This is a genomic window from Streptomyces sp. NPDC049954, assembly GCF_040656295.1.
Taxonomy (GTDB): domain Bacteria; phylum Actinomycetota; class Actinomycetes; order Streptomycetales; family Streptomycetaceae; genus Streptomyces.
Genome location: NZ_JBFALS010000021.1, coordinates 1 through 57671 on the forward strand (window position 1 = coordinate 1; position 57671 = coordinate 57671).

Sequence of the window (57671 nt, forward strand, 5' to 3'; positions counted from 1 at the left end):
ACCCTTTCGAGCAGTGTCACGTCTGGCTGGCCGCCGGCGTTCTCGTCGCCGCCGGGCTGGTGGATCGCGACGAGTCCGGCTTCCGCCAGGTCGGCCACGAGGATCCGGGCGACGCCCAGGGGCATCGTCAGGAGTGCGGAGACCTCCGCGACCGACTTGACCTCACGGCACAGATGGCAGATCCGCTGGTGTTCCGGGAGCAGGCCCGACATCTGCATCGGGTCCGCCGTGGTGCTGACCAACGCCTCGATGGCGAGCTGGTAACGGGGCCTGGTCCGGCCGCCCGTCATGGCGTACGGCCGCACCAGCGGCTGGTCTCCCTCGATCCCGAAACCTGCGGAGTGCGGGCTTCCGTAGGGATCGTGCGAGGCGTTGGGCGGTGTCATGAATCCTCCGGACGGGACAGCGGGTGGTCAGCGCCGTCAGGCTGTGGCCGGTGGGGGGAACTGAAACGGCCGGCGGTGGCGGTTACTGCGGGTGGTGCGCTCAGTGAAGAAGGCTGCCCTGGAGTTCCGCACGCAGGTCCGGCGTCAGCACGGCCCCCGCCCGGTCCACCAGCAGCGCCATCTCGTATCCCACCAGGCCGATGTCGCACTCGGGGTGGGCGAGCACGGCCAGGGAGGAGCCGTCGGAGACCGACATGATGAAGAGGAAGCCGCGCTCCATCTCCACGACCGTCTGGTTGACGGTGCCGCCCTCGAAGATCCGGGACGCCCCCGCGGTCAGCGAGGTCAGGCCGGAGGCCACGGCCGCGAGCTGGTCGGCGCGGTCACGCGGAAAGCCTTCGGACATCGCGAGGAGAAGTCCGTCGGCGGAGACCACCACCGTGTGCGACACCCCAGGGGTGTTGTCCACGAAGTTGGTGATCAGCCAGTTCAGGTTCTGTGCCGCCTGGCTCATGGGGGTCAACTAGCGCTCCTGCTGGTGAGAGGGGCGGGGGTGGCTGCCGGTCGACTGCCCGTCCCCCGCCTGACGCGGGGGGACACCGTTGCCGGCCTGGTAGCGGCCCTGCTGGATGCCCCTGCGGAGATTGGTCAGCCGGCCACGCACGTCGTCGGGCGCCCGGGAGACCTGGGGACCCACGTGCTGCTGGGGCTGCTGCTGGGCGGTACCGGGCACCAGGTTGGCGCGCGGCACCCTGCGCGGCAGACCGGAGGTCGTGATGCCGCCCGCCGAGGGCTGCTTCACCCGCTCCGCCTGCCGGACCAGCTCGTCATTGGGGGAGGCCCGCCACGTACCGGAACCCTCCGTGCCGTTCGCGGGCCGGCCCTCACCGGGCGCCGCCGCGGCGGGCGGCTGCGCAGGAGGCTGCTCGGCGGCCGGCCGGCTCTCCTGAGCGGGCGGCTGCTGCGTGCCGGTACCGCCGTGGAACCAGTTCGTCTCCAGCGTGTCGTACAGCGGGGTGCGGCCGTCACCGGCACCGGCCGAGGGCAGCCCGGACTCGCCGGGCGCGCCGCGCCGCGGCAGGGAGCCGGGCCGCGCGCCACCGGGGCCGGGCTGACCACCCGGCCGGCCCGTGCCGTTGAGGCCGGGGTGCGCCGACGGGTCGTACTGCGGGCTCTGCCCCGTCTCGTACGCCGCCGGGGCGGGGAACTGCCCCGTGGAATATGCCCCAGTGTCGTAGCCGCCCTGCCCGGAGCCCTGTTGCGTGTCGCGGTACTGGCCGAGATCGTGCTGCCCGGTCTCGTACCCACCGGCGGCGAACTGACCCGTGTCCTGACGACCGGCGTCGTACCCGCCCTGCTGGCCGCCGCCGTTCTGCTGCGGCGTGGGCTGCCCGCCCTGCTGCCCCGTGGCATATGCCCCTGTGTCGTACTGGCCGCTGCGGTCGGCCGGGTAGCCGTTCGCCTGCCGGCCGTCGGCGTACCCCTCGTACGGGTAGGCGGACGGGGCCTGCGCGGCGTCCTGACCGGGAGCGCGGCCCTCGAAGGCGTCCTGGCGGGGGAGGGCGCCGGTCTCCGAGGCGGAGCCGTACCCTTCCTGGCCGTGCGCCTGGCGCTCCTCGGGTCCGCCCGTCCCCGACGGGGCACCGGGAACCGGGAACTGCCCGGTGGAGGACGGGTCCTGACGGTTGTCGTACCCGCCGTACCCGGAGCCGCCGACGCCCTCGGGGGCGGGCATGTCGTCCGTGATCGCCGGGAACTGCGCCGTCGAACCGGGCCCGCGGTCGTCGCGCGCCACCGGGTAGGCCCCCGTGGCGGGACCCGACTGCGGCTCGTCGTGACCCCGCGGGGCGTCCAGCGGGGCCTGCGAGCCTGCCGGGCCCTCCTGGTCGCCCCAACGCGGTGCACCGGGCTGCGGGTTGCCGCCCGGAAGCTCGGCACGCGGTCCGCCGCGCGGCGGCAGCTGCGGACGACGGCTCTCCGCGTCGCCCTGCGGAGCGCGACGCGGCGGCGGGACGGGGGCGCCGGGCCGGCCGCCGAAGGCGTCCGGACCCTGGGCGGGCCGCAGGCCCTGGCTCTCGTCCTGCCCGTAGCGGGCCGGGACGCCGCCCTGCGGCGGGTCCTGGCGGCTGTCGCCGAACAGCCCGGGGACGCGGTTGCCGTCCTGCTGCGGGGCCTCGCCGCGGCCCGGACCGCGCTGCGGCAGTCCGGCGCCACCCACCTGCGGGAAGGGCTCGCGAGAACCCTGGCCGCCCTGGGGGCGCCGGCTCTGCGGCGGCTGTCCCTGAGGGCTCTGGTTCTGCGGCGGCCGGTTCTGCGGGGCCTGTCCCTGCGGGGACTGACCCTGAGGGGCGGGGCGTCCGCCCGGACCGGCCTGCGGGGTGTTGTCGCGGCCCGGCAGCGCGGCACGCGGACCGGCGGGCCCCACCTGGCCGCGGGCCGGAACGGCGCCGAGCTGACCGGCGGGACCGCCCTGACCGGCGCCCGGGGCGCCGCCGAGAGCGGGCGCGGGGGAGCCGCGCCGCGCCGCCGCCACACCGGCCGCGGCCTGCGCGGCGGCGGGGCCGCCGCCACCGCCCGGCTTGCCGCCGGGGGCCTTGCGGCCGCCCTGGGCGACGTCCACCGGCAGCATGACGAGCGCCGTCGTACCGCCCGAGTCGGAGGGCCGCAGCTGGATGCGGATGCCGTGGCGCTGCGAGAGGCGGCCGACCACGAACAGACCCATGCGGCGCGAGACGGAGACGTCGACGGTGGGCGGGGCGGCGAGCCGCTCGTTGATCGCGGACAGGTCCTCGGGGGACAGGCCGATACCGGTGTCGTGGATCTCGACCAGTACCCGGCCGTCCGGCAGGGCGTGGCCGGTGACCTTGACCTTCGTCTGCGGGGAGGAGAACGAGGTCGCGTTCTCCAGCAGCTCGGCGAGCAGGTGCACGAGGTCGTTGACCACGCGGCCGGCGACGTCCGTGGAGGGCACCGAGGACAGCTCGATGCGTTCGTACTGCTCCACCTCGGAGGCGGCGGCGCGCAGGACGTCGACCAGCGGCACCGGACGGGTCCACCGGCGGCCCGGCTCCTCACCCGCGAGGACCAGGAGGTTCTCACCGTTACGGCGCATACGCGTCGCGAGGTGGTCGAGCTTGAAGAGCGAGGAGAGCTGGTCGGGGTCGGCCTCGCGGGACTCCAGTTCGGAGATGAGCGAGAGCTGACGCTGAATCAGGCCCTGGCTGCGGCGCGAGAGGTTGGTGAACATCGCGTTGACGTTGCCCCGCAGCATGGCCTGGTCGGCGGCGAGCCGGACCGCCTCGCGGTGCACGTCGTCGAAGGCCGCGGCGACCTTGCCGATCTCGTCCCTGGAGTGCACACCGACCGACTCGACGGAGGTGTCCACGTCCTGCGGGTCCGACTCGGACAGCTGCTGGACCAGCTCGGGCAGACGTTCCTGGGCGACCTTGGTGGCCGTGTCCTGGAGCCGGCGCAGCGAACGGATCATGGAGCGGGAGACGACGAAGGCGCCGACCAGCGAGACACCGAGGACCAGGATGATCAGGGCACCGTTGAGGATGGCCTCGCGCTCGGCGTCCTGGCGCAGCTCACGGGCCTTCTGCTCCATCTGACCGAGCAGCGTGGTCTCGATGGTCTTCATCTGGCTGATCTCGTCGGAAGCCGCGTCGGTCCAGTCCTTGTAGGACCACTTCCCCGTCCCCTTGATGCCGTTCTCGCGGCTGAGCGCCCGGTTCGCGTAGCTGCGGGCCGACTCGATCGTGGGCTGGTTGGAGTTGATCGGCCGCAGCAGTTCCTCGGGGTTGCCGCCGTACACCGCGTAGACCTCGCGGAACTGGTCCAGCTCGCTGGTCTCGTTGCTCAGCGCGTTGAGCGCGTAGCGGCGGTCCGTCTCGGAGAGCTTGCCGTGCTCGGTCTTGTTCGGCGGCAGGGCCGCGGCGATCACGGCGCGCTGGACCGAGGCGTACTCCTTCGCGGAGGAGAACGCGGCCAGCGCGCGGGTGCGCTGGACCATCTCGGGATTGCTGGTGGCCTGCGCCATCTCCTCCGACAGGCTCAGCAACTGGTCGATCAGCTGGCTGTAGGCGTCGACGGTCTGGGTGATCGAGGCCTTGTCGGCGTAGGCGTCCCGGCGGACCGCCTTGAGCTGGGCCAGACGGGTGCTGATCGCGCCGAGATTGCTGCGGACACCGTTGAGCGAGCCGTTGCCCGATATCTCGTTGGTGTTCTCCAGGAACGACTTGACCGAGCGGTCCGTCTTCGAACGCCAGCTGGACACCGAGTAGTCGGTGGCCTTGACCCCGTGCGCGAGCGGGCCCGCCGACTGGTCGCGCTCGTCCTGGAGCGCCGCCGCCAGCTCGGTGGCCTGCTTGGTCATGTCGGTCAGCAGCTTCATGTTGTCGAGCTGCTGGATGTCGTCCAGCGAGTTGCTGATGCGCAGCCCGCCCAGCGTGGTCGCGGCGGCCACGGGAAGCACGAGCAGCGACACGAGGCGGGTGGAGATGCGCCAGTTGCGCAGCGCCATGCGCGAGCCGGGCCCGGTCGGCCCGCTCTGCTTGGGCTTCGCCTTGCCCTTGGGTTGCTCGGCGTTGTCCGGCGTGCTCGGGGCCCGGTTCTCACCGGGGTCGGCCGGGGCCTGCCCGGACTGCGGAGTGTGCTGGGCAGAGGAGCCGCGGTCGGTCCCGCCGCGCGGCTCCGGCTCCGCCGCAGCGCTGCCATCCCTCTTGAAACGTCCCTGCACTAGCGTCGCAACCTCTGGACCAGGCGCCCTCCCGCCGAAGCGGTCGGAGCGGTGTCGAGTCATGGAGATCCGAAGGACCTCCCGGTGGTCGTGAGTGACCGGCGCGTCTCCCTTTACCGCCGCCGCTCGGCGCTGTGTTGCGCCCCCAGCGCGCCGGCCGATACCCGCGGCGGTCCGGGGAATTCCAGCACAGTGCAGGATCTCCAACAAGGCCCGTCGGACCGGGTCCGCGCACTGTGACCGCTTGTGAGGGGCGTATCACGACCTGTGCAAAGTGATCTTCGGGAAAGCGGGCATAAAGGGACCGAACGTCCGCGTCCCGCAAGTGTCCCGGTCGGCATGATCGGGAGCGGAATACGGGCTTCCATGACGAATGCCTGGTTTGTTCAGGGGGTGGAGCCGGGCAGTATGACCCACTTTTCCTGTCGCATCGTGAGTAAACTCACATGGATCCGGTGTCTGGCCGCTTGAATGTGTGGGGAGTGGGGCGTCCGGGCCCCCGGTTCGGGATGCCTTCCACACCGCCTCCACCGGCCGCACACGTCGTGCGCCCCCGTGCGCCTCCCCCTCCGGGCCGCCGTCGCGGACCCCGTCGCGTACCCCGCGCGCCGCCCACCGTGGAAGCTCGCGCGGACGCCGTGGCGGCACCAGAACGGCGCGAGCCCGTCAGCGGCCCGCGCGTTAGCCTGGGACCTCAGACTCCAGCAGCGAAAACAGAGGGGCACCCGCCAGCCGTGCGCATCGCCAGATTCTCCATCGACGGCAATGTCGCCTTCGGGGCCGTCGAGGGTGAAGGCCCCGACAGCCTCGTCCTCGACATCATCAAGGGCATCCCGTTCGCGGACTTCGAGCTCTCGGGCACCAAGGTCCCCCTGGACAAGGTCCGGCTCCTGCCGCCCGTCCTGCCCAACAAGGTCGTCGGCGTGGGGCGCAACTACGCCGAGCACGCGGCCGAACTCGGCAACGAGGTGCCCGAGGTCCCGCTGACCTTCTTCAAACCCTCCACCTCGGTGGTCGGCACCGGCGACCCCGTCGCGTACCCCTCCTTCTCCCAGGACGTGCAGTACGAGGCCGAACTGGCCGTCGTCATCGGCCGCATGTGCCGCGAGGTGCCCCGGGAACGCGCCAAGGACGTCATCCTCGGCTACACCTGCGCCAACGACGTCACCGCGCGCGACGTCCAGAAGCGCGAGAAGCAGTGGGCCCGGGCCAAGGGCTTCGACAGCTCCTGCCCGCTCGGCCCCTGGATCGAGACAGACCTCGACCCGGCGGATCTCACCATCCAGTGCACCGTCAACGGCGAACAACGCCAACTCGGGCGCACCAGCGAGATGATCCGCTCCGTCGAGGACCTGATCGTCCACATCTCCGAGGCCATGACCCTGCTCCCGGGCGACGTCATCCTCACGGGCACCCCCGCGGGGGTGGGCCCGCTCAGCGTCGGCGACGAGGTCGCCGTCCACATCGAAGGCATCGGCACTCTCACCAACAAGGTGATCAAGCGTGGCTAACGGCACCGTCCGCGTACGTTTCTGTCCCTCCCCGACCGGCAACCCCCACGTCGGCCTGGTCCGCACCGCCCTGTTCAACTGGGCCTTCGCGCGCCACCACGAGGGCACCCTGGTCTTCCGCGTGGAGGACACCGACGCGGCCCGCGACTCCGAGGAGTCCTACGAGCAGCTGCTGGACTCCCTGCGCTGGCTCGGCCTCGACTGGGACGAGGGCCCCGAGACCGGCGGCCCGCACTCCCCGTACCGCCAGTCGCAGCGCATGGACGTCTACCAGGACGTCGCGCGCCGGCTCCAGGAGGCCGGCCACGCCTACCGCTGCTACTGCACCACCGAGGAGCTGGACGCCCGCCGCGAGGCCGCCCGCGCCGCCGGCCGCCCCTCCGGCTACGACGGCCACTGCCGCGACCTGAGCGCCGAGCGGATCGCGGCGTACGAGGCGGAGGGCCGCAAGCCGATCGTCCGCTTCCGGATGCCCGACGAGACGATCACCTTCACCGACCTCGTGCGCGGAGAGCTGACCTTCACCCCGGACAACGTGCCCGACTACGGCATCGTCCGGGCCAACGGCGCACCCCTCTACACGCTGGTCAACCCCGTCGACGACGCCCTCATGGAGATCACCCACGTCCTGCGCGGCGAGGACCTGCTCTCCTCCACCCCGCGGCAGATCGCGCTGTACAAGGCGCTCATCGACCTGGGCCTGGCCAAGGAGATCCCCGCTTTCGGGCACCTCCCGTACGTCATGGGGGAGGGCAACAAGAAGCTCTCCAAGCGTGACCCGCAGGCGAGCCTGAACCTCTACCGCGAGCGCGGCTTCCTGCCCGAGGGGCTGCTCAACTACCTGTCGCTGCTCGGCTGGTCCTTCTCGCCGGACGAGGACGTCTTCACCCTCGACCAGATGGTCGCGAAGTTCGAGATCGGCGACGTCAACGCGAACCCGGCCCGCTTCGACCTCAAGAAGGCCGAGTCGATCAACGGCGACCACATCCGGATGCTGCCGGTCGAGGACTTCACCGCCCGCTGCGCCCCGTGGCTCGCCGCCCCGTTCGCCCCCTGGGCCCCGGAGAACTTCGACGCGAAGGCCTTCGCCGAACTGGCCCCGCTCGCCCAGACCCGGCTGACGGTGCTGTCCGACATCACCGCCAACGTCGACTTCCTCTTCCTCGACGAGCCGGCCGTCGACGAGGCGTCCTGGAACAAGGCGATGAAGGAGGGCTCCGACGCCCTCCTGCGCACCGCCCGCGAGAAGATCGCCGCCGCCGACTGGAACGCGGAGGCGCTCAAGGAGGCCGTCCTGGCCGCCGGTACCGAGCACGGGCTCAAGCTCGGCAAGGCCCAGGCGCCCGTCCGCGTCGCCGTGACCGGCCGCACCGTGGGCCTGCCGCTGTTCGAGTCCCTGGAGGTCCTGGGGCGCGACCGGACGCTCGTCCGTATCGACGCGGCCCTGGCCAGGCTGGCCGGCTGAAGCCGGCACACGCCGTTCAGCACGTCCCCGGGGGCGGCCACCGCACACGCGGTGGCCGCCCCCGGGCCGTATCCGTACGGCCTGCTCCCGTATCCGTACGTCCTGTTCCCGACCGCCGGGATCGCGCTCGCGCGCGTACGCTCGAAGCCATGCCGATCAAAGCCGTGGTCTGGGACATCGACGACACGCTTTTCGACTACGCGACCGCCGACACCGCCGGCATGAGCGCCCACCTCGCGGCCGAAGGGCTCCTGGAGAGCCATGGAGGGCCCGAGGCGGCCCTCACTCGCTGGAAGGACCTCACACGGCGCCACTGGGCCCGCTTCGCGGCCGGTGAGGTGGACTTCCAGGATCAGCGCAGGGACCGCGTCCGCGAGTTCGTCGGCGCCCCGCTGAGCGACGTGCAGGCCGACGACTGGTTCGACCGGTACTTCGGCCACTACGCGGCGGCCTGGTCCCTCTTCCCGGACGTCCTGCCCGCCCTGGACGCCCTCGCCCCGCACTACCGGCAGGCCGTCCTGTCCAACTCCTCCGCCGTCCCCCAGAGCCACAAACTGCGCAGTCTCGGCGTCCACGACCGCTTCGAGGCGCTGCTGTGCGCCGCCGAGCTGGGCGTGTCCAAACCCGCGGCCGAGGCGTTCCTCGCCGTGGTCGAGGCGCTGGGGCTGGCCCCGGAGGAGATCGCCTACGTCGGTGACCAGCCCGAGATCGACGCCCGTGGCGCCCACGAGGCGGGGCTGCTCGGCGTGTGGCTCGACCGCTGCGACTCGGGCCTGCCCGCTCCGGAGGGTGTGCACCGCATCACGAGCCTCGGACAGCTGCCCGCACTGCTCACCGCCGATACCCGTTTTGGAGCGCCGTCGACCTTCGGGTAATGTTCTTTCTGCGCCGCCCGAGCGGGCCGGAAGGCCCGGAGGACAGCGCACAACCAATACCAACCCCTCAAGGGTTGTGTTGCGGTGGGCTATGGTGTAATTGGCAGCACGACGGTTTCTGGTTCCGTTAGTCTAGGTTCGAGTCCTGGTAGCCCAGCTGATCACTTGTGATCGCGCCCCCGTTGTGTAGCGGCCTAGCACGCTGCCCTCTCACGGCAGTAGCGCCGGTTCGAATCCGGTCGGGGGTACAGATCCTTCTCGCGGAGACATGCGGGTCGCTCCCCATGTCACTGACGCAGGATCGCTAGGGCCCCCGTTGTGTAGCGGCCTAGCACGCTGCCCTCTCACGGCAGTAGCGCCGGTTCGAATCCGGTCGGGGGTACTGAACATCCTTTGGGCTATGGTGTAATTGGCAGCACGACGGTTTCTGGTTCCGTTAGTTTAGGTTCGAGTCCTGGTAGCCCAGCTGATCACTTGTGATCGCGCCCCCGTTGTGTAGCGGCCTAGCACGCTGCCCTCTCACGGCAGTAGCGCCGGTTCGAATCCGGTCGGGGGTACCAACGAAGAGAAGGCCTTCCGCCTCGTGCGGGGGGCCTTCTTCGTGTTTCCCGGTGCTCTCGCGGTCCCGGGCTCCGGGGCGTGCGGTTCGCGGGCCGGACGGGCGGGGCGGGGCGGCGTCGTTGACGTCCCGCCGTCGCGTACGGGTGTGGGGTGCGGGTGGTGTGCCGGGCGGGGGAGGGGCGGATCAGCCGGTGCGTCGCAGCGCCTCGCTCAGCCGGCCGGCGGCGTCGATGACGGCCTGGGCGTGCATCCGGCCCGGGTGCCGGGTCAGCCGCTCGATCGGGCCGGACACCGAGACCGCCGCGACCACACGGTTGGACGGGCCACGCACCGGGGCGGACACCGAGGCGACCCCCGGCTCCCGCTCCCCGATCGACTGGGCCCAGCCGCGGCGCCGTACGCCCGAGAGCGCCGTCGCGGTGAAGCGGGCGCCCTGCAGGCCCCGGTGCAGGCGCTCCGGTTCCTCCCAGGCCATGAGGATCTGCGCGGAGGAGCCCGCCTTCATCGTGAGGGTCGAGCCCACCGGAACGGTGTCCCGCAGGCCCGAGAGCCGCTCGGCCGCCGCCACACAGATCCGCATGTCGCCCTGCCGGCGGTAGAGCTGAGCGCTCTCGCCGGTCACGTCGCGCACGTGGGTGAGTACCGGTCCGGCCGTCGCGAGCAGCCGGTCCTCGCCGGCCGCGGCGGCCAGTTCGGCCAGCCGCGGGCCGAGGATGAACCGGCCCTGCATGTCCCTCGCCACCATGCGGTGGTGTTCCAGTGCCACGGCCAGTCGGTGAGCCGTGGGCCTGGCCAGTCCGGTCGCTGCGACCAGCCCGGCGAGGGTGGCCGGACCGGACTCCAGGGCGCTCAGAACCAGAGCCGCCTTGTCGAGAACGCCGACGCCGCTAGAGTTGTCCATGCAACGATACTCGCGTCTCACTCTGTGAAACGCAAGTTCAATTTTCCCGGGAACTTGCGAGTCTGTAGACGCGGGCCCGTGGACCAACGGGCCGGTCGGCCGGCGTCCGAGGTGTGGGGAGGGACGCGGCCCTCATGTCTCTAGTTGGGCCGGCATCGCCGCCGGCCGAAGGGAAAGCGATGGGTAGGACACTCGCGGAGAAGGTCTGGGACGACCACGTCGTCCGGCACGCCGAGGGCGAGCCCGACCTCCTCTTCATCGACTTGCACCTGCTGCACGAGGTCACCAGCCCCCAGGCCTTCGACGGACTGCGGCAGAACGGCCGACAGGTGCGGCGACTCGACCTCACCATCGCCACCGAGGACCACAACACCCCGACGCTCGACATCGACAAGCCGATCGCCGACCCGGTCTCCCGCGTCCAGCTGGAGACGCTGCGCAAGAACTGCGCGGACTTCGGTGTCCGGCTGCACCCGCTCGGCGACGTCGAGCAGGGCGTCGTCCACGTGGTGGGACCCCAGCTGGGACTGACCCAGCCGGGCACCACCGTGGTGTGCGGCGACTCGCACACCTCGACCCACGGCGCCTTCGGGGCCCTCGCCTTCGGCATCGGCACCTCGCAGGTCGAGCATGTGCTCGCGACCCAGACGCTGCCCATGGCGCGCCCCATGACGATGGCCGTCACGGTCGAGGGCGAACTGCCCGAGGACGTCAGCGCCAAGGACCTGATCCTCGCCGTGATCGCCAAGATCGGCACCGGCGGCGGTCAGGGCTACATCCTGGAGTACCGCGGTCCGGCCATCGAGAAGCTCTCGATGGAGTCCCGCATGACGATCTGCAACATGTCGATCGAGGCGGGCGCCCGCGCCGGGATGATCGCCCCCGACGAGACGACCTTCGCCTACCTCAAGGACCGCGACCACGCCCCGCAGGGCGCCGACTGGGACGCGGCCGTCGCGTACTGGAAGACCCTGCGCAGTGACGAGGACGCGGTGTTCGACGCCGAGGTCGTCATCGACGCCGGGGAACTGGCCCCGTTCGTCACCTGGGGCACCAACCCCGGACAGGGCGCCCCGCTGTCCGCGAACGTGCCCGACCCCGCGACGTACGCCGACACCTCCGAGCGCCACGCCGCCGAGAAGGCGCTGGAGTACATGGGGTTGAGCGCCGGGCAGCCGCTGCGTGAGATCTCCGTGGACACCGTCTTCGTGGGCTCCTGCACCAACGGCCGGATCGAGGACCTGCGCTCGGCCGCCGCCGTCCTGGAGGGCCGCAAAGTCGCCGAGGACGTACGCATGCTGGTCGTCCCCGGCTCCGTACGCGTCGCGCTCCAGGCCGTCGAGGAGGGTCTCGACAAGGTCTTCACCGCCGCCGGCGCCGAATGGCGGCACGCGGGCTGCTCGATGTGCCTGGGCATGAACCCCGACCAGCTCGCCCCCGGTGAGCGCTCCGCCTCGACCTCCAACCGCAACTTCGAGGGCCGGCAGGGCAAGGGGGGCCGCACGCACCTCGTGTCGCCCCAGGTGGCCGCGGCCACCGCGGTGCTGGGCCGGCTCGGCTCGCCCGCCGATCTGTCCGACGCCGTCACGCCCGCGGGAGTCTGAACCATGGAAGCCTTCACCACGCACACCGGTCGCGCCGTTCCGCTGCGCCGCAGCAACGTCGACACCGACCAGATCATCCCGGCGCACTGGCTCAAGAAGGTAACCAGGGACGGGTTCGAGGACGGCCTGTTCGAGGCCTGGCGCAAGGACCCGGAGTTCGTCCTGAACAAACCGGAGTACAAAGGCGGGACGGTGCTCGTGGCCGGCCCCGACTTCGGAACCGGCTCCTCGCGCGAGCACGCCGTCTGGGCCCTGCAGAACTACGGGTTCAAGACGGTCATCTCCTCGCGCTTCGCCGACATCTTCCGGGGCAACTCCCTGAAGAACGGCCTGCTGACCGTCGTCCTCGACCAGGAGGTCGTGGAGCGTCTGCAATCCCTCGTCGAGCGGGACCCGCAGGCGAGCGTCACCGTCGACCTCCAGGACCGCCAGGTCCGGGCCGAAGGGATCACCGCCGACTTCGAACTCGACGAGAACGCCCGCTGGCGGCTGCTGAACGGCCTCGACGACATCAGCATCACGCTGCGCGAGGAGGAGTCCATCTCCGCCTACGAGGCGAAGCGCCCCTCCTTCAAGCCCCGGACTCTCGTGGTCTGATCCCGCGGCTCGCGACAGAGCCCCTCGCTCTGTCCCGACGGTGCCCCCGGCCCTCCCGGCCGGGGGCACCGTCGCGTCCCGGCCCGGGAGGCGCCGGGGTGCCGGGGATGCGGGGGGAGCTGGAGGAACGAGAAGGGTGGATACGGCATCCATTCGGTGAGCAATCGGTGGCCGCACGGCTTCTCGCCCCGTACACGGGTAGCCGGAGGAGGGCACGCGACATGGCCAAAAACCCTCGGTCGGCGCAGTGTTGTGAACCCCCTGGCCGCGAGCGTCGGCAGCCGAACGAGTGTGCTCAACTCCCTTGCCAGTAAAGGGAGAAGGTGGTTCCACATGGCTCCTGCCAGGGCGGCTGTGACCAGCCCGAACAGGCGGCCGCAGTGGGTAGTTACCCCCTGCGGAGGCGACAACTCAGGCCAGATGGCACAATCGAGGCATGGAAAGCGACGGCCAACTCCAGCTTTACGGCGCGGTCGCCGACCGGCTCAAAGAAGCACACACAAGGGTGCGCACACTGCAAGTCCCGGAGGGCGTACGGATGGCGCTGACCCGGAAGCTGCTGGTCATTACGGCCGCGGCCAAACACGATCTCGCAGGAGCGGCAACACGCCTGGACCGATTGATGAAGGACCTCGATGAGGGCCGATTCCCCGAAGACGGTTGAGTCGGTCCCGCCGGGAGAACTCCCAGGGGCCCGAGTTCGTTGCGGCACAAGGGTGATTAGCCCGTTTCGTGTTTGATTTGCGGTATATATCCGCCTAACGTGCGAAAAAGCTTGAACAGATTCGTTCTGGCAATGTCTCCGAAGGGGAAGACGTGAACAAGGCGCAGCTCGTTGAAGCGATTGCCGACAAGGTCGGCGGGCGGCAGAACGCCGCGGACGCCGTCGACGCGGTTCTGGACGCGATCGTCCGTGCCACCGTCGCGGGTGACCGTGTCTCTGTCACCGGCTTCGGCTCGTTCGAGAAGGTCGACCGTCCGGCCCGCTACGCCCGCAACCCGCAGACCGGGGAGCGCGTACGGGTCAAGAAGACCTCGGTGCCCCGCTTCCGCGCGGGCCAGGGCTTCAAGGACCTCGTGAGTGGGACCAAGAAGCTCCCGAAGAACGATGTCGCGGTGAAGAAGGCGCCCAAGGGCAGCCTCACCGGCGGTACCAAGACCACCGCCAAGGCGGCGGCGAAGAAGGCCACGGCGAAGAAGGCCACGGCCGCGAAGAAGGCGACCACCACCGCCAAGAAGGCCACCCCGGCGAAGAAGACCACGGGCGCCGCGAAGAAGACCACGACCGCCGCCGCGAAGAAGACGACGGCGACCGCCACTCCGGCGAAGAAGGCCACGACGGCCAAGAAGGCCGCCGCGAAGAACACCGCCCCGGCGAAGAAGGCCACCGCCAAGAAGGCCCCGGCCAAGAAGAGCACCGCGCGGACCACCACGGCCAAGAAGGCCACGGCCCGCAAGAAGTAACCCGCGCCCCGGACCGTACTCAGCAACGGCCGCGGCCGGACCTCCGGCACCCCGGAGGGACGCAGAACTCACGCGTCGGGCCGGGCTCCCTCGGGAGCCCGGCCCGCGGCGCGTCCGGGTGCCTGCGTACGCGAGTTCATGCGCTGCGCCCTTGCCGTCTCGGCTGTGCCCTTGTCGTCATCGGGGGGCGCGGCTGTCTCGTAACTGCGTTTGCCTGCGTTGCGAACGGCCTTGGTGTGGGGCGTCTTGGTGTGGGGCGTCTTGTGTGGGCGCCGGGGAAAGGTTTCGGCCATCGGGCGCGTGGTGGATGCTCCCGCCGGGGCCGGGACTTCGGCGGGATGGCCGCATCCGCAACGGCCACAGGCTCAGAGGGCCCGGAGCGCCGTCGATCACGAGGCCTCGGACGGCACCGAACCGTCAGAAGGTCTGGAGCGTCACCAAAGTGATGCGGCGCGAGGTGCCTTCTCCCGTCGTCTCGATCCTGACCCGCTGCCCGGGACGCAACAGCCGCAACCCGCCGGCCGTGAAGGCCGCCGCGTCGAAGGGCACCGGGGTGCCGTCGTCCAGCAGCACGCTGCCCGTGTGGTCCTGTGCGTCGTAGGTGTACGCCGTTGCCTGCATGGGGCGAGCGTAACGGGGCGGTCGGACAGCCCGGACCTCGCGCCGGGCCGGTCTCTCAGGCTCCCGCCGGGCAGCCTGCCCCGTCGCTCTTCGGCGGGCCGTCGTGCGCCGGCAGCAGCGTGGTGACGCGCTGTGTGAACTGCCCCACCCCGAGCGCCAGGGCGGAGCGCAGATCGTCCGCCGTGTCCACGTCCTGGCGCACCGAGGGGACGTCGGGAAGTCCCAGTTCCCGGGCGCCCGAGGCCCGGTGCCTGGACCGGGACCGGCCGCCGAACAACGGGCGCAATTCCGTTCCGGGGGCAGCCGCCAGGAATGTCGTCCCGATTTCTGCCGCGTCAACGAGGAAAGAGCGCGGGAAATGCCCGGCGCTCTTCAGGACCCGGGACAATTCAGTGACACGCAATGCCGGGAGATCCGCGTTCAGCGCCGCCACCGGCGCTCCCGGACGGGTGTGGCGCGCCGCGTCGGCGCCGTGCGCGAGCGCCGCGTTGAGTCCCTGGCCCGGCTGGTCCGCGACGACGCCCGCGCCCAGTGCGCGCAGCGCCCCGGCGGCCTCGACATCGTCCGTGACGACTACCACATCAAGGACTTCGGGACACGCCAGCGCGGCGGCGACGGTGTCCTGGGCGAACGCCAGCGCGAGTCGCTCGCGCAGCGGCGCCGGAACGTGCGCGGCGAGTCTCGTCTTGGCGCGGGGCAAGGGCTTCAGGGGGACGACCAGCGTCCACAGGAGGTCCGGGGCCGGTTCGGATGGAGTGCGCATCGCGGTCATTGTCGCCTGTCGCGGCTGTGCGCGGGGGCGGCGCCGGCCGCGGGCGCGGACGCCGCGCGGCCCCTGTGCCGCCGGGACCTGCGCAGAGGTCGGGCGTACGGTGTCCTCGACAGACGGGGGACCTGGGGCCACACTTGTGCGGCCTGCCAGGCGTAGTACGTAACTCCGGTCCGAACAGGTCCGAACAGGAAGGTGTCCGCGTGTCCCGCCGCAAAATCGGCTTCTGGTACCGCTTTGCGGCGGTGGTGCTGAAACCGCCGCTGCTGGTTCTCTTCCGGCGGGAATGGCGCGGAATGGAGCACATGCCGCAGGACGGCGGATTCATTACCGTCGTCAACCACAATTCCTACCTCGACCCGTTGTCGTACGCACACTTCCAGTACAACACCGGTCGGCTCCCGCGGTTTCTGGCGAAGGACGGCCTTTTCAAGAAGGGCCTCGTCGGTGCGATGATGCGCGGCACCTCCCAGATTCCCGTCTACCGCGAGACGACCAACGCGCTGGACGCCTTCCGCGGAGCCGTCGCCGCGATCGACAAGGGCGAATGCGTCGCCTTCTATCCGGAGGGCACCCTCACCCGCGACCCCGACATGTGGCCCATGACCGGGAAGACGGGCGCCGCCCGCGTCGCCCTGGAGACCAGGTGCCCGGTCATCCCCGTCGCGCAGTGGGGCGCGAACCTCGCGATGCCTCCGTACGCCAAGGAGAAGAAGTTCCGGTTCTTTCCGCGCAAGCGCCTGGAGGTGCTCGCCGGACCGCCCGTCGACCTCTCCGCGTACTACGGCAAGGAGCCGACACCCGAACTCCTCAAGGAAGTCACCGAGGTCCTGATGGGCGCGGTGACCCGCCTCCTGGAGGAACTGCGCGGCGAGAAGGCGCCCGCCGTGGTCCACGACCCGCGCCGTGTCCGCATAGAACAGCGCCGTAGAGCAGCCGAGGCCAGGAAGAAGGCCGCCGGCGGCCCGGACGGCGCGGACCGGGGCGGCAACGCCACTCGCCAGCACAGCAACAGCACGACAGGGGAGAGCACCACGTGACAGGTCAGGTGAACGGCCCCGTGAAGGCCGCCGTCTTCGGCAGCGGCTCCTGGGGCACCGCCTTCGCCATGATCCTCGCCGACGCGGGCTGCGACGTCTCCATGTGGGCCCGTCGCCCCGAGGTCGCCGAAGCGATCAACTCCACCCGCACCAACCCGGGCTACCTCCCTGGCGTCACCCTCCCCGACCGGGTCACCGCCACCTGCGACCCCGCCGAGGCCGCCGACGGTGCCGACTACGCGGTGCTCGTGGTGCCTTCGCAGACCCTGCGGGAGAACCTGGCCGCGTGGAGCCCGTCGCTGGGCCCCGACACGGTGCTCGTGTCCCTCATGAAGGGCGTCGAACTCGGCTCCGCGATGCGGATGAGTGAGGTCATCGAGGACGCCACCAAAGTCGGGCGCGAGCGCATCGCCGTCGTCACCGGACCCAACCTCGCCGGGGAGATCGCCGCCAGGCAGCCCGCCGCCGCCGTCGTCGCCTGCCAGGACGAATCCGTCGCCCGGCGTCTTCAGCGGGCCTGCCACACCCCGTACTTCCGGCCCTACACCAACACCGACGTGGTGGGCTGCGAACTCGGCGGTGCCGTCAAGAACGTCATCGGCCTCGCGGTCGGCATCGCCGACGGCATGGGGCTCGGCGACAACACCAAGGGCTCCCTGATCACCCGCGGGCTCGCCGAGACGACGCGCCTCGGCCTCGCCATGGGCGCCGACCCGATGACCTTCTCCGGTCTCGCCGGCCTCGGTGACCTCGTCGCGACCTGCTCCAGCCCGCTGTCCCGCAACCACACCTTCGGCACCAACCTCGGCCGCGGCATGACCCTCGCCGAGACCATCGCCGTCACCAACCAGACCGCGGAAGGCGTCAAGTCCTGCGAGTCCGTGCTCGACCTCGGTCGCCGGCACGGCGTCGACATGCCCATCACCGAGACCGTCGTGAGCATCGTCCACGAGGGCAAGGCGCCTCTGGTGGCGCTCGAGGAACTCATGTCGCGCAGCGCGAAGTCGGAGCGGGGCTGAGGGGGCGGGGCTGAGCGGACGGGGTCGGGCGGACGGGGTCGGGGCGGGCGTCGGGGCTCGTGAGCGCCGTTGCATATGCCACGGGGCGGGCGGGCCGCCGCCTACGTGCTCCGTCGCCTATGCCACGGGGTGGGCGAGACCGTTGCCCATGCGCCCTGTCGCATATGCCACGACGTCGGCGGGCCGCCGCCTACGCGCCCCGTCGCATATGCCACGGGTCCTTCGGGAGGGTGCGGCTGCCGCGCCCCGTCGCATATGCCCCGGCGCGGGCGGGAAGGTCGTTTCCCGCGCCCCGTCGCATATGCCACGCGGCCGGCAGGTCACCGCCTACGTGCTCCGTCGCCTATGCCACGGGGCGCGACAGGCCGATGCCAACCCCGCGTCCGACGGCCCCGCGTGGTCGGAGGGCCGGGACGGGCCGCCGTACGGGCGCACCGGGCGGATCGATCCCTCCGTACGCTGACGCGAGGCCTACCAGCAGGTACGCTCAACGCGATATGAGCAGCCAGAACCTCTCCCAGAGCCCTGTTCCCCCCGCCGGCGGAGGGGAGCCGCGCAAGCCGCTTGTGGCCGTCGTCTTCGGTGGCCGCAGCTCGGAGCACGGCGTCTCCGTCGTCACCGCCGGAGCCGTACTGAACGCCATCGACCGCGAGAAGTACGACGTGCTGCCCATCGGCATCACCACGGACGGCCGTTGGGCCCTCACCGCGGACGCCCCGGAGCGTATGGGGATCACCGACCGTTCCATGCCGAGCGTCGAGCAGCTCGCCGAGGGGGCGGAGGGCAGCGTCGTGCTTCCGCTGGACCCCGGAAGCCGTGAGGTCGTCTACAGCGAGGCCGGCTCCGTGCCCAAGGCGCTCGGCGAGGTCGACGTCGTCTTCCCCGTGCTGCACGGCCCGTACGGCGAGGACGGCACGCTCCAGGGCCTGCTCGAACTGTCCGGCACGCCCTACGTCGGTGCAGGAGTGCTCGCCTCCGCCGTCGGCCAGGACAAGGAGTACATGAAGCGCGTCTTCACCTCCTTCGGCCTGCCCGTCGGGCCGTACCTGGTGATCCGCCCGAGGGAGTGGGAGAGCGACCCGGCCGACGCGCGGCGCCGCATCGTCGACTTCGCCGCCGACCACGGCTGGCCGCTGTTCGTGAAGCCCGCCCGGGGCGGCTCGTCCATGGGCATCAGCAAGGTCGACGGCTTCGAGGACCTCGACGAGGCCATCGAGGAGGCGCGGCGTCACGACCCGAAGTTCCTGGTCGAGTCCCTCCTGAGGGGCCGCGAGATCGAGTGCGGCGTCCTGGAGTTCGAGGACGGGCCGAGGGCCAGTCTGCCCGCGGAGATCCCGCCCGTCACCGACCACGCGTACTACGACTTCGAGGCCAAGTACATCGACTCGGCCTCGGGGGTCGTGCCCGCCCCGCTGACGCCCGAGGAGACGGCCGAGGTGCAGCGGCTGGCCGTCGCCGCCTTCGAGGCGACCTCGTGCGAGGGCATCGTCCGCGCCGACTTCTTCCTCACCGACGAGGGATTCGTCATCAACGAGATCAACACGATGCCGGGGTTCACGCCCATCTCCATGTACCCGCAGATGTGGGAGAAGAGCGGCGTGAGCTACAGCGAACTGATCGACCGGCTGCTCCAGGCCGCCCTCAGCCGTTCGACCGGGCTGCGCTGACCCGTTCACGCGACCGGGACGCTTTCCTGGAGAAGTGGGGCGGCCCGGTGGGCCGCCCCACGGCGGTGTTCAGTCGGCGATGCCCTTGGGGATCGTCCTGGAGATCGGCTTCGCGAGGTCGGTGAGGGGCGCGAGGCCCTCCTTGACGCGGGACTTGGGGATGCTGACCTCGACGTAGGCGGTGCGCAGCACCGTCGTCACACGGTAGGAACCGTCGCCCTTCTCGAAGACGTTCCAGTCGACTCCGTTGACCTCCGCCCCGTCCGCGTCGGGGTCGTTCATCTCCGCAGGGCGGGGCACGCCGCAGCGAAGTATGATCGCCGGGTCGCCCCACCCCGCGGTCAGTTCGGACTGCGGCTCGGGATCGTTCCTGCTGAGCCCGTTCACCTTGTCCGGCAGCTGTTCGTCCAGCTTCCGGCACAATGCGGTCGCGGCCGTGCCCGGGGACGGAACCGCCGCCTTCTCCGTGCCGTTCGTCGAGGAACAACCGACGGCAGCGCACAAGGACACCAGTACAGCGGGACCGGTGAGACGCCGGAGCACAGAGATGTTCACGCGGCCCAGCGTAGACGGGGGTTAGAGATGGACGACGGGGCAGGTCAAAGTACGGGTGATGCCCTCCACCTGCTGGACTTTGGCGACGATCATGCGGCCCAGATCGTCCACCGTGCTCGCCTCGGCCCGCACGATCACGTCGTAGGGACCGGTGACGTCCTGGGCTTGTATGACACCGGAGAAGCCACTGATGACCTCGGCGACGGCGGACGACTTGCCGACCTCCGTCTGAATCAGAATGTACGCCTGTACCACGGAACCTCCAGGGCGGCCATGAGGATCATGGGGGGAAAGGGGACGCCACGTTATCGCGTCGTCGCTCACCACGGGGAGACCCGGGGCGCTGGTGGCGTCGGTACGGTGCCCGACGGTGCCCCGGAGGGGTACGACACGGGGAAGTTCACGTACGACTTGACGGTACCTATGGCGAAGACGGCGCGCGACCGCAAGCGCAACGGCGCAGAAGGGGCACGAGGATGAAGGGCACTGTGGGGGAACTGGGAGAGTTCGGGCTCATCCGGGAGATGACCTCGCGACTCACCACGACACCGGCCGTGCGGCTCGGCCCGGGGGACGACGCCGCCGTGGTCGCCGCCCCGGACCGCCGCGTCGTCGCGAGCACCGATGTCCTCCTGGAGGGGCGGCACTTCCGGCGCGACTGGTCCACCGCCTACGACGTGGGCCGCAAGGCCGCCGCCCAGAACCTCGCCGACATCGCCGCGATGGGCGCCGTACCCACCGCGCTCCTGCTCGGCCTCGTCGTCCCCGCCGAACTCCCCGCGACGTGGCCCACCGAACTCATGGACGGGCTGCGCGACGAGTGCCAGGTGGCCGGCGCCGCCGTCGTCGGTGGAGACCTCGTACGGGGCGACACCATCACGGTCGCCATCACCGCACTCGGCGACCTCCGCAACCACGAGCCCGTCGTCCGCTCGGGCGCCCGGCCCGGCGACGTCGTCGCCGTCACCGGGTGGCTCGGCTGGTCCGCGGCCGGCCACGCGGTCCTCTCGCGCGGGTTCCGTTCGCCGCGTGCTTTCGTCGAGGCGCACCGTCGCCCCGAGCCCCCGTACCACGCGGGGCCCGCGGCGGCCGGGCTCGGAGCCACCTCGATGACCGACGTCAGCGACGGGCTCATCGCCGACCTCGGGCACATCGCCGAGGCCAGCAACGTGCGCATCAACATCGTGTCCGGGAAGGTCGACGTCCCCTCGCAGATGAACGACATCGGCCAGGCCGTCGGCGTCGACCCCCTGCAGTGGGTGCTCACCGGGGGCGAGGACCACGCCATCGTCGCGACCTTCCCCTCCGAGGTGAAACTTCCGGCGCGGTGGAAGGTCATCGGCGAGGTGCTCAACCCCTCGGCCCGCCCCGGAGTGACGGTCGACGGCGCCCCGTGGACCCGCGCCGGCGGCTGGGACCACTTCGGCGACACCGGCGACGACGGCATCGAGACTCCGGGAGACGCGTGACCGCCTCGACGTCGCGCGGCCGCCACTCCGCCGTGTGGACCACGTCGCCCGCGGACGCTGTGGCGCGTTGACGCACGGGCGGTAGATTCGTGCGTATGCACATACCTCCGCGCGTCCTGACCGTCGCAGGCTCCGACTCCGGCGGCGGCGCCGGAATCCAGGCCGATCTGAAGACGATGCTGGCCCTGGGTGTGCACGGCATGAGCGTTCTCACCGCCGTCACCGCTCAGAACTCCCGCGGCGTGCAAGGTGCTTGGGAACTCCCCGAGGAGGCGGTGCGGACGCAGTACCGCAGCGTCGTCGACGACATCGGGGTACAGGCCGTCAAGACGGGGATGCTGTCGTCGGCGGCCCTGGTCGAGACCGTCGCCGCCCTCCTCGCCGAGACCGACGCCCCGGTCGTGGTGGACCCGGTCGGCGTCTCCAAGCACGGTGACGCCCTCCTCGCCGCCGAGGCCCTCGACTCCGTACGGACGAAACTGCTGCCCGTCGCGACCGTGGCCACCCCGAACCTCGACGAGGTCGCCCAACTGACCGGCGTCCACGTCACCCGCCCCGAGGACCTGCCCGAAGCCGCTCGGGCGATCCTGTCCCACGGCCCCCGCTGGGCTCTCATCAAGGGCGGACACCTTTCCGGGGAGGCCGTCGACCTCCTCACCGACGGCACCGAGGAACACTGGCTCAGCGCCCCGCGCCTCGACAACCGGCACACCCACGGCACCGGCTGCACCCTCGCCTCCGCGATCGCCTCCCATCTCGCGCTCGGCCGCACCGTGCCCGACGCGGTACGCGCCGCGAAGGACTACGTGACCGGCGCCATCGCCGCCGGTTTCCCGCTCGGTGCCGGCATCGGCCCCGTGGACCACGCGTGGCAGTTCCGGGAGCGGACGGGGGAGTAGGGGACGACTGGGCGGACGGAAGGCGTGCACTACGCCGTACGGGTGACGGCGGTGCGCCCCACGGGGCCACCACGTCACCCGCACGGCGTAGGCCGTAGTCACCCGCAGGGCGTAGGTCACTCGTGCGGCGTAGGTCACCCGTACGCCATGGGTTCTCGACGCGCGGTAGCCGTGCCTCCGTCTCAGCGGGTCAGGCCGGGGCACCCGGCGCTACGTCCGCCTCCGCCCCCTCGTAGTCCTTCAGCCGGAGGTTCTGTGCGGCGCGGAGGGTGAGATGCCGGAAGACCCCGGCCACCGGTCGCGAGCTCAGTAGGCGGTACATCCGGTCCCTGCTGCGGATCTTCGCCTCTGTCGGAGGAGCGAAGAACGGGCCCGCGTTGCCCGCCGTCTTCTGGCAGCCCCTCGCGAAGCGCGTCACCGCCGCCTCGTACGCCGCGAAGGCCGACGTGTGGTCGCCATCCGCCGTCGCCAGCTCACCGGCCAGCACGTAGGCGCACACCAGGGCGGTGCCCGTCCCCATGCCACCCATGGTCGCCCCGTATCCCGCGTCACCGACCAGCACCACCCGTCCTCGTGAGAGACGGTCCACGTGGCACTGGGACAGCGCGTCGAAGTAGAGGTCGTCGGCCGACTCCAGCGCTTTCAGCACCTTCGGGGTCTCCCAGCCCATACCGGCGAACCGCTCCAGGAGCACGCGCTTCTGCGCCGCCACGTCGTGACGGTCGTACGCCAACGGCTCGGAAGCGAAAACCAGAGCGGCACCGCCCCGTTCCGGATCGCCGTCGTAATTACTGAGGAGCACGGTGCGGCCCGGCTCGCTGTACATCCGCGCCGTGCGGTCCAGTCCCAGGTGATTGGGGACGCCGAACCCCGCCACGTAGTAACCGCCGAAGCGGAGGAAGCGCTCCTCGTCGCCCAGCACGAGCCCCCGGGTGTGCGAATGGAGGCCGTCCGCGCCGACGACGAGGTCGTACCGCGCGGACGGGGCGCGGTCGAAAGTGACGTCCACGCCCGCCTCGTCCTCCCGCAGCGTCGCGATGGAGTCGCCGAAGACGTAGCGCACCCGGCGGTGTGTGCGTTCGTACATGATCCGTGCGAGGTCGCCGCGGAAGATCTCGACGTCTCCGCTCATGAACGCGGCCGGCAGATCCACGAGCACCGTCCCCGAGTCGTCGACCACGCTCTGGCGGCCCATGGCGGTCTGCCGCGCGTGCACCTCCTCCCAGATCCCCATGGCGCGCAGGACCTTACGGTGCACGGACCCCCTGAAGTCCACGGCGAAGCCGCCCGTGCGCAGCTCCGGGGCCTTCTCCACCACGGTCACCTCCGCCCCGTAGCGGTCCAGCCACAAGGCTGTGGCGGGACCCGCGACGCTCGCCCCCGACACCAGGACGCGTACACCCGCCAACGGGGCGGACCGGCCTCCGCGCCCGGGGCGCGAGCGGGGCGTGCCGGCGCGACCGTGGTGGCCTGTGCCTGTGCCTGTGCCTGTGCCTGTGCCTGTGCCTGTGGCGTGTACGGGTTCGGGGTGGCTGTCGTGCGGAGGCGTGTGCGCATCAGTCATGCCAGGAGAGTGACTCCGACCTCTTACCGGCCGCCTACCGTTCGCTGACCGGTTCTGACCGCTGCGGCAATCCGGCCGCCGTCGTCCTCCTGCCTCTCTCGACAGCCTGGTCGTACGCGGCCTCGCCTAGCTGGGCGCGTATCCGGGACCGGGCGCGGACGACCAGGGGTTCGAGATCGGGTGACGCCCCACGCAGAGCCTGTGCGCTGCCCAGCAGCTCCGCGGCACGGAGCGACGCTTCGCGACTTCCGGGCCGCCCCGTGCGCACCGCCCCGTGCCCCGCTTCTTCTTCCACCGGGGCGGAAACAGCGACAGCGACGCACAGCGCGGCGAGGGCTTCGTGGACGTCGGCGAGGGCCCCGCGGTCCTTGGCGGAGACGGCGCGTTGCCGCGCCAGAGTCGTCCATGCCCGCGCCGCTCCCGCGTCGCCCTCCGCCAGCGCGGTCCGCCCCAGTCCGAGCAGGGCGCGGACGTCTTCGCCGGCGCTGTACCAGCTTCCCGAGAGGGAGGCCCTGGCGGCCTCGTAGCGCTCTTTCGCCGTCCTGGTGTCCCCTGCGAGCCGCGCGACGTCGCCGAGGCTGCGCAGAGTGGCCGCCGGCTTGTCCGGAAGCCCGGCCGACCTGTACAGCTCGCCGGCCCGGAGAAGGTCGGCCCGCGCGGCGGGCAGGTCCCCACCGTGGAGCACCACGGACGAACGCCGCATCAGCACATCGGCGATCTCCTCCTGAGACCCCAGGGCCCGCACATGGAGCAGCGCCTCGTCGAGGAGTACGAGGGCACGTGCACGGTCTCCGTCCCAGTCCGCGAAGAGGGCCAGCATGTCGAGGCAGTTGGCCACGCCCCAACGGTCCCCCGTGGCACGGAAGGACTCCAGGGACCGGGCGAACGACTCCTCCGCGGGCCCCGGCCGCCCCGCGAGCCACTCCAGGTAGCCCGAGCCGAGCAGAAGGAGAGCCGAGGCCCACGGGGCGCCGCTCAGCAACCGCACGATGCGCCGGTCCGTCCGCGGACGGGGCCCCAGGGCGAACGATTGGAGGACCGCGATGAACGGAAAACGCAAAGGTGCCTCGGCCGTCGACAGCACAGCGTCGATCCGGTCGAGGACGTCCAGCTCAGCCGCCCCGTCCAAGGGCTCGCCGAGCGTGTTGAGGAGGCACAGGACGTACTCCTCCTCCAGCCCCGTCGGCGGTTCGTCGCCGACGGCCGCGAGGAGATCCCGGGCCGTCGACGCCTGTTGCGCGTACAGCCCGCGCAACCGCCAGAACCACGACAGGGCCGCCATCATCCGCAGTGCCGCCCGGGGACGGTGCGCGACCAGATGGCCGAGGGCGGCGTCGAGGTCGGCGCGCTCGGCGGCCAGCCGGTCGAACACGTGAAGCTGGCGGGAGCCGCGCAGCAGCGGTTCGGCCTCCTCGGCCGTCCGCTGGAAATACGCGGCGTGCGCGTCGCGCAACCGCCCCGTCTCTCCTCGGTCCTCCGCACGCTCGGCGCAGAAGGCCCGCACCGTCTCCAGCATCCGGTAGCGCCCCTCGGCGACGTCCACGAAGGACTTCTCGACCAGCGAGTCCAGCACGTCGGCGCTCCCCGGCACCGCGGACACGGCTGCGACCGCCTCGGCGCGCGCCCCGTCCGCGAAGACGGACAGGGCGCGGGCCAACTCCTGTTCCCGCGCGCTCAGCAGGTCCCAGCTCCACTCGACGACCGCGCGCAGCGTGCGATGCCGCGGCGGCTTGGTCCGGTCACCGCGCGACAGCACATGGAACCGGTCCGTGAGCCGCTCCACGAGCTCCTGCGGGGCCAGCGTGCGCAGACGCGCCGCCGCGAGCTCGATGGCCAGGGGCAGACCGTCCAGGACCGAACAGATGGCAGAGGCCACGTCCTCGTCCGCCCGCCCCGTACCGGTCCCGTAGCCGGAGCTGCTCGTGTCCTCACTGTTGGCCCCGTTGGCCCCGTTGGCCCCGTTGGCCCCGTTGGCCCCGTTGGCCCCGTTGGCCCCGTTGGCCTTGTCGGCCTCGTTGGCCCAGGCGGCCGTGCTGTTACCCAGGAGGCCCGTGCCCCAGGTCCCGGGTGCGGGGCGCACGGCGGCGGCCCTTTCCCGGAAGAGCCGTACGGCGGTGGCGTGGGGCAGCGGCGGGACGGGGCGTACGACCTCACCGGTGATACCCAGTGCCTCCCTGCTCGTGGTGAGCACGCGAATCCCCGGGCACGCCGCCAGAATCCTCGCCACACAGCGCGCAGCGTCGTCCAGGACGTGCTCGCAGTTGTCCATCACGAGGAGCAGGGAACGGCCCCGCAGCGTGGACAGCAGGCGCCCGGTGACATCGCCACGGGGCGCGCGGAAACCGTCGCGGACTCCCAGCGCCGTCAATGCCGCGTACGGTACGTGCGCCCCGTCCCGCAGCGGTGCGAACTCCACCAGACAGACCGGCAGACGCTGGTGGCGCGCGGCCTCTGCCGCGAGCCGGGTCTTTCCCGTACCACCCGGCCCCGTGAGGGTGACGCGGCGCTCGTCTGCCACCAGCGCGGTCAGGGCCGCCAACTCCTCCTCTCGCCCGACGAGACGGGTCAGCTGCTCCGGCAGTCCGGTCAGCGGCAACGCTGTGGTCTCGGCAGGCGTCGCACGCAACAGCTCGGCGTGCAGCGCGACGAGTTCCGGCGCGGGATCGGCGCCGAGCCGCTCGGCCAGAAGCCGCCGCACCTCCTCGAACACCCTCAAGGCCTCAGCGGGCTGCCCCGTGTCCCGCAGGGCCCGCATCAACAACAGGTGAAGCCGCTCGTCCACGGGGTGCTTCGCGAGCAACGCCCTCAGCTCAGGGACGACCTCCGCAGCCACCCCGCACAGCAGATCGGCCTCGATGCGGGAGACGAGGGCCGTGCGACGCAGTTCCTCAAGTCGCGCGACGTGTTCGGCGACTTGAGGCAGATCCTGCAGGGCCTCTCCGCGCCACAGCGCGAGGGCGGAACGCAGCGACGCCGCGGCGGCCGCCCCGTCCCCCGCTTCGAGTTCCCGCCGTCCCCGCGCGACCAGCCGCGCGAACGCGTGCGCGTCCACCGCTCCCACGTCCTCGACGAGCAGCCGGTACCCCGAGGCGGTCCTCTCGATGCGGGCCCCGGTGGAAGCGATACGCCGACGCAGCCGAGAGACCTGCGACTGGAGCGCGTTCACAGCCCCGGCCGGCGGCTCGGCACCGTACACGCCCCGCAGGAGGCGTTCAGTCGACAGGAGTCGCCCGGCTTCCACCAGCAGGAGCGTCAGCAGGGCACGTGGGCGGGGCCCACCGGGGTCCAGCGGCGTGCCGTCCGAGGCGTACAGGCACAGCGGCCCCAGAACGCCGAACTGGACGGCGATGGACCCCACGCAGGACGGCCCGGAGGAAGTACGCACCCGCCGATTCTGGCAAAGAGCGGCCCGGGACGGTGCACAGCCGTACAGACAGCCGACGCCGGTCCGGCGCAACAGGCACACGGTCAGGATCACGGGTACTGGACGCCCAGCAGCGCAGCGACCGCAATGCGCGGACATACGTAAGAGCCGGTCCACCCGAAGGTGGACCGGCTCTTACAGCAACCAGCCAGGTGGCCGCGCCGGCATACGTCAGCGCGAGACCGGGTCGTCCCCGCCTGAGCGAGGGGACCTCGCTTAGCGCGAGACCTTGCCGGCCTTGATGCACGAGGTGCAGACGTTGAGCCGCTTCGGCGTCCGACCGACCACGGCACGCACGCGCTGGATGTTGGGATTCCAGCGACGAGGCGTACGGCGGTGCGAGTGCGAAATGTTGTTGCCGAAGCCCGGCCCCTTGCCGCAGACGTCGCAGTTGGCAGCCACGGGTCACTCCAAAGACTTCAGATGCACTTACGGTGAATCCCGGCAGGCCGGGATCAGAGACGGAAAGTGCCTGACTGGCGTTGCCGGGGGAAATGGCCCGATTCTCATCGGGCAACCGGAGCAGCATACAACGGCCACTCCCGCTCTACGAAACTACCATGACCGCCCGGGACCCCGGCCCCCGCCTTCGCGGTCCCCGCCCCCGAGCGGCGACTACGCTGCGTTCAGTCCGGCTGCTCAAGGAGGCCCCTGGTGCCCGAGGAGGAGGGGCGGGTTCTCGACGCCGCCACCGTACGTGCCTGGTGCGCGACGTCGCTCGACGCGTTGGGCCGGGCCCGCGAGGAGATCGACTCCATCAACGTCTATCCGGTCGCCGACGGTGACACCGGAACCAACCTCTACCTGACGATGGAAGCCGCCGCGCAGACCGTCGAGGCGCTGTTCCGGGCCCATGAGGGCGACTCCGTCGACCTGCCCTCCGCCGCCGTCGGCGCTCCCGCCGCCGCGCCGTCCGCCCCGTCACTCGCGGAAGTCGTGCGGGGGATGGCCCACGGTGCCCTGGTCGGGGCTCGCGGCAATTCCGGCACGATCCTCGCCCAGCTCCTGCGCGGCATGGCCCAGGTGCTCGCCGAGGAGCCCGAGCGGCTGAACGGGGCGGCTGCCGGCGCAGGGCCCGCAGACGGAGCCGCCGCCCTCAGCGCCACGCGACGTGACACATGCCACGTCGCGGATGGTGCGCGACTGAGCCTCGCGCTGCGTACCGCGGCCCGTTCGGCCTACCAGGCGGTGGCTCATCCCGTCGAGGGCACCGTACTGACCGTCGCCACAGCGGCGGCCGACGCCTGCGTCGCTACCCGTGGCGACTGCCTGACCGTGGCCCGCACGGCGTACGACGGCGCCCGGGCCGCCCTCGCCGCGACGCCCGGTCAGCTCGCCACGCTCGGCCGGGCCGGGGTCGTTGACGCGGGTGGCCGGGGACTGCTGACCGTTCTCGGCGCACTCGTGGAGGTTCTCGGCGGGGGAGCCGTGGGCGGCGGCATACCGCTGCGCCCCGCTCGCTGGCAGGAACGCGCTCCCCAGCACGCTCCCGCCCCGGAAACCGTGGCCGCGACCTGCGAGGCGGACACGCCGCACTGGGACGGGACGGGGCCGGGCTACGAGGTGATCTACCTCCTCGACGCCGAGGACGCTGCCGTGGACCGCCTCCGGCGGCGCCTCGACAACCTCGGGGACTCCCTCGTCGTCGTCGGCGGTGACGGCCTCTGGAACGTCCACGTGCACGTCGACGACGCGGGAGCGGCCATCGAGGCGGGCATCGAGGCCGGTCGGCCGCACCGCATCCGCATCACCCACTTCGCCGCCGAGGCGCACGTCGCCGGACTCCCCACCGCCCCCAGGGGCGAGAGGGCGCCGCGCGGCATCGTCGCCGTGGTCCCCGGCGTCGGCCTCGCGGAGCTGTACGCCGAGGCAGGGGCGACCACAGTGCCGGCCCGCCCGGGGGAGCTCCCCGGCAGCGGCGAACTCGCCGAAGCCGTACGACGGGCACACGCCCACGAGGTCGTCCTCCTCCCGAACGACGCCGCCCTGCGGCACACGGCGTCGGCGGCGGCGGAGGACGCGCGCCGGCTCGGCGTGCGTGTGTCGGTGGTCCCCACGCGTTCGCCGGTGCAGGGCATCGCCGCGCTCGCCGTGCACGAACGGGAGCGCCGCTTCGACGAGGACGTGGTCGCGATGACCGCGGCGGCAGGAGCGACGCGGTATGCCGAACTCGCCGTCGCCGAGCACCAGTCCTGGACCTCCGCCGGGATCTGCCAGGCGGGCGATGTCCTCGGTCTCATCGACGGAGATGTCGCCGTCATCGGTGACGACGTCGCCGAAACGGCGCGCACGGTCCTCGACCGGATGCTTGCCGCAGGCGGCGAGATGGTGACGCTCGTCCTCGGCGAGGACGCCGCGAACGAACTGCCCGGCCGTCTGGAGGAGCACGTCAGAGAACATCACCTGGCCGTCGATACGGTCGTCTACGACGGCGGCCGGAACTCCGCCCTTCTCCTCATCGGAGTGGAGTAGCTGAGCAGGCGGGGGAGAGGCGTGCCGCAGCGGAAGCGCGCTGAGGGGCGCGCAGGTCGTGGCATATGCGACGGGGCGCGGGGACGATCGTTGCTCCCCCTGCCGGGTGCTGGTCTCTGGCATATGCGACGGGGCGGCTGTCGGGGCGTCGTTGTAGCGGGCGCCGTGGCATATGCGATGACGCCCGCTACGGCCGAGCGTGCGCCGTGGCATATGTGACGGGGCGCGGGCGCGGGCTCTGCGTGATACGCGGGCACGTGCGTGATATTTGCGGCCCACGCGGCGCCCTGCCCGCGTCTGCCACCTCCCCCGCCCCGTCGCATATGCCACGAGGCGAAGGCCCGGCGCTCCAGCAGACCACCCGGAGGTGACCTGCCCCAGTACCTCCTCTGCCGTTCTGCCGCCGTTGCCGGGCGGTCTCGGAGGTGTCGTTCTCGTAGGTGCCGAGCGCCCCGAAGGCCCAGTCGGCTGCCTCGTCCTTCCGCCCCATGCCGGCTGTGAGCCAGGGCGGTCAGCTCGGCAGCGATGCGGCTGCGGCGGTGTCCGTCGTCGGCGCGACGAACCGCGGCGACCGAGCGTTCCACGGACGAGAGGGCGGTTTCGTGCACCGCGGTCTCGGCGGCTCCGCAGGAGGTGGCCGCGCGAGCAGAAGCGGAAGGGCGACACCCCAGGCGCGGGGTCGACCGCCGGGCAACGACTTCACCGACCGTATGGAAAAGCTGACCGAGAGGATTCCTGTGCGGCTCCGGGCGGCGACGAGCGGGCGCCCGGCAGGCGGCGGGTGGGATGGTCACTGTCAGTGGCGTGGTGTGCAATGGGCGTGTGCCCTCGCTCGACGAACCCCTGAAGAAAGTGATCGGCCCGCCCACCGCCAAGGTGATGGCCGAACACCTCGGCCTGCACACGGTCGGCGACCTGCTGCACCACTACCCGCGGCGCTATGCCGAACGCGGTGAGCTGACCCGGCTCGCGGAGCTGCCGCTCGACGAGCACGTCACCGTGGTCGCGCAGGTCGCCGACGCCCGCGTCCTGACCTTCAACGCAGGGCGCGGAAAGCGGCTGGAGGTCACCATCACCGACGGCAGCGGCCGGCTTCAGCTCGTCTTCTTCGGGCGCGGGGTGCACAAACCGCACCAAGACCTGCTGCCCGGCACCCGGGCGATGTTCGCGGGCAAGGTCTCCGTGTTCAACCGCAAACTGCAGCTCGCCCACCCCGCCTATGAACTGCTGCGCGCGGACAGCGACGAGAAGGAGGCGGCGGGCTCCTGGGCCGGCAGCCTGCTGCCGCTCTACCCGGCGACCGCCAAGCTGGAGTCCTGGAAGATCGCCAAGGCCGTCGACGCGGTGCTGCCCAGCGCCCAGGAGGCCCAGGACCCCCTGCCGCGGAGCCTGCGCGAGGGGCGGGGCCTCATCCCGCTGCCCGAAGCGCTCCTGAAGATCCACCGTCCGCACACGAAGGCCGACGTGCAGTCGGCGCGGGACCGCCTCAAGTGGGACGAGGCATTCGTCCTGCAGGTCGCGCTGGCCCGGCGCCGGCACGCGGACGCCCAACTCCCCGCCGTGGCACGCAGGCCCGCACCCGACGGGCTGCTGGCCGCCTTCGACGCGCGGCTCCCGTTCACCCTCACCGAGGGACAGCGGAAGGTCTCGAAGGAGATCTTCGACGACCTGGCGACCGAACACCCCATGCACCGTCTGCTCCAAGGGGAGGTCGGCTCCGGCAAGACAATGGTCGCGCTGCGCGCCATGCTCGCCGTGGTCGACGCCGGCGGTCAGGCCGCGATGCTCGCCCCCACGGAGGTGCTGGCCCAGCAGCACCACCGCTCCGTCACGGAGATGATGGGCGACCTCGCCGAGGGCGGCATGCTCGGCGGCTCCTCCCTGGGCACCGAAGTGGTGCTGCTCACCGGCTCGATGAACACCGCCGCGCGCCGCAAGGTCCTGCTCGACCTCGCCACGGGGCAGGCGGGCGTCGTCATCGGCACGCACGCCCTCATCGAGGACACGGTGCAGTTCCACGACCTCGGCCTCGTCGTGGTCGACGAGCAGCACCGGTTCGGCGTCGAACAGCGCGACGCCCTGCGCTCCAAAGGCAAGCAGACGCCGCACCTGCTGGTCATGACGGCGACCCCCATCCCGCGCACCGTCGCCATGACCGTCTTCGGAGACCTGGAGACCTCCGTCCTCGACCAACTCCCCGCCGGGCGCTCGCCCATCGCGACCCACGTCGTCCCCGCGCAGGACAAACCGCACTTCCTGGCGCGCGCCTGGGAGCGGGTGCGCGAGGAGGTCGCCGGCGGTCATCAGGCGTACGTCGTGTGCCCGCGCATCGGCGACGAGGAGGACGGGGCGAAGAAGAAGACCGGCAAGACGAAGGACCCGGACAAGGCCGAGGGCGGCCCGGACGACGAGAAGCGGCCACCGCTCGCCGTGCTGGACGTGGCGCGAGGTCTGGCCGCCGGCCCCCTCGCGGGACTGCGCATCGGCATCCTGCACGGACGGATGGCGCCCGAGGGGCCCGAGGGCAAGGACGCCGTCATGCGCCGCTTCGCCGCCGGTGAACTCGACGTGCTCGTCGCCACCACCGTCATCGAGGTCGGCGTCAACGTGCCCAATGCCACCGCCATGGTGATCATGGACGCCGACCGTTTCGGCGTCTCCCAGCTGCACCAGCTGCGCGGTCGTGTCGGGCGTGGCTCGGCGCCCGGCCTGTGCCTGCTGGTGACGGACATGCCGGAGGCCGCCTCCGCCCGGGCCCGTCTCGGCGCCGTCGCGGCCACCCTCGACGGTTTCGAACTGTCCCGGATCGACCTCGAACAGCGCCGCGAGGGCGACGTCCTCGGCCAGGCGCAGTCCGGGGTCCGCTCCTCGCTGCGCATGCTCGCCGTCATCGAGGACGAGGAGATCATCGCGCAGGCGCGGGAGGAGGCCGCCACCGTCGTGGCCGAGGACCCGGAACTGACCCGCCTGCCCGCGCTGCGCACGACCCTCGACGCCCTCCTGGACGAGGAGCGGGAAAGTTACCTGGACAAGGGGTGACCTTTGGCGCGCGCCGTACCAGGGCGGCTCCGTGCCGTACCAGGGCGACTCCCCGCCCGGTCCGGCGTGCCCTTTGGCCAGGCGGCCGGGCACGCCGTGCGCGAGTGCGCCGTGGCCCCTCCTGTGCGCGGCGCACTCGTGTACGGCCTAGGGTTTGAATCCACGCTTCCCCCTAACCGACCGCCCGACCACTGACCCTGAGGACCGCCAGACCATGACCCGCGTGATCGCCGGTACGGCCGGCGGACGCCGCCTGTCCGTGCCCCCGGGCAACGGCACTCGTCCCACCTCCGAACGCGCGCGCGAGGGGCTGTTCTCCACCTGGGAGGCGCTGCTCGGCGGCGCGCTGCGGGGAGAGCGGGTTCTCGACCTGTACGGCGGTTCCGGAGCCGTGGGGCTCGAAGCGCTGTCCAGAGGAGCCGGCCACAGCCTGCTCGTCGACGCCGACCCGCGCGCCGTGCGCACCATCCGTGACAACGTCCGCAACCTTGGGCTTCCCGGCGCGGAGGTCAGAGCGGGCAAAGCAGCCCAGATCGCGGCGGGAGAGGCGGCCGGGGAACCGTACGATCTCGTCTTCCTCGACCCGCCGTACGCCGTCACCGACGCAGAACTCCGGGAGATCCTGGTCACACTCCGTACCCGGGGCTGGCTCGCCGACGAGGCGCTCGTCACCGTGGAGCGCAGCACCAGAGGCGGGGAATTCGCCTGGCCGGAGGGGTTCGAAGCACTACGGGCCCGCCGTTACGGCGAAGGCACCTTTTGGTACGGTCGCGCCGCCTCCACGTGCGAAAACGCACCATGAATCGACCGCAGAGCGAGGGGATCACGTTGCGCCGCGCCGTCTGTCCTGGGTCCTTCGACCCGATCACCAACGGTCATCTCGACATCATCGCCCGCGCCTCCAAGCTCTACGACGTGGTGCACGTCGCGGTGATGATCAACCAGTCCAAGAAGGGGCTGTTCACGGTCGACGAGCGGATCGAGCTGATCCGTGAGGTGACCGCCGACTTCGGCAACGTCGAGGTCGAGTCCTTCCACGGGCTCCTCGTCGACTTCTGCAAGCAGCGCGACATCCCCGCCATCGTCAAGGGGCTGCGCGCCGTCAGCGACTTCGACTACGAACTGCAGATGGCGCAGATGAACAACGGCCTCTCGGGCGTCGAGACGCTGTTCGTCCCCACCAACCCCACGTACAGCTTCCTGTCCTCCTCGCTCGTCAAGGAGGTCGCGAAGTGGGGCGGCGACGTCACGCACCTGTTGCCCCCGGTCGTGAACGACGCGCTCGCCCGGCGCCTGGCCGACAGCTGAAAAGCCCCCCAACCGCCCGAACCGGGCCCGTCCGTGCTGACGGGACATCACCCGCTGTTCCCCCGGACGGCTCTGGTCGTACAGTCGTCCCGTCCGTCTCCCCATCAGTCGAGAGAGTGGCGAGCACACGGTGGACGTGCAGAAGAAGCTCGATGAGATCGTCAACACCGTCAACGGTGCCCGGTCGATGCCCATGTCGGCCTCCTGCGTGGTCAACCGCGCCGACTTGCTCGCCCTCCTCCAGGAGGTGCGCGAGGCACTGCCCGGCTCCCTCGCCCAGGCGCAGGAAGTCATCGGGGACCGCCGGCAGATGGTCGAGGAGGCCCGGCGCGAGGCCGAGCGGATCATCAAGGGCGCACACGACGAGCGGGGCTCCCTGATCTCGGACACCGCGGTCGCCCGTCAGTCCCAGAGCGAGGCCGACCGCATCCTGGCCGAGGCCCGCCGCGAGGCCGAGGAGATGCGGGCCGAGGCCGAGGACTACGTCGACAGCAAGCTGGCCAACTTCGAGGTCGTCCTCACCAAGACCCTCGGCTCCGTCGGCCGGGGCCGCGAGAAACTGCTCGGCACCGGCGCCGGCCTCGACGAGCAGGGCTACGAGGACTCCGACTACGCGGAGGCCCCGGAGCGCAGCGAGGACCCCGAGACGCTCCGCAGCCGCGCCGACGACTACGTGGACGCCAAGCTGGGTGCCTTCGAGGCCGTGCTGGCGAAGACGCTGGAGGCCGTCGGCCGGGGCCGCGACAAACTGCACGGCCGGGTCGCCACCGACGAGCTGGGCGCGCTCTCCGCCGAGGGCGGTGGCCGGCAGTTCACGAACGACGCCGACTACCTCGCCGACCTCGCCGTGCTCTCGGACGCGCCTGCCGTGCGGCAGCCGGCCGGACCGGAGCCCGTCCAGGCCCAGGAGCCCGTACCCGCCGCGGTGCCCACCGCGCTCCCCGCCCCGCCGGCCGAGGCGCCGCAGATCCCCGCCCAGCAGCCTTACGCCGCTCAGCAGGACCCGTACGGGTACCAGCAGCAGGACCCGTACGGGTATCAGCAGCAGCCCGATCCCTACGGGGCGCAGCAGGACCCCTACGGGTACCCGCAGCAGCCCGACCCGTACGCCGCGCAGCAGGCCGCCTACGGCTATCCGCAGCAGCCCGACCCGTACGGGACTCAAGAGCAGTACGCCCGTGCGCAGGAGGCTGCGGCGCTCGACGAGACCAGCCTCTTCGACACGACCATGATCAGTGCGGAGCAGCTGCGCGCGTACGAGCAGGGGCGATAGGGCAGCTCGTGCCGGCGTACCGAGTACCCGACGGGGCGGGGTGCCACGGGCCGGCCGGGGTCACCGGTTCGGGGTACCCCGCCGAGGACCGATTGGGCCGATCGCGTAGGCTCCAGTACCCTGGTTCTTCGGTCGTGTGTACCTCCGCGATCCAGGCTGCCCGCACTGTCCCGTACAGCGCGTGAGCCGGCCCGTCACGAACCCAGGATCTGGAAAGCAGGGAAAGTTCTGAACGCCCGCCTCGACCACCGCAACCCCCTCGTGTTCGACACGCACGAGCTGGGCCGACGTCCTGGTGCGCTCCAGCGGCTGTCCCGGACGATCCAGGCGCCCGGTGGCGACGCCGTCTTCGGTATCGAAGGCGTCATCGCCGTACCGGAAGGCTCCCCGGTGGAGATCGACCTCCGCCTCGAATCCGTCATGGACGGTGTGCTGGTCACGGGTACCGCCCGTGCATCGGCCGAAGGGGAGTGCGTAAGGTGTCTGGAACCGCTCAAGCGCGAGCTCGACGCGGATTTCCAGGAGATGTTCTCGTACCCGGAAGCCGAGGAACGACGCCGTCGTACGGCGGCGCCCGACGAGGAGTCCGAAGAGGACGAGGACATCACCCCCCTTGAGGACGGCATGTTCGACCTCGAACCCGTGCTGCGTGACGCGGTGGTGCTCGCACTGCCGCTGCAGCCGGTGTGCCGGGAAGACTGTCCGGGCCTGTGCTCCACGTGTGGGGCACGGCTCGCGGACGACCCGGACCACCACCATGACGCCGTCGACATCCGTTGGGCGGCATTGCAGGGACTCGCCGAGACCACCTCGGACGGCGAGAAGGACGAGCTGAGCGGCGCTGAAGCAGGCGCCGACGAGAAGCAGGAGAAGTAGCCGTGGCTGTTCCGAAGCGGAAGATGTCGCGCAGCAACACGCGCCACCGCCGGTCGCAGTGGAAGGCTGCGGTCCCCACCCTGGTTGCGTGCGAGCGCTGCCACGAGCCCAAGCAGCAGCACATCGCGTGCCCCAGCTGCGGCACCTACAACAAGCGCCAGGTTCTCGAAGTCTGACGCGGTAGGTGAGAAGGCCGATGACTGAACTGTCCAACGCCAAGAAGAAAGCGCCCCGAGCAGGCGGGGGCGCCTCGGCGGACACCGCGGCCTCGTCCCACACGCTTCTGGAAGGGCGGCTCGGGTACCACCTCGAGTCCGCCCTTCTGGTGCGCGCGCTCACCCACCGTTCGTACGCGTACGAGAACGGTGGGCTGCCCACCAACGAGCGGCTGGAGTTCCTCGGGGACTCCGTGCTCGGCCTGGTGGTCACCGACACGCTCTACCGCACCCACCCCGACCTGCCCGAGGGCCAGCTGGCCAAACTGCGGGCCGCGGTGGTCAACTCTCGCGCGCTGGCCGAGGTCAGCCGCGGGCTCGACCTCGGTGCCTTCATCCGGCTCGGCCGGGGCGAAGAGGGTACGGGTGGCAGGGACAAGGCATCCATCCTCGCCGACACGCTGGAAGCCGTGATCGGCGCGGTCTATCTCGACCAGGGCCTGGAGACGGCGTCCGAGCTGGTGCACCGGCTCTTCGACCCGCTCATCGAGAAGTCGGCGGGCCTCGGCGCCGGACTGGACTGGAAGACCAGCCTCCAGGAACTCACCGCCACCGAAGGGCTCGGGGTCCCCGAGTACCTCGTGACGGAGACCGGACCGGACCACGAGAAGACCTTCACTGCTGCCGCCCGCGTCGGAGGCGTCTCGTACGGCACCGGCACCGGCCGCAGCAAGAAGGAAGCGGAACAGCAGGCCGCCGAATCCGCCTGGCGCTCCATTCGCGCCGCGGCGGACGAACGCGCCGCGCAGACCGCCGCCCAGGGGGAGCAGCCCACCGCTGTCGCCCCGGACGACGGCTCCGCTTCCGCCTGACCGCAAGACGATCGACGCCCCCGTCCCGGGACCGTACCCACGGCACCCGGGACGGGGGCGTCGATCGTCCCGCGCCGTACGGGGCGTGCCACCGCCCCGTCGACGCGACGTGCTCCGCCCGCGCGGTCGTCTCCGCACCGTCGGTGAGAACGTCGCGGCGCTCCCCGCACCGTTCGATGCCCGAGGAGGCACCGTGCCCGAACTTCCCGAGGTCGAGGTCGTACGACGCGGGCTCGCGCGCTGGGTCGACGGCAGGACCGTCGCCGAGACCGAAGTGCTGCACCCGCGCGCCGTACGCCGCCACGTCGCGGGCGGTACGGACTTCGCGCACCGTCTGCGGGGTAAGCGGCTGGACACACCCATGAGGCGCGGCAAATACCTGTGGCTGCCGCTCGCAGGCACCGACGAGGCGGTCCTCGCCCACCTGGGCATGAGCGGTCAGCTCCTCGTCCAGCCGCACAGCGCGCCCGACGAGAAGCACCTGCGCGTACGGGTGCGCTTCACCGACGACCTCGGCACCGAACTCCGCTTCGTCGACCAGCGCACCTTCGGCGGCCTCTCCCTGCACGGGACGACGCCCGACGGACTGCCCGACGTCATCGCGCACATCGCCAGGGATCCGCTCGACCCGCTGTTCGACGACGCAGCCTTCCACGAGGCGCTGCGCCGTAAGCGCACCACTGTGAAGCGGGCCCTGCTGGACCAGTCGCTCATCAGCGGCGTGGGCAACATCTACGCCGACGAGGCACTGTGGCGCAGCCGGCTGCACTACGAGCGTCCCACCGCGACGTTCACCCGGCCCCGTACCGCCGAACTGCTGGGCCACGTCCGCGACGTCATGAACGCCGCGCTCCAGGTCGGGGGGACCAGCTTCGACAGCCTCTACGTCAACGTGAACGGGGAGTCCGGCTACTTCGACCGCTCCCTGGACGCGTACGGCAGGGAGGGGGAACCCTGCCGACGCTGCGGTACGCCCATGCGCCGCCGCCCCTGGATGAACCGCTCCAGCTACTTCTGCCCTCAGTGCCAGAGGCCGCCGCGCGCGGCGTGACGGGGCGCGCGCCGCCGAGGGCCCCCGGACGGGGCGGGCGACGGGCGCGACACGGGGCGGGCCAGACGACGCGGTACGAGCCGGCCGGGAGCAGGTACGGGAGCAGGTACGGGGGCCGGACGAAGCGCCGGGAGGCACCGGGACCGGGCACACGCCGCGACACGGGGCGGCCTCGCAGCGGCGGGGCGTTCAGAAGCCGAAGTCCTGTGTCCACCAAGGGCCACCGGAACCGAAGTGCACACCCACCCCGAGTGTCTTGTAGTCGCAGTTCAGAATGTTCGCCCGGTGACCGGGGCTGTTCATCCACGACTCCATGACGGCGGCCGCGTCGGCCTGCCCCCGCGCGATGTTCTCGCCGCCCAGGTTGCTCACGCCCGCCTGGTCGGCACGGTCCCAGGGGGAGTCGCCGTCCGGATCGGTGTGGTCGAAGAAGCCGCGTGCCGCCATGTCGCGGCTGAAGCCGCCCGCGAGTGAGGCGAGCGGGGCGTCCGCCCGCACGGGGCTGCACCCGGCCGAGGCACGCTCCTGGTTCACCAGGGACAGGACCGCCGCCGCTGCCGCTGCCTCGTCGCCGCTGAGCGGTGCGGGGACGCCGGCCGACTGCTGCGGCGCCGAACGGGTCGGCGTGCTCTGCGAGGGCGTGCTGCTGGGCGTACGGGGCGCGGTCGTCGTGGTCGACGGTGCGGCGCCGCTCCCCGGCCCTCCCGCCCCGTTACCGGCCTCCGTGTGCGCCGACGGGGCGGCGGTGGACGGCTTCGGCGCCTTCGTGGTGGACGGGGCGCTTGCCGGCTTCCTGCTCTCCTTGGAGCGGGCGGGCGACGGGGCCTTCGAGCGCTCCGTGCCTCGGCTCGCCGAGGGAGCGCTGCGGTCGACGGCGGCACCGTCCGCGGTCGACGGCGCGTTCAGATCGTCGGGAGAGTCCGCTGCACGCACCTTCGTGTCATGCCCCTCGCCGAAGGAGTAACCGCTCCCCGGGAGGAGCCCCGTACCCACCGCGACGGCGCCCAGGGCGACGGCTGCCGACACACCGAGCAGACCAGTGCGCACCGGCACGCCCCCGCGCTTCTTGCGACGGTGCCCCGTGCGCCCTGCCGGACTGCCGCCTGCGGGGGGGTTCGGGTAGGCGTGGTCCGCCACCTCGTCAGCTGCGTGAGCACGGACCGGTGCCGGGCGTACTGCCCCCCGGCCGCCGTCGAAGAGAGCCGCGTCCTGCTCCCACGAGTGGTCACGGGGCGCTGTCCACGGGGCCGCAGTGGCAGGAGGGGCCGTGACGGACGGAGCGAACCCGTCCGTGAAAGCGCCGGGATATGGCTCCCTCGGGAAAGCGCCCGGGTACGGCTCCTGCGCGAGAGCGCCGTGGTAGGGCTCCTGGGCCGGCGCGGCATACGGCAGGTACGCCGCCTCGGTGGTCTCTGCGGCGCGGCCGTCCGGTTCGGCGTCGTCGGCGGCAAAGCGTCGGTGGCGTCCCATGTCCCTGGTCTTCCTCGTCGCTGCGTTCAGGCTCACCCGAACGAGTGAGCCCTTTGCCGACGGGACCCTACGCCATGGCATCAGGGGAGGAAGTGTCCCCTGAGGAATTGGCCGGTTAGCGTGCCCCTTATGAACAAGGACGTACGGCTCACCGCGTGGGTAAGAGGCAAGGTCCAGGGGGTGGGTTTCCGCTGGTTCACCCGCGCCAGGGCACTGGAGATCGGCGGGCTGCGTGGCTTTGCTCTCAATCTTGAGGACGGCCGTGTCCACGTGGTCGCCGAAGGGCCCCGTGACGCGTGCCAGGAGTTGCTGGAGTGGCTCGTGGAGGGCGACACACCCGGCAGGGTCGACGGAGTCACTGAGATCTGGACCACCCCCAAGGGGGGATACGAAGGCTTCGCCATCCGCTGAGCGAGCCACGCGCACCCATGCCCGTACGCCGCACGCCGAGGGCTCCGGACCGGAGGCCGAGGGGAAAGCCGCTGGTGATTGCCGCAAACCCCTTGCGACGGCTCCCGGCGGTGTGAAAGATGATCGTCACGCCCCACGCCTCCACAGGAGAGCGCCGCCGCGGACCACTCCGCCACCCGCCCCCGGAGCAGCGCCCCGCCGGGGCTTGATCGTGTTGACCGTCAAACTTTTTGGTGAGACTCTGGAATCCCCGCGCACCTTAACTGTTTGGCACACGAAGGACCGCACGAACTGAGCATCGCCAGACATCGCGGGTGCGAATTTCCCTCACGACCCACCACCACATCGGTCGGTCACTCAATGTGGAGGACCACTCATCATGGCAAAGGCGCTTCTCGGTTACGTCGGCGGCTCCGACCCGCGACTCCTCGCCGAGATGCGACGGCTCCAGCAGCGCGTCCAGGACCTCGAATCCGAGCTCGTACGGATTCAGACCGAGAACGACGCGCTCGCGGCTGCCGCTTCTCATCACAGCGACGCGCTCCTCGAGAGCATCGACGTATCCCAGCCGGAGCCCGCGTTCACCTGACCACTCTGCCCCTGGGCGAGAGCGGCCGGTTGAGCCACGGGCCACGCCGGTAACACCAGGGACGCTCCGGCGTCCCTTTTTCTTTCCTTCACACTCCTTCACGGGTGGCATCCGCAGCACCGGCGGCCTCCGGCGGAGCCGCGCTCGCGAACGCCGTTCCTCGATCGGTTCCGTCGGCCACAGACGCTGGCCCACCGCAGATGTCCGCCGTGTCGGTTCCTTCCGGCCCCGTGCCCGTTCCTGCTCTCGTGCCTCAGCGTTTCCAAGCTTTCGGGACGAGACCTCTTCCCCCTGCGTCCAGCCCTCCCGATCGTCCTACCGACTGATCTGCCCTGCCCGCCGAGCGACGAAACCGCGACCTCGGCCCCACCGTCGCGCCTTCGCTGGCGAGACGCGTCGCCCACGCGCCCCGGACGCGGCCCGCCGGGCGGTAAAGTCCGGCTGCGTGCACCTCAAGGCCATGACCCTGCGCGGCTTCAAGTCCTTCGCCTCGGCCACCACGCTGCGGTTCGAGCCGGGAATCACGTGTGTCGTCGGACCCAACGGTTCCGGCAAGTCCAATGTCGTCGACGCCCTGTCCTGGGTCATGGGAGAGCAGGGCGCCAAGTCGCTGCGCGGCGGCAAGATGGAGGACGTCATCTTCGCCGGCACCACGGGGCGGCCCCCGCTGGGCCGCGCCGAGGTCTCCCTCACCATCGACAACAGCGACGGCGCCCTGCCCATCGAGTACGCCGAGGTCACCATCGCGCGGACCATGTTCCGCAACGGGGGCAGCGAGTACCAGATCAACGGGGAGACCTGCCGTCTCCTGGACATCCAGGAACTCCTCTCCGACTCGGGCATCGGCCGGGAGATGCATGTCATCGTCGGACAGGGGCAGCTCGACTCCGTCCTGCACGCCGACCCCATGGGACGCCGCGCGTTCATCGAGGAGGCCGCAGGCGTCCTCAAGCACCGCAAGCGCAAGGAGAAGGCGCTCCGCAAGCTCGACGCGATGCGCGCGAACCTCGCCCGTGTCCAGGACCTCACCGACGAACTGCGCCGCCAGCTCAAACCGTTGGGACGGCAGGCGGCGGTCGCCCGCCGCGCCGCGGTGATCCAGGCGGACCTCCGTGACGCCCGGCTGCGCCTGCTCGCCGACGACCTCGTACGGCTGCGCGAGGCGCTCGGGGCGGAGATCGCCGACGAGGCCGCACTGAAACAGCGCAAGGAGCACGCGGAGAACGCGTTGAAGGCCGCCCTCCTGCGTGAGAAACAGCTTGAGGAGACCGTACGGGCGCTCACGCCCCGTCTGCGCGCCGCTCAGCAGACCTGGTACGACCTCTCGCGCCTCGCCGAGCGGGTACGCGGGACCGTCAGCCTCGCCGACGCCCGTGTCGCCAGCGCCACCGGCGTCCCGCCTGAGGAACGGCGTGGCCGCGACCCGGAGGACCTCGAACGGGAGGCCGCTCGCATCCGGGAGCAGGAGGCCGAACTGAGTGCCGCTCTGGAGGCCGCGGAGCGCGCCCTGGAGGACACGGTCGCCCACCGCGGCGAACTGGAACGGCAGCTCGCCGTCGAGGAGCGCCGGCTGCGCGACCTCGCCCGTGCCATCGCCGACCGCCGCGAGGGCCTCGCCCGCCTCACCGGACAGGTCACCGCCGCGCGCGACCGGGCCGCCTCCGCGCGCGCCGAGGTCGAACGGCTCGCCGTCGCGAGAGACGAGGCGCAGGAACGCGCCGTCGCCGCGCAGGAGGAGTACGAACAGCTGCGCGGCGAGGTCGAGGGGCTCGACGCGGGGGACGCCGCACTGGAGGAACGGTACGAGCAGGCGAGAACCGCTCACGCGGAGGCCGACGTCGCGTGGACCGGGGCGCGCGAAGCGGTCACGGCGGCCGAGCGGGCCTGCGCAGCCACCGAGGCACGCCGCGACGCCCTCGCCCTCGGACTGCGCCGCAAGGACGGTACCGGGGCGCTCCTGAGCGCCGGGGACCACCTGACGGGGCTGCTGGGGCCGGCCGCCGAACTGCTCGCGGTCGCTCCGGGGTATGAGGCGCCGGTCGCGGCCGCACTCGGTGCCGCGGCGGACGCCGTCGCGGTGCGTGGCACGGGTGCGGCCGTGGACGCGCTGCGCCTGTTGCGCAAGACCGATGCGGGACGTGCCGCCCTGCTCATCGGCGGACCCGCGGAGCCGCCACGCCGCCCCGACGTCGCGACGGCCGCCGACGCCATGACGTCCGCCGGTGCCGCGACGTCCCCCAGTTCCGTGACCAGCCGTGGGGCGCGGCGTCTATGCGATCTCGTCAGTGGTCCCGAGGAGCTGAGTGGAGCCCTGCACGAACTGCTGCGCGACATGGTCCTCGTCGAGACGCTCGACGAGGCGCGCGAACTGCTCCGCGAGCACCCCGCCGTCACCGCCGTGACCACCGAAGGCGACGTCCTCGGCGTCCACTTCGCCCAGGGAGGTGCGGCCGGCGCCCCGAGCCTGCTCGAAGTGCAGGCATCCGTCGACCAGGCCACCGCGGAACTCGACGAACTCGACGTACGGTGCGCGGATCTGGGCGCGGCCCAAGAAGCCGCCACGACGCGCCGCGCCGAGGCAGCGGCCCTCATGGAGGAACTGGCCCAGCGACGCCGGGCGGCGGACCGGGAGAAGTCGGCCGTCTCGCAACGGCTGGGCGCCCTGGCCGGTGCGGCCCGTGGCGCGACCGGGGAGGCCGAGCGGATGACCGCCGCCGCCACCAGGGCGCAGGAGGCCGCGGACCGGGCGGACACGGAGGCCGCGGAGCTCGCCGAGCGACTGGCCGTGGCCGAGGAGACCTCCCCCTTCGGCGACGGCGCCGAACACGACGCCGAGGCCGAGCCGGACACCGCGGTGCGGGACCGGCTGGCCGCGGACGGCGCCAATGCCCGGCAGACGGAGATGGAAGCCCGCCTCCAGCTCCGTACGCACGAGGAGCGCGTCAAGGCCCTGGCCGGGCGTGCCGACGGACTCGACCGCGCCGCCCGCACCGAGCGCGAGGCCCGCACCCGCGCCGAACGCCGCCGCGCGCGCCTGCGCCACGAGGCGGCCGTCGCCCGCGCCGTGGCCTCAGGCGCGCGCCTGCTACTGGCCCACGTGGAGGTCTCGGTGGCCCGCGCCGACGAGGAACGCACCGCGGCCGACGCGGAGAAGGCGGAGCGGGAGAAGGAACTGGCCACCGAACGCGAACGGGGCCGCGATCTCAAGTCGGAACTCGACAAGCTCACCGACTCGGTGCACCGCGGCGAGGTCCTCGGCGCCGAGAAGCGCCTCCGCATCGAGCAGCTGGAGGCCAAGGCCCTCGAAGAGCTGGGCGTCGAACCGGCCGCCTTGGTGAGCGAGTACGGTCCTCAGACCCTCGTGCCGCCGTCCCTGCCCGCCGACGGCGAGGAACTCCCCGACGACCCCGAGCACCCCCGCAACCGCCCCAGGCCCTTCGTGCGGGCCGAGCAGGAGAAGCGGCTCAAGTCCGCGGAACGCGCCTACCAGCAGCTGGGCAAGGTCAACCCGCTGGCCCTGGAGGAGTTCGCGGCGCTGGAGGAGAGGCACCAGTTCCTGTCCGAGCAACTGGAGGACCTCAAGAAGACCCGGGCCGACCTCCTGCTCGTCGTCAAGGAGGTCGACGAGCGGGTCGAGCAGGTCTTCACCGAGGCCTATCACGACACGGCGCGCGAGTTCGAGGGTGTCTTCTCGCGGCTCTTCCCCGGCGGCGAGGGCCGGCTCCTGCTCACGGACCCGGACAACATGCTCACGAGCGGGGTGGACGTCGAGGCCCGTCCGCCCGGCAAGAAGGTCAAGCGGCTCTCCCTGCTCTCCGGCGGCGAACGCTCGCTGACAGCCGTCGCGCTCCTGGTGGCCATCTTCAAGGCCCGGCCGAGCCCCTTCTACGTCATGGACGAGGTCGAGGCCGCCCTCGACGACACCAACCTCCAGCGCCTCATCCGGATCATGCAGGAGCTTCAGGAGTCCTCACAGCTGATCGTCATCACCCACCAGAAGCGCACTATGGAGGTCGCCGACGCTCTCTACGGAGTGTCGATGCAGGGCGACGGTGTCTCCAAGGTCATCAGCCAGCGACTGCACTGAGGCAGGGCCAGCGACTGCACTGAGGCAGGGAGGGAGCGGGGGGTGGGTCGGTACGGGGCGAGTCGGGTACGGGGCGAGTCGGGGGCGGGGCCGGCGGGGGCCGGTGGTGGCCACTGCGCGGTGGCCACTGCGCGGTGGCCGCTGCCCGGTGGCGGTGGCGGTGGCGGTGGCGGTGGCGGTGGCGGTGGCGGTGGCGGTGCCCGGCCGGGGGCCGGGGTGATGGCTCTGGGTTGGTGGGGCGTTTTTATGGGTGGGGCGCCCCGTGGAATATGCCACGGGGCTTTCGGGTGGGGGCGTGGCGTGGCAATGCGGGGCTGGAAAGGGCGAGGAAGAGTGCGCTTGCCCTGTGGCCCTGTGGCCCTGTGGCCCTGTGGCCTCGTGGCATATGCCACGGGGCCACGCTGTGCGGAGGCGCCTTCCCGGCTGGAAGCTGCCTCCGCGCCACGAAGCGCGCATGCCGCTCCGCGCGACCGCACCGTTACAGGTGGGCCGGCAGGTGACTGCCCCGTGGAATATGCCACGAGGCAGCCACCTGCCTAAAGGACTACGGTGCTTCTCGCTTGCAGGCTCCTGGCCGCCGCCCCGTCGCATATGTCACGGGGCGCGCCATCAGGGCGTACAGTCCGCCCGCCACCAGAACGGTCGCGAGCCAGCCCAGTCCGTTGCGGCCCACCCAGGACGAGGCGAACGGGCCGCTGAACCACTCCACCCGAGTGAACAGAAGCCCCACCACCAGGGAGCAGGCCCACGCAGTCGTCGCCGGTAGTGAGAAACCGTTCCGGTACCAATAGGGGCTGCCCCGTCCCGTGTCCATGAGCCCCGCACCGTCGTAGGTGCGACCGCACAGCAGATCGGTGCCGAACACCCCGATCCACGCGGAGAACGCGACGGCGAGCAGGCTCAGGAAGGACAGGAACGAGTCGAGGAAGCCGGTCGCGACGTTCATGAGCAGCCAGCCGAGGATCAGGCTGATCACCGCGTTCACGCTGACCGCGGCCGCACGCGGCACCCGGAGCCCCAGGGTCAGCGCGGTGAAGCCGGCCGAGTACATCGACATGGCGTTGATGAGGACCATGCCGACCAGGGCGATCACCAGGTAGGGGACCGCGATCCAGGTGGGCAGTGCCTCGCCGAGGAAGGACACGGGATCCGTCGCACCGGACAGGTGAGGCAGCCCGACGGCGACAACGGCCCCCATCAGCACCAGAGGCGTCACGACGACGAGCGCCCCGGCGACGGTGTACCCCACCAGGGCGCGCGCGGGCACGGCGCGCGGCAGATACCGGGTGAAGTCGGGTGCCGTGGGCACCCAGCTGATCCCCCCGGCGGTGATGGCCCCGAAACCCGCGACCATCAACGAGGACGGGCCGGCGGGACGGGCGAACAGTGCCGTCCAGTCCGTGACCCGCACCAGATGTACCAGGATCAGCACGCTGAAGAGTCCGAACAGCACCATGGAGCAGGAGGTGCACACCTGGAGCACCCGCCGTCCGAGGCCGCTGATGAGGAAGGTGCAGGCGACGAAGCCCACCAGGGTGGCGCCGGTCAGCAAGTCCGTGCGGTGCAGGCCCCAGACGATGTCCAGCACCGTCAGGCAGGCGTAGGCGCCGGTGACGGCGTTGACGGTCTCCCAGCCCCAGCGCGTCACCCAGATCAGCGTGCCGGGCAGCAGATTGCCCCGTTGTCCGAAGACGGCGCGAGAAAGCGTCATCCCGGGGGCCCCGCCCCGCTTGCCCGCGATCGACACCAGGCCCACCAGTCCGTAGGCGACCACGGGGGAGACGAGTGCGACTCCCAGGACCTGCCAGAAGTTCAGGCCGTAGGCCACGATCAGGCCCGCCCCGATCGTGACGAGCAGCACGCTGATGTTGGCCGACACCCACAGTGGGAAGACCTGCCGGGGCCGCCCGCCGCGCAGATGGTCGGGGACCGGTTCGATGCCCCTCGTCTCCACGGTGCTCTCGCCCGCTTCGGGCCCCGTACCGGACGCGGCGTCGAGGGGTGGGTCGGGGGGCTGGGATGTCTCGCTCATGAACGGCCCGGTTCGTCTGAAATGTCATCTTCTGTCCCATGGAGGAAAGCACAATCCAGGAGCGCGAGGTGTCCATGGCTGATACTGGGGGGCGTTATGGACATCGTCATCCTTGCTGTAGTCATCGCCCTGGTCGTGGTCGGCGCGATCAGTGGGCTGGTGGTGAGCGGTCGCAGAAAGAAGCGACTGCCGCCCCCACCGCCCTCCGGCACGCCGACCGTCACCGCTCCACCGGCCGAGCCGCATGTCGGCGAAGAGGCCGAGAAGCCGAGCGACGAAACCCGCAGAACGATCGAGGAGGTGGACCTCCCCGACGCCGCAGAGGCGACGCGGACGCCTGAGGCCGTCGAGGACCCGGTCGTCGCCGCCCCGCCCGTTCCGGAGATCGAGGTGCCCGAGCCCACGGCCGGGCGACTGGTCCGGCTGCGGACCCGGCTCTCCCGCTCGCAGAACGCCTTGGGCAAGGGCCTGCTCACACTGCTCTCCCGCGAACACCTCGACGAAGACACGTGGGAGGAGATCGAGGACACCCTGCTGACCGCCGACATCGGCGTCGCCCCCACTCAGGAGCTGGTCGAGCGCCTGCGTGAACGGGTCCGCGTCCTCGGCACGCGGACCACTGACGAACTGCGCACCCTGCTGCGCGAGGAACTGCTCACGCTCGTCGGCCCCGACACGGACCGCACCGTGCACACCGAGTCGGCGCCCGGCAAGCCCGGCATCGTGATGGTCGTCGGTGTCAACGGCACCGGCAAGACGACTACCACCGGCAAGCTCGCCCGGGTTCTTGTCGCCGACGGCAAGACCGTCGTCCTCGGGGCCGCGGACACCTTCCGCGCCGCCGCCGCCGACCAGCTCCAGACGTGGGGCGAGCGCGTCGGCGCCCGCACCGTGCGCGGTCCTGAGGGCGGTGACCCCGCCTCCATCGCCTTCGACGCCGTGAAGGAGGGCATCCTCGAGGAGGCCGACGCCGTCCTGATCGACACGGCCGGCCGACTGCACACCAAGACCGGCCTCATGGACGAACTCGGCAAGGTCAAGCGCGTCGTCGAGAAGCAGGCGCCGCTGGACGAGGTGCTGCTCGTCCTCGACGCCACCACCGGTCAGAACGGCCTCGTCCAGGCGCGCGTGTTCGCCGAGGTCGTCTCCATCACCGGCATTGTGCTGACCAAGCTCGACGGCACGGCCAAGGGCGGCATCGTCGTGGCCGTACAGCGTGAGCTGGGAGTCCCCGTGAAGCTCGTCGGCCTCGGCGAAGGAGCGGACGACCTCGCGCCGTTCGAGCCGCAGGCCTTCGTCGACGCTCTCATCGGCGACTGAGCCGAGCGGGGCGAGCCCTGGCAGGCGACCGAACCGGGTCGGCTGCACGGGATCGGCCGAAGCGGCTGAGCCTTCGGTGGCCCGCCCCGTGGCATAGTCCACGGGGCGCGCCACCGGGGCATCAAGCATCCATGACAGGGCCCCGCGACACTCGCACGCGGGGCCCTGTCCCGTACTCCTCAACCGTCTCGCGGCATCATCCCGAGGGATGTCCGCGCGGTCCGCGTGGCCTGCGCCCCGCACGGAGCAGGCTCTGCACCGTGCCCTCGCACGGCCGACGCCTCGGGGGCACGGCGGCCCCGCCCGTCACGCCCCGGACCGGTGTGCCACGTAAGCGAGTGTGCCGAGCAGTAGACGGGCCTCCGGCGGCCGGAAAGCCGTGTCGGGGGCGGGGGCGCGCAACCAGCGGACGGGGCCGAGACCGCCCCGGTCCGAGGGCGGAGCGGTGATGAAGCTGCCCGAGCCCAGCCCGTGCAGATCGAGATCGGCGTCGTCCCAGCCCGCGCGGTAGAGCAGCCGCGGGAGGGCTGCCGCAGCCCCGGGCGCGACGAAGAACTGGGCGCGCCCCTGCGGGGTGACCGCTACGGGGCCCAGAGGCAAGCCCATGCGCTCCATGCGGGCGAGGGCGTGCAGGCCGACGGACTCGGACACGTCGATGACGTCGAAGGCCAGGCCGACGGGCAGCATGAGAGCCGCACCGGGCCACTGGGACCACGCTGCCGCTACCTCGTCCAAGGTGGCGCCCGCATGGACCGTGCCCGTGGAGTCGAGGGGATGCGCTCCCGGGGCGGTGCAGGACGCCACGCCGCAGGAGCAGACCCCCGCTGCCGTACGGGCTCCCGGGGCGACGTCCCATCCCCAGAGGCCGGTGAACTCGGCCACCGTCGTGTACTCCGAGGGGTGCCCGCGCCGTCGTGCCCCGGTCCGCTTCTCCCGGATGCCGCCGATCGTGAAGCCCATGCCTCCTCCAACGTGTCCGGAGCGTCCAACGCTTACCGGGCACCTCGGGTTACGAACCGGATCGGCGCGGTGACGCTGTGCTCGCTCTTGTCTCGGTACGAAGGGGTTGCGTACGGTCCCTCGTGCGCCCCAACACGCTTCCGCGCGCCGGTCCCTCGCTGGCTTGGATCAGTCAATCGCGTGAAGAGCAGGGTGAGTTCGAGCGCAGGGGTGGCGAATGGTGGCGATTGGCCGGTGCGGCTCGCCGCGAAGGGGTGCGGCGTCCTACCTTCACTGGGCAGACTCTCGGTGACGCGTCCCCACCCACCGGATCCTCAGGTTGTGACGGATCGGTGGGCAGGGCCGCGTCCCCGTCTCGGCGGTACGCGGACGCGCGTCCCGAGGCGAGTCGGCGTACGGCGACGACGGAGAGCATCAGGGATGGGGGCGTGCTCATGGCCGGAAACGGTGAGTTCGGCGAACCCGACAGCGGTACGGGTACCGGAGCGGGCGACAAGCGTCCCAACGCCCTGCTGGAGTCGTGGTTCCTGCGCAGCGGCTGGTCCAAGGGGGAGCTGGCCCGCCAGGTGAACCGCAGGGCGCGGCAACTGGGCGCAGTCCACATCTCCACGGACACGTCGAGAGTGCGACGCTGGCTCGACGGCGAGCAGCCGCGCGAGCCCATTCCGCGGCTGCTGTCCGAGCTGTTCTCGGAGCGTTTCGGTTGCGCCGTCAGCGTCGAGGACCTCGGTCTGCGCTCCCTGCACCAGTCGCCCTCCACGGCAGGCGTGGACCTGCCCTGGACGGCGCCGCAGACCGTCGCGCTCATGAGCGAGTTCTCGCGCAGCGACCTCATGCTCGCCCGGCGGGGATTCCTCGGTGGTTCGCTCGCCCTCACGGCCGGCCCCGCCCTGGTGGAGCCCATGCAGCGCTGGCTCCAGCCCATGCACGGTGAACCGCTCACCACGCTGGAGCAGTCCACTTCCCCGCGCCGTACGGGGCACCGTCTGTCGCGCCCCGAGCTGGAACTGCTGGAGTCCACCACGGTCATGTTCCGCAAATGGGACGCCCAGTGCGGAGGAGGGCTGCGCCGCAAGGCGGTTGTCGGCCAGTTGCACGAGGTCACCGACCTCCTCCAGGAACCGCAGACCGAGGACACCGGCCGCCGCCTCTTCCGGGTCGCCGCGGAACTGGCCGAGCTGGCCGGCTGGATGAGCTACGACGTCGGGCTCCAGCCGACGGCGCAGAAGTACTTCGTCCTGGCCCTGCACGCCGCCAAGGAGGCCGACGACAAGCCGCTGGGCTCCTACGTCCTGTCCAACATGGCCCGCCAGATGATCCACCTGGGCCGCCCGGACGACGCCCTGGAACTCATCCACCTCGCCCAGTACGGAAGCCGCCACGCCTCGACCGCGCGTACTCAGGCCATGCTGTATGCGATGGAAGCCCGCTCCTACGCCAACCTGGGCCAGGCGGGCAAGTGCAAACGGGCGGTCCGCATGGCAGAGGACACCTTCGCCGACGCCCACGAGTCGATGGACGGTGACGCGCCCGACCCCGACTGGATCACGTTCTTCTCGGAGGCCGAGCTGTACGCCGAGAACGGGCACTCCTTCCGCGACCTGGCATATGCCGCGGGGCGCAACGTCGCGTACGCCGGTCTCGCGGAGCCCGCGATCGGCCGCGCCGTGGAGCTGTTCGGCCGGGATCTCGAACATCACCGCTCGTACGCGCTTAACCTCATCGGACTCGCGACGGTGCACCTTCTCAAGAGGGAACCCGAACGGGGCGCGGCGGCGGCGAGCGAGGCCATCGGCATCGCGAAGAAGGTCCGCTCGGAGCGGCTCAACACCAGGCTCCGCAAGACCGTGGACAGCGCCGTACGCGAGTACGGCACCGTCACCGAGGTGATCGAGCTGGGCAACGAGCTGGCGACCCGACTGCCGGAAGCCGCGCAGGCATCCACCTGACTGCCCGCCCGCCCCGTGCCGCACCGTCGGGCCCCCTACGCCCCGTTTGCTCCCACGGACGAGGGGAGCGCCGTCGTCGGTCCCCGGCCGTCCGCTGCCCCGGAACGCAGACCGCGCTCCGGGGCACACCCGCGTCTCCGCCCCCGGCCGCGTCGCGGCAGGTATACCGCGCGACCGCGGCTCCCGGCCCCGTGGGCGGCCGCATCGCTGCTGCCGTAGGTTGCGCAACGATAACGACCACACCGGCCGACATCCGGCAGTTCATGGACGCGTAACACGCACCAAGTCTTCGTCACGACGGTGAAACACCGAGGGGCATCCACCGAAACCGCGCTGCGACAACCTCATGGCGCATAACCGGCCCACCCCTCACGACCGCACTGGTTTCGCCCGCACGGGCCGCACCGACGACGAGGAGACGCAGATGCCCCCAGGCATCACGCTCGCCGCAGACGCTCCCCAGCTGTCTGCCGCGAACACGGGATTCATGCTCATCTGTTCCGCCCTGGTCATGCTGATGACCCCGGCGCTGGCCTTCTTCTACGGAGGCATGGTCCGCGTCAAGAGCACGCTCAACATGCTGATGATGAGCTTCATCAGCCTCGGGATCGTCACGATCCTGTGGGTGCTCTACGGCTTCAGCCTGGCCTTCGGCACGGACAAGGGAAGCGTCATCGGCTGGAACGGCGACTTCGTCGGGCTCAGCGGAATCGGCGTCGTGCAGCTCTGGGACGGTTACACGATCCCGGTCTACGTCTTCGCCGTCTTCCAGCTGATGTTCGCGATTCTGACGCCCGCGCTGATCAGCGGCGCCCTGGCTGATCGCGTCAAGTTCACCGCCTGGGCGCTGTTCATCGCCCTGTGGGTGACGATTGTGTACTTCCCCGTGGCCCACTGGGTCTGGGGCTCCGGTGGCTGGGCGTACGACCTCGGGGTGATCGACTTCGCCGGTGGTACGGCCGTCCACATCAACGCGGGCGCCGCGGCGCTCGGTGTCATCCTCGTCATCGGCAAGCGGGTCGGCTTCAAGAAGGACCCGATGCGGCCCCACAACCTGCCGCTCGTCATGCTCGGCGCCGCCCTCCTGTGGTTCGGCTGGTTCGGCTTCAACGCCGGCTCCTGGCTCGGCAACGACGACGGCGTGGGCGCCGTGATGTTCCTCAACACGCAGGTCGCCACCGGTGCGGCGATGCTCGCCTGGCTCATCTACGAGAAGATCCGCCACGGCGCCTTCACGACCCTCGGCGCGGCGTCCGGCGCTGTGGCGGGCCTCGTCGCGATCACACCTTCGGGCGGCGCGGTCAGCCCTCTCGGTGCCATCGCCGTCGGCGCCATCGCCGGGGTCCTGTGCGCCATGGCCGTCGGCCTCAAGTTCAAGTTCGGCTACGACGACTCGCTCGACGTCGTCGGAGTCCACCTCGTCGGCGGTGTCGTCGGCTCGCTGCTCGTCGGCCTCTTCGCCACCGGCGGCGTCCAGTCCGATGCCAAGGGCCTGTTCTACGGCGGCGGGCTCGACCAGCTCGGCAAGCAGGCCGCAGGCGTCTTCGGGGTCCTCGCGTACTCTCTGGTCGTCTCCGCGATCCTCGCCCTCATCATCGACAAGACGATGGGGATGCGGGTCAGCGAGGACATCGAGGTCTCCGGCATCGACCAGGTCGAGCACGCCGAGACCGCGTACGACTACAGCGGCGCCGGCGGCGGCTCCCTGCCCCGTAGCAGCACCCTTCCCACCTCTGACGCCGCGGTGGGTCCGGCGACGAACAAGAAGGTGGACGCATGAAGCTCATCACCGCGGTCGTCAAGCCGCACCGGCTCGACGAGATCAAGGAGGCGCTCCAGGCCTTCGGTGTCCACGGCCTGACCGTCACCGAAGCCAGCGGCTACGGGCGCCAGCGCGGCCACACCGAGGTCTACCGGGGCGCCGAGTACACCGTGGACCTCGTCCCGAAGATCCGGATCGAGGTCCTGGTCGAGGACGACGACGCGGAACAGCTGATCGACGTCGTGGTAAAGGCCGCCCGCACCGGCAAGATCGGCGACGGCAAGGTCTGGAGCCTGCCGGTCGACACCGCGGTGCGGGTCAGGACCGGAGAACGCGGCCCGGACGCCCTCTGACCCCGTGCTCGCCGCCCCGTCCCCCGCCCCGTACGCCGCACAGGCGCACCGGGACGGGGGACGGGGCCATACGGCGTGACCAGGGCGCCGGCAAACGCGGGGCGCGCGGCATCCCGGTGGCCCGCCGAGCACGGAGCCGCCGCACGAGACGCGCCCACCCGGTGCACGCCGCCCCACCATCCACCTCCCAACCTCACGACGGACGACGCCACACCACCTAGAAGAGATCCCCGCACGAGCGGGGCGGCCACGGACACGAGATCCCGTGGCGGACGACGACACTCCTCGCCCGGTGCGAGGGGACAGCCCCAGGAGCTGCCCGGTGACGAGCCTCGACCCACGCCACGACACCGACGACCCGGGACCCAGCGGCTATGCCGCGGCACGCCTGAGCCTCCTTCAGCAGGAGGCGATCACCGGCGCCGCACGACGCCGCGCCCTGTCCGAACTCACCGACGACTGGCTGACCGGCCTCTTCGACGCCGCCTCCCGCGACGTACCGGGCGCCGCCCTCGTCGCGGTCGGCGGCTACGGGCGCGGCGAACTCTCCCCGCGCAGCGATCTCGACCTGCTGCTGCTCCACGACGGCCGCGCCGACCCGGGCGCCGTCGCAGCCCTGGCCGACCGCATCTGGTACCCCGTGTGGGACCTCGGGCTCGACCTCGACCACTCCGTACGCACCCTTGACGAGGCGCGCAAGACAGCGGGGGACGACCTCAAGGTCCACCTCGGTCTCCTCGACGCCCGACACGTCGCCGGTGACCTCGGACTCACCACCGGCCTGCGCTCCACCGTCCTCGCCGACTGGCGCAACCAGGCCCCCAAACGCCTGCCCGAACTCCGCGACCTGTGCGCCGCACGCGCCGAACGCCAGGGCGAGCTGCAGTTCCTGCTCGAACCCGACCTCAAGGAAGCGCGCGGCGGTCTGCGTGACGTCACCGCCCTGCGCGCCGTCGCCGCCTCCTGGCTCGCCGACGCGCCGCGCGCCGGACTCACCGATGCCCGTCGCCGACTCCTCGACGTCCGCGACGCCCTGCACCTCGCGACGGGACGGGCCACCGACCGCCTCGCCCTCCAGGAACAGGACCAGGTCGCCGCAGCCCTCGGCCTTCTCGACGCCGACACCCTCCTGCGCCAGGTCTACGAGTCGGCGCGCACCATCGCCTACGCCGGCGACGTCACGTGGCGCGAGGTGAGCCGCGTCCTGAAGGCGCGCTCCGTCCGGCCCCGACTGCGCGCCATGCTCGGCGGCGGCAAGCCGGCGCCGGAGCGCAACCCGCTCGCCGAGGGAGTCGTCGAGCAGGACGGCGAGGCCGTCCTCGCCCGCGCCGCCCGGCCCGAACGCGACCCCGTCCTGCCACTGCGGGCCGCCGCGGCCGCGGCTCAGGCCGGTCTGCCCCTTTCGCTGCACGCCGTGCGCCGTCTCGCGGCCGCGACGGTGCCGCTGCCCACTCCATGGCCCGCCGAGGCCCGGGAGCAGCTCGTGACACTTCTCGGCGCCGGCCGTCCCACCGTCGACGTGTGGGAGGCGCTGGAAGCCGAGGGGCTCGTCACCCGGCTCCTCCCCGACTGGGAGCGCGTCCGCTGCCGTCCGCAGCGCAACGCCGTGCACACATGGACCGTCGATCGTCACCTCGTCGAGACGGCGGTGCGCGCCGCCGCACTGACCCGCCGGGTGGCACGTCCCGACCTCCTGCTGGTCGCCGCGCTCCTGCACGACCTCGGCAAGGGATGGCCGGGCGACCACTCGGTGGCCGGCGAGATCATCGTGCGCGACGTCGCCGCCCGGATCGGCTTCGACCGCGCCGACGTCGCGACTCTCGCCTCCGTCGTACGCCATCACCTGCTCCTCGTCGAGACGGCCACCCGGCGTGATCTGGACGACCCGGCGACGGTGCGCGCCGTGGCCGACGCCGTGCGCGACCTGCCGACACTGGAACTCCTGCACGCGCTCACCGAGGCCGACGCGCTCGCCACGGGCCCGGCCGCGTGGTCCGCCTGGCGTGCGTCGCTCGTCGACGACCTCGCCCGACGCGTCGCCTCACTGCTCTCGGGTGAGGCTCCCGCGGACCCCGAACCGGCCGCCCTCACCGCCGAACAGGAACGTCTCGCGGTCGAGGCGTTCCGAACCGCCGGTCCGGTGCTCACCCTTCACGCCCGCCCGGAGAGCAGGACGGTGCCGGACGCCGCAGGGGGCGGATCTCAGCAGACTGAGCCTGCGAAGACCGGAGAAGACAGCGCCGACGACGGGGCCGGGGAGCCGGTGGGTGTCGAACTGCTCGTCGCCGTCCCGTACCAGCCCGGTGTCCTTCCCGCTGTCGCCGGTGTACTCGCCATGCACCGCCTCACGGTGCGTACCGCGGAGTTCCGCAGCACCGCGCTTCCTGAGGGCGTCCACGTCGGCGGTGCTCGAACGGATGGAGCGCAGGCCCACGGCGCGGGGGGCGGCGAGGCGGATACCGGAGGTGGTCAGTCCGATGGTGACGTCGGGGAGGGGGCCGGACCGGCGGGCCGACCGGGGCGGGCAGCCGCGAGCCCGGACGAGGGTCCCGGCAGCATCCTTGTACTGGACTGGCGCGTGGCCGCGGAGTACGGGGCGCTGCCCCAGGCAGCCAGGCTCCGTGCCGACCTCGTCCGTGCCCTCGACGGGAACCTGGACATCCGCGGCCGGCTGGCGGAACGCGACGCGGCCTACCCTCGGAGGCGGGGGCTGGCGGCGCCCCCGCCCCGCGTACATGTCGCCCCAGCGGCATCCCGGCACGCGACGGTCATCGAGGTACGGGCCCAGGACGCCCCCGGGCTGCTGCACCGTCTGGCGCGCGGCCTGGAGACGGCCGGGGCGCGGGTGCGCAGCGCCCACGTCAGCACCCTCGGTGCCAACGTCGTCGACGCGTTCTACGTGACCGGTTCCGACGGCGGTCCTCTGGCTCCGGCCGAGGCCGTGGCCCTGGCCGAGGAACTGGAGAAGTCGCTCCGGTGATCCGCAAAGGGAAGGGATCAGGCGGCAAGCGGTGGGCGGCAGCCGGTGGGCGGGCGGGACAGGGACCCGGACAGCGTGCGCGCACGGGGCGAGGTGGCCGGGCTGAGGAAGCGGCGGCCATTCGGGGCTCCGTCCCGCGCTGCGGTGGCCTTCGCTCCGTGGCATATGCCACGGAGCGAAGCGAGGTTCTGAGCCTCCCCGCCTGCCCCGTGGCATATTCCACGAGGCCGGAGCTCTCCCGCCCCGCTGAATATGCCACGGGGGAGGAGGGCTGAGACCGTGCACCTCCCCGCTCCGCGGCATGGAGGTGCCCGCCGCCGATCCCCGCACCCCCCGAGGGCGCGTAGGCTCCGTACGTCTCGTATGACCTGTGCGTCTCGTACGCCCCGTGCGTCACCTGTCACCGGCTTGTTCGGACGGCCAAGGGCTTTGTTCCGGCCGAGGCGGATACCCTAGACAACGATCCACTCTGCCCCCGACCCCGAGGACCGACGAGCGCCGTGTTCGATACCCTCTCCGATCGCCTCTCAGCGACCTTCAAGAGCCTCCGCGGCAAGGGGCGTCTGTCCGAGGCGGACATCGATGCCACCGCGCGGGAAATCCGCATCGCGCTCCTCGAGGCGGACGTCGCGCTTCCGGTCGTGCGGGCCTTCATCAAGAAGGTGAAGGAGCGCGCTTTCGGTGAAGAGGTCTCCAAGGCCCTCAACCCCGCGCAGCAAGTCGTCAAGATCGTCAACGAGGAGCTGGTGGGCATCCTCGGTGGCGAAACGCGGCGACTGCGGTTCGCCAAGCAGCCGCCCACCGTCATCATGCTGGCCGGCCTCCAGGGCGCCGGTAAGACGACCCTCGCGGGCAAGCTGGGGCGCTGGCTCCAGGGGCAGGGTCACTCCCCACTGCTGGTCGCCTGCGACCTTCAGCGCCCGAACGCCGTCAACCAGCTCTCGGTCGTGGCCGAGCGGGCCGGTGTGGGCATCTACGCCCCGCAGCCGGGCAACGGGGTGGGCGACCCCGTCCAGGTCGCGCAGGACTCCATCGACCACGCGCGGAACAAGCAGTACGACGTCGTGATCGTCGACACCGCAGGCCGCCTCGGTATCGACGAGGAACTCATGCGGCAGGCCGCGGACATTCGCGACGCCGTGCACCCCGACGAGATCCTCTTCGTCGTCGACGCCATGATCGGCCAGGACGCGGTCAACACCGCCGAGGCGTTCCGCGACGGTGTCGGCTTCGACGGCGTCGTCCTCTCCAAGCTCGACGGCGACGCGCGTGGCGGTGCCGCCCTGTCGATCGCGCACGTGACCGGCAAGCAGATCATGTTCGCCTCCAACGGCGAGAAGCTGGACGACTTCGACGCGTTCCACCCGGACCGTATGGCGTCCCGCATCCTCGACATGGGCGACATGCTCACCCTGATCGAGCAGGCCGAGCGGACCTTCAGCCAGCAAGAGGCCGAAGACATGGCCCGCAAGCTCCAGAAGGGGCCGAAGGAGTTCACGCTGGACGACTTCCTGGCCCAGATGGAGCAGGTCAGGAAGATGGGATCGATCTCCAAGCTGCTCGGCATGCTGCCGGGCATGGGG

General features: G+C 71.4%; 44 protein-coding genes and 5 tRNA genes (1 of these 49 running past the window's edge). 35 read left to right on the forward strand and 14 right to left on the reverse strand.

All coding sequences use genetic code 11. The features are described from left to right. The 3 genes from AB0J21_RS31255 to AB0J21_RS31265 form a co-directional block, all read right to left on the reverse strand. Positions 1–386, reverse strand: a 386-nt coding sequence (locus AB0J21_RS31255; RefSeq protein WP_363149538.1) for a DUF742 domain-containing protein, incomplete at its 3' end; no start/stop codon positions are given. Between the two features lie 100 nt (positions 387–486). Continuing rightward, positions 487–900, reverse strand: a complete 414-nt coding sequence (locus AB0J21_RS31260; protein ID WP_363149602.1) for a roadblock/LC7 domain-containing protein — start codon at positions 898–900, stop codon at positions 487–489. Between the two features lie 9 nt (positions 901–909). Further along, positions 910–5124, reverse strand: a complete 4215-nt coding sequence (locus AB0J21_RS31265; protein WP_363149539.1) for a nitrate- and nitrite sensing domain-containing protein — start codon at positions 5122–5124, stop codon at positions 910–912. 734 nt (positions 5125–5858) lie between these two features. Between AB0J21_RS31265 and AB0J21_RS31270 the strand changes: the two genes are divergently transcribed. The 8 genes from AB0J21_RS31270 (at position 5859) to AB0J21_RS31305 (ending at position 9535) form a co-directional block, all read left to right on the forward strand. Further along, positions 5859–6635: a fumarylacetoacetate hydrolase family protein gene (locus AB0J21_RS31270; RefSeq protein ID WP_363149540.1), complete on the forward strand. Its 777-nt coding sequence runs from the start codon at positions 5859–5861 to the stop codon at positions 6633–6635. Continuing rightward, entirely contained in the window at positions 6628–8100 is a 1473-nt protein-coding gene (gene gltX, locus AB0J21_RS31275) for a glutamate--tRNA ligase (RefSeq protein ID WP_363149541.1), read from the forward strand. The genes AB0J21_RS31270 and gltX overlap by 8 nt, the downstream gene beginning before the upstream one ends. Positions 8101–8249: 149 nt before the next feature. Then, positions 8250–8975 (forward strand): HAD family hydrolase, encoded by a 726-nt coding sequence (locus tag AB0J21_RS31280; protein ID WP_363149542.1) that lies wholly within the window; start codon positions 8250–8252, stop codon positions 8973–8975. An 85-nt stretch (positions 8976–9060) separates the two neighbouring features. Continuing rightward, positions 9061–9132, forward strand: a tRNA-Gln gene (locus AB0J21_RS31285). An 18-nt stretch (positions 9133–9150) separates the two neighbouring features. After that, positions 9151–9223 (forward strand) — tRNA-Glu (locus AB0J21_RS31290). 61 nt (positions 9224–9284) lie between these two features. Beyond that, a tRNA-Glu gene (locus AB0J21_RS31295) sits at positions 9285–9357 on the forward strand. A 12-nt stretch (positions 9358–9369) separates the two neighbouring features. Beyond that, positions 9370–9441 (forward strand) — tRNA-Gln (locus AB0J21_RS31300). 18 nt (positions 9442–9459) lie between these two features. Further along, positions 9460–9535, forward strand: a tRNA-Glu gene (locus AB0J21_RS31305). Positions 9536–9720: 185 nt separating this feature from the next. On the opposite strand, the gene ndgR is transcribed toward AB0J21_RS31305, so the two are convergent. Then, positions 9721–10437, reverse strand: a complete 717-nt coding sequence (gene ndgR / locus AB0J21_RS31310; protein WP_363149543.1) for an IclR family transcriptional regulator NdgR — start codon at positions 10435–10437, stop codon at positions 9721–9723. Between the two features lie 179 nt (positions 10438–10616). Here ndgR and leuC point away from each other — a divergent pair, with 179 nt between their 5' ends. The 4 genes from leuC to AB0J21_RS31330 all read left to right on the forward strand — a co-directional run bounded on the left by leuC (position 10617) and on the right by AB0J21_RS31330 (position 14102). After that, positions 10617–12041, forward strand: a complete 1425-nt coding sequence (gene leuC / locus AB0J21_RS31315) for a 3-isopropylmalate dehydratase large subunit (RefSeq protein WP_363149544.1) — start codon at positions 10617–10619, stop codon at positions 12039–12041. Positions 12042–12044: 3 nt separating this feature from the next. Then, positions 12045–12638, forward strand: coding sequence for a 3-isopropylmalate dehydratase small subunit (gene leuD, locus AB0J21_RS31320; protein WP_363149545.1), 594 nt, complete (start codon positions 12045–12047; stop codon positions 12636–12638). 436 nt (positions 12639–13074) lie between these two features. Continuing rightward, positions 13075–13302, forward strand: coding sequence for a hypothetical protein (locus tag AB0J21_RS31325; protein ID WP_363149546.1), 228 nt, complete (start codon positions 13075–13077; stop codon positions 13300–13302). A gap of 152 nt (positions 13303–13454) precedes the next feature. Continuing rightward, a complete protein-coding gene (locus tag AB0J21_RS31330) occupies positions 13455–14102 on the forward strand; it encodes an HU family DNA-binding protein (RefSeq protein ID WP_363149547.1) in 648 nt (215 codons plus the stop codon). Between the two features lie 417 nt (positions 14103–14519). Here AB0J21_RS31330 and AB0J21_RS31335 read toward each other — a convergent pair whose 3' ends face one another. Beyond that, positions 14520–14723, reverse strand: coding sequence for a hypothetical protein (locus tag AB0J21_RS31335; RefSeq protein WP_363149548.1), 204 nt, complete (start codon positions 14721–14723; stop codon positions 14520–14522). Positions 14724–14778: 55 nt separating this feature from the next. Beyond that, positions 14779–15486 (reverse strand): 2-phospho-L-lactate guanylyltransferase, encoded by a 708-nt coding sequence (gene cofC / locus AB0J21_RS31340; protein WP_363149549.1) that lies wholly within the window; start codon positions 15484–15486, stop codon positions 14779–14781. A gap of 209 nt (positions 15487–15695) precedes the next feature. On the opposite strand from cofC, the gene AB0J21_RS31345 reads away from it, so the two are divergent. From AB0J21_RS31345 to AB0J21_RS31355, 3 genes are all read left to right on the forward strand, one after another. Further along, positions 15696–16532: a lysophospholipid acyltransferase family protein gene (locus AB0J21_RS31345; RefSeq protein ID WP_363149550.1), complete on the forward strand. Its 837-nt coding sequence runs from the start codon at positions 15696–15698 to the stop codon at positions 16530–16532. An 8-nt stretch (positions 16533–16540) separates the two neighbouring features. Continuing rightward, entirely contained in the window at positions 16541–17551 is a 1011-nt protein-coding gene (locus AB0J21_RS31350) for an NAD(P)H-dependent glycerol-3-phosphate dehydrogenase (RefSeq protein ID WP_363149603.1), read from the forward strand. Positions 17552–18048: 497 nt separating this feature from the next. Next, a complete protein-coding gene (locus AB0J21_RS31355; protein WP_363149551.1) occupies positions 18049–19218 on the forward strand; it encodes a D-alanine--D-alanine ligase family protein in 1170 nt (389 codons plus the stop codon). Positions 19219–19287: 69 nt separating this feature from the next. On the opposite strand, the gene AB0J21_RS31360 is transcribed toward AB0J21_RS31355, so the two are convergent. Both AB0J21_RS31360 and AB0J21_RS31365 read right to left on the reverse strand, forming a co-directional pair. Further along, positions 19288–19767 carry a DUF3515 domain-containing protein gene (locus AB0J21_RS31360; protein ID WP_363149604.1) on the reverse strand — a complete coding sequence of 160 codons (480 nt, stop codon included), beginning with the start codon at positions 19765–19767 and terminating at the stop codon, positions 19288–19290. Positions 19768–19794: 27 nt separating this feature from the next. Further along, complete coding sequence (locus AB0J21_RS31365; RefSeq protein ID WP_363149552.1) at positions 19795–20028, reverse strand: Lrp/AsnC ligand binding domain-containing protein; 234 nt, start codon at positions 20026–20028, stop codon at positions 19795–19797. 221 nt (positions 20029–20249) lie between these two features. Between AB0J21_RS31365 and AB0J21_RS31370 the strand changes: the two genes are divergently transcribed. Next, positions 20250–21242 (forward strand): thiamine-phosphate kinase, encoded by a 993-nt coding sequence (locus tag AB0J21_RS31370; protein WP_363149553.1) that lies wholly within the window; start codon positions 20250–20252, stop codon positions 21240–21242. 95 nt (positions 21243–21337) lie between these two features. Continuing rightward, positions 21338–22141 carry a bifunctional hydroxymethylpyrimidine kinase/phosphomethylpyrimidine kinase gene (gene thiD, locus AB0J21_RS31375; protein WP_363149554.1) on the forward strand — a complete coding sequence of 268 codons (804 nt, stop codon included), beginning with the start codon at positions 21338–21340 and terminating at the stop codon, positions 22139–22141. Positions 22142–22331: 190 nt separating this feature from the next. On the opposite strand, the gene AB0J21_RS31380 is transcribed toward thiD, so the two are convergent. From AB0J21_RS31380 to rpmB, 3 genes are all read right to left on the reverse strand, one after another. Continuing rightward, a complete protein-coding gene (locus AB0J21_RS31380) occupies positions 22332–23549 on the reverse strand; it encodes an FAD-dependent monooxygenase (protein ID WP_363149555.1) in 1218 nt (405 codons plus the stop codon). A 190-nt stretch (positions 23550–23739) separates the two neighbouring features. Next, positions 23740–27090, reverse strand: a complete 3351-nt coding sequence (locus AB0J21_RS31385; protein ID WP_363149556.1) for a BTAD domain-containing putative transcriptional regulator — start codon at positions 27088–27090, stop codon at positions 23740–23742. A gap of 255 nt (positions 27091–27345) precedes the next feature. After that, a complete protein-coding gene (gene rpmB / locus AB0J21_RS31390) occupies positions 27346–27531 on the reverse strand; it encodes a 50S ribosomal protein L28 (protein WP_015036441.1) in 186 nt (61 codons plus the stop codon). A 252-nt stretch (positions 27532–27783) separates the two neighbouring features. Here rpmB and AB0J21_RS31395 point away from each other — a divergent pair, with 252 nt between their 5' ends. The 9 genes from AB0J21_RS31395 (at position 27784) to mutM (ending at position 38175) form a co-directional block, all read left to right on the forward strand. Further along, entirely contained in the window at positions 27784–29601 is a 1818-nt protein-coding gene (locus AB0J21_RS31395) for a DAK2 domain-containing protein (RefSeq protein ID WP_363149557.1), read from the forward strand. 786 nt (positions 29602–30387) lie between these two features. Further along, complete coding sequence (recG, locus tag AB0J21_RS31400; protein ID WP_363149558.1) at positions 30388–32640, forward strand: ATP-dependent DNA helicase RecG; 2253 nt, start codon at positions 30388–30390, stop codon at positions 32638–32640. Positions 32641–32854: 214 nt separating this feature from the next. Then, complete coding sequence (gene rsmD / locus AB0J21_RS31405) at positions 32855–33442, forward strand: 16S rRNA (guanine(966)-N(2))-methyltransferase RsmD (RefSeq protein WP_363149559.1); 588 nt, start codon at positions 32855–32857, stop codon at positions 33440–33442. A 26-nt stretch (positions 33443–33468) separates the two neighbouring features. Then, a complete protein-coding gene (gene coaD / locus AB0J21_RS31410; RefSeq protein ID WP_363149605.1) occupies positions 33469–33948 on the forward strand; it encodes a pantetheine-phosphate adenylyltransferase in 480 nt (159 codons plus the stop codon). A 130-nt stretch (positions 33949–34078) separates the two neighbouring features. Next, complete coding sequence (locus tag AB0J21_RS31415) at positions 34079–35221, forward strand: cell division initiation protein (RefSeq protein WP_363149560.1); 1143 nt, start codon at positions 34079–34081, stop codon at positions 35219–35221. 228 nt (positions 35222–35449) lie between these two features. After that, positions 35450–36097 carry a DUF177 domain-containing protein gene (locus AB0J21_RS31420; protein WP_363149606.1) on the forward strand — a complete coding sequence of 216 codons (648 nt, stop codon included), beginning with the start codon at positions 35450–35452 and terminating at the stop codon, positions 36095–36097. 2 nt (positions 36098–36099) lie between these two features. Continuing rightward, on the forward strand, positions 36100–36273 hold the full coding sequence (gene rpmF, locus AB0J21_RS31425) for a 50S ribosomal protein L32 (RefSeq protein ID WP_003951102.1): 174 nt from the start codon (positions 36100–36102) through the stop codon (positions 36271–36273). Between the two features lie 20 nt (positions 36274–36293). Then, on the forward strand, positions 36294–37124 hold the full coding sequence (rnc, locus tag AB0J21_RS31430; protein ID WP_363149561.1) for a ribonuclease III: 831 nt from the start codon (positions 36294–36296) through the stop codon (positions 37122–37124). Between the two features lie 193 nt (positions 37125–37317). Beyond that, positions 37318–38175, forward strand: a complete 858-nt coding sequence (gene mutM / locus AB0J21_RS31435; protein WP_363149562.1) for a bifunctional DNA-formamidopyrimidine glycosylase/DNA-(apurinic or apyrimidinic site) lyase — start codon at positions 37318–37320, stop codon at positions 38173–38175. Between the two features lie 189 nt (positions 38176–38364). Here the strand turns inward: mutM and AB0J21_RS31440 are convergent, their stop codons facing one another. After that, entirely contained in the window at positions 38365–39228 is an 864-nt protein-coding gene (locus AB0J21_RS31440) for a CAP domain-containing protein (RefSeq protein WP_363149563.1), read from the reverse strand. 546 nt (positions 39229–39774) lie between these two features. Between AB0J21_RS31440 and AB0J21_RS31445 the strand changes: the two genes are divergently transcribed. The 3 genes from AB0J21_RS31445 (at position 39775) to smc (ending at position 44732) form a co-directional block, all read left to right on the forward strand. Then, complete coding sequence (locus AB0J21_RS31445) at positions 39775–40056, forward strand: acylphosphatase (RefSeq protein ID WP_363149564.1); 282 nt, start codon at positions 39775–39777, stop codon at positions 40054–40056. Between the two features lie 379 nt (positions 40057–40435). Beyond that, a complete protein-coding gene (locus AB0J21_RS31450) occupies positions 40436–40645 on the forward strand; it encodes a hypothetical protein (protein ID WP_363149565.1) in 210 nt (69 codons plus the stop codon). A gap of 445 nt (positions 40646–41090) precedes the next feature. After that, positions 41091–44732, forward strand: a complete 3642-nt coding sequence (gene smc, locus AB0J21_RS31455) for a chromosome segregation protein SMC (RefSeq protein ID WP_363149566.1) — start codon at positions 41091–41093, stop codon at positions 44730–44732. 544 nt (positions 44733–45276) lie between these two features. Here smc and AB0J21_RS31460 read toward each other — a convergent pair. Next, positions 45277–46764 (reverse strand): cytosine permease, encoded by a 1488-nt coding sequence (locus AB0J21_RS31460; RefSeq protein ID WP_363149567.1) that lies wholly within the window; start codon positions 46762–46764, stop codon positions 45277–45279. 96 nt (positions 46765–46860) lie between these two features. Between AB0J21_RS31460 and ftsY the strand changes: the two genes are divergently transcribed. Further along, entirely contained in the window at positions 46861–48084 is a 1224-nt protein-coding gene (ftsY, locus tag AB0J21_RS31465) for a signal recognition particle-docking protein FtsY (protein WP_363149568.1), read from the forward strand. Between the two features lie 306 nt (positions 48085–48390). Here ftsY and AB0J21_RS31470 read toward each other — a convergent pair whose 3' ends face one another. Next, positions 48391–49044 carry a bifunctional DNA primase/polymerase gene (locus AB0J21_RS31470; protein WP_363149569.1) on the reverse strand — a complete coding sequence of 218 codons (654 nt, stop codon included), beginning with the start codon at positions 49042–49044 and terminating at the stop codon, positions 48391–48393. Between the two features lie 434 nt (positions 49045–49478). Between AB0J21_RS31470 and AB0J21_RS31475 the strand changes: the two genes are divergently transcribed. The 5 genes from AB0J21_RS31475 to ffh form a co-directional block, all read left to right on the forward strand. Beyond that, positions 49479–50993: a hypothetical protein gene (locus tag AB0J21_RS31475; RefSeq protein ID WP_363149570.1), complete on the forward strand. Its 1515-nt coding sequence runs from the start codon at positions 49479–49481 to the stop codon at positions 50991–50993. Between the two features lie 424 nt (positions 50994–51417). Next, positions 51418–52773 carry an ammonium transporter gene (locus tag AB0J21_RS31480; protein ID WP_363149571.1) on the forward strand — a complete coding sequence of 452 codons (1356 nt, stop codon included), beginning with the start codon at positions 51418–51420 and terminating at the stop codon, positions 52771–52773. Next, complete coding sequence (locus AB0J21_RS31485) at positions 52770–53108, forward strand: P-II family nitrogen regulator (RefSeq protein ID WP_121406203.1); 339 nt, start codon at positions 52770–52772, stop codon at positions 53106–53108. Before AB0J21_RS31480 ends, AB0J21_RS31485 begins: the two co-directional genes overlap by 4 nt. A 322-nt stretch (positions 53109–53430) precedes the next feature. Then, a complete protein-coding gene (locus AB0J21_RS31490) occupies positions 53431–56088 on the forward strand; it encodes a [protein-PII] uridylyltransferase (protein ID WP_363149572.1) in 2658 nt (885 codons plus the stop codon). Between the two features lie 500 nt (positions 56089–56588). Beyond that, positions 56589–57671: the 5' portion of a signal recognition particle protein gene (ffh, locus tag AB0J21_RS31495; protein ID WP_363149573.1), read on the forward strand. Its footprint extends 474 nt past the window's final position; the window shows 1083 of its 1557 coding nt (coding positions 1–1083); its start codon is at positions 56589–56591; the stop codon falls past the right edge of the window.

Coding starts and splice junctions, on each gene's coding strand:
- AB0J21_RS31325 (WP_363149546.1), top strand. CDS start 13,075: ATGGAAAGCGACGGCCAACTCCAGCTTTACGGCGCGGTCGCCGACCGG.
- ndgR (WP_363149543.1), bottom strand. CDS start 10,437: ATGGACAACTCTAGCGGCGTCGGCGTTCTCGACAAGGCGGCTCTGGTT.
- AB0J21_RS31260 (WP_363149602.1), bottom strand. CDS start 900: ATGAGCCAGGCGGCACAGAACCTGAACTGGCTGATCACCAACTTCGTG.
- rnc (WP_363149561.1), top strand. CDS start 36,294: ATGACTGAACTGTCCAACGCCAAGAAGAAAGCGCCCCGAGCAGGCGGG.
- leuC (WP_363149544.1), top strand. CDS start 10,617: ATGGGTAGGACACTCGCGGAGAAGGTCTGGGACGACCACGTCGTCCGG.
- thiD (WP_363149554.1), top strand. CDS start 21,338: ATGCACATACCTCCGCGCGTCCTGACCGTCGCAGGCTCCGACTCCGGC.
- AB0J21_RS31450 (WP_363149565.1), top strand. CDS start 40,436: ATGGCAAAGGCGCTTCTCGGTTACGTCGGCGGCTCCGACCCGCGACTC.
- recG (WP_363149558.1), top strand. CDS start 30,388: ATGGTCACTGTCAGTGGCGTGGTGTGCAATGGGCGTGTGCCCTCGCTC.
- leuD (WP_363149545.1), top strand. CDS start 12,045: ATGGAAGCCTTCACCACGCACACCGGTCGCGCCGTTCCGCTGCGCCGC.
- AB0J21_RS31370 (WP_363149553.1), top strand. CDS start 20,250: ATGAAGGGCACTGTGGGGGAACTGGGAGAGTTCGGGCTCATCCGGGAG.
- AB0J21_RS31475 (WP_363149570.1), top strand. CDS start 49,479: ATGGCCGGAAACGGTGAGTTCGGCGAACCCGACAGCGGTACGGGTACC.
- AB0J21_RS31470 (WP_363149569.1), bottom strand. CDS start 49,044: ATGGGCTTCACGATCGGCGGCATCCGGGAGAAGCGGACCGGGGCACGA.
- AB0J21_RS31335 (WP_363149548.1), bottom strand. CDS start 14,723: ATGCAGGCAACGGCGTACACCTACGACGCACAGGACCACACGGGCAGC.
- AB0J21_RS31480 (WP_363149571.1), top strand. CDS start 51,418: ATGCCCCCAGGCATCACGCTCGCCGCAGACGCTCCCCAGCTGTCTGCC.
- AB0J21_RS31355 (WP_363149551.1), top strand. CDS start 18,049: ATGAGCAGCCAGAACCTCTCCCAGAGCCCTGTTCCCCCCGCCGGCGGA.
- AB0J21_RS31460 (WP_363149567.1), bottom strand. CDS start 46,764: ATGAGCGAGACATCCCAGCCCCCCGACCCACCCCTCGACGCCGCGTCC.
- AB0J21_RS31280 (WP_363149542.1), top strand. CDS start 8,250: ATGCCGATCAAAGCCGTGGTCTGGGACATCGACGACACGCTTTTCGAC.
- AB0J21_RS31485 (WP_121406203.1), top strand. CDS start 52,770: ATGAAGCTCATCACCGCGGTCGTCAAGCCGCACCGGCTCGACGAGATC.
- rsmD (WP_363149559.1), top strand. CDS start 32,855: ATGACCCGCGTGATCGCCGGTACGGCCGGCGGACGCCGCCTGTCCGTG.
- AB0J21_RS31445 (WP_363149564.1), top strand. CDS start 39,775: ATGAACAAGGACGTACGGCTCACCGCGTGGGTAAGAGGCAAGGTCCAG.
- ftsY (WP_363149568.1), top strand. CDS start 46,861: ATGGACATCGTCATCCTTGCTGTAGTCATCGCCCTGGTCGTGGTCGGC.
- cofC (WP_363149549.1), bottom strand. CDS start 15,486: ATGCGCACTCCATCCGAACCGGCCCCGGACCTCCTGTGGACGCTGGTC.